Source organism: Devosia sp. ZW T5_3 (assembly GCF_044987315.1).
GTDB lineage: Bacteria > Pseudomonadota > Alphaproteobacteria > Rhizobiales > Devosiaceae > Devosia.
Genome location: NZ_JBJDRE010000012.1, coordinates 110,174 through 167,844, shown reverse-complemented (window position 1 = coordinate 167,844; position 57,671 = coordinate 110,174). Strand labels below are relative to the sequence as shown.

The 57,671-nt window shown below is 62.5% G+C and carries 48 protein-coding genes, 1 tRNA gene and 1 riboswitch (2 of these 50 running past the window's edge); of the genes, 14 read left to right on the top strand and 35 right to left on the bottom strand.

The features are described from left to right. On the top strand, positions 1-51 hold the final stretch of the coding sequence (locus tag ACI3KW_RS16080) for a class I SAM-dependent methyltransferase (protein WP_404848898.1). 669 nt of this gene lie to the left of the window's left edge; 51 of the gene's 720 nt are visible here — the last part of the coding sequence; its start codon lies beyond the left edge, outside the window; it ends in the stop codon at positions 49-51. Between the two features lies 1 nt (position 52). On the opposite strand, the gene ACI3KW_RS16075 is transcribed toward ACI3KW_RS16080, so the two are convergent. The 12 genes from ACI3KW_RS16075 to ACI3KW_RS16020 form a co-directional block, all read right to left on the bottom strand. Next, positions 53-700, bottom strand: coding sequence for a ThuA domain-containing protein (locus ACI3KW_RS16075; protein ID WP_404848897.1), 648 nt, complete (start codon positions 698-700; stop codon positions 53-55). Beyond that, the gene (locus ACI3KW_RS16070; RefSeq protein ID WP_404848896.1) at positions 697-2,349 is read right to left on the bottom strand and encodes an acyltransferase; all 1,653 of its coding nucleotides are present in this window, start codon (positions 2,347-2,349) and stop codon (positions 697-699) included. Before ACI3KW_RS16070 ends, ACI3KW_RS16075 begins: the two co-directional genes overlap by 4 nt. 19 nt (positions 2,350-2,368) lie before the next feature. After that, the gene (locus ACI3KW_RS16065; RefSeq protein WP_404848916.1) at positions 2,369-3,379 is read right to left on the bottom strand and encodes a hydroxyacid dehydrogenase; all 1,011 of its coding nucleotides are present in this window, start codon (positions 3,377-3,379) and stop codon (positions 2,369-2,371) included. Then, positions 3,376-5,229, bottom strand: a complete 1,854-nt coding sequence (locus ACI3KW_RS16060; RefSeq protein ID WP_404848895.1) for a DUF2264 domain-containing protein — start codon at positions 5,227-5,229, stop codon at positions 3,376-3,378. The genes ACI3KW_RS16065 and ACI3KW_RS16060 overlap by 4 nt, the downstream gene beginning before the upstream one ends. Next, positions 5,230-6,267 (bottom strand): ABC transporter ATP-binding protein, encoded by a 1,038-nt coding sequence (locus ACI3KW_RS16055; RefSeq protein ID WP_404848894.1) that lies wholly within the window; start codon positions 6,265-6,267, stop codon positions 5,230-5,232. It lies immediately after the preceding gene. Continuing rightward, complete coding sequence (locus ACI3KW_RS16050; protein ID WP_404848915.1) at positions 6,264-7,286, bottom strand: ABC transporter ATP-binding protein; 1,023 nt, start codon at positions 7,284-7,286, stop codon at positions 6,264-6,266. The genes ACI3KW_RS16055 and ACI3KW_RS16050 overlap by 4 nt, the downstream gene beginning before the upstream one ends. Continuing rightward, on the bottom strand, positions 7,276-8,400 hold the full coding sequence (locus ACI3KW_RS16045) for an ABC transporter permease (protein WP_404848914.1): 1,125 nt from the start codon (positions 8,398-8,400) through the stop codon (positions 7,276-7,278). The genes ACI3KW_RS16050 and ACI3KW_RS16045 overlap by 11 nt, the downstream gene beginning before the upstream one ends. Before the next feature lie 15 nt (positions 8,401-8,415). After that, positions 8,416-9,408, bottom strand: a complete 993-nt coding sequence (locus ACI3KW_RS16040) for an ABC transporter permease (protein ID WP_404848893.1) — start codon at positions 9,406-9,408, stop codon at positions 8,416-8,418. Between the two features lie 144 nt (positions 9,409-9,552). After that, positions 9,553-11,493: an ABC transporter substrate-binding protein gene (locus ACI3KW_RS16035; protein ID WP_262166071.1), complete on the bottom strand. Its 1,941-nt coding sequence runs from the start codon at positions 11,491-11,493 to the stop codon at positions 9,553-9,555. Between the two features lie 122 nt (positions 11,494-11,615). Then, on the bottom strand, positions 11,616-13,427 hold the full coding sequence (locus ACI3KW_RS16030; RefSeq protein ID WP_404848892.1) for a heparinase II/III family protein: 1,812 nt from the start codon (positions 13,425-13,427) through the stop codon (positions 11,616-11,618). Between the two features lie 243 nt (positions 13,428-13,670). Continuing rightward, a complete protein-coding gene (locus ACI3KW_RS16025) occupies positions 13,671-14,675 on the bottom strand; it encodes a LacI family DNA-binding transcriptional regulator (RefSeq protein ID WP_404848891.1) in 1,005 nt (334 codons plus the stop codon). Between the two features lie 91 nt (positions 14,676-14,766). Continuing rightward, positions 14,767-15,267: a flavin reductase family protein gene (locus ACI3KW_RS16020; RefSeq protein ID WP_404848890.1), complete on the bottom strand. Its 501-nt coding sequence runs from the start codon at positions 15,265-15,267 to the stop codon at positions 14,767-14,769. 184 nt (positions 15,268-15,451) lie between these two features. Between ACI3KW_RS16020 and ACI3KW_RS16015 the strand changes: the two genes are divergently transcribed. After that, a complete protein-coding gene (locus ACI3KW_RS16015) occupies positions 15,452-17,125 on the top strand; it encodes an electron transfer flavoprotein-ubiquinone oxidoreductase (RefSeq protein WP_404848889.1) in 1,674 nt (557 codons plus the stop codon). Between the two features lie 355 nt (positions 17,126-17,480). Here ACI3KW_RS16015 and ACI3KW_RS16010 read toward each other — a convergent pair whose 3' ends face one another. Further along, entirely contained in the window at positions 17,481-18,977 is a 1,497-nt protein-coding gene (locus tag ACI3KW_RS16010; protein WP_404848888.1) for a CoA-acylating methylmalonate-semialdehyde dehydrogenase, read from the bottom strand. 112 nt (positions 18,978-19,089) lie between these two features. Between ACI3KW_RS16010 and ACI3KW_RS16005 the strand changes: the two genes are divergently transcribed. After that, positions 19,090-19,968, top strand: coding sequence for a LysR family transcriptional regulator (locus tag ACI3KW_RS16005; protein ID WP_404848887.1), 879 nt, complete (start codon positions 19,090-19,092; stop codon positions 19,966-19,968). Between the two features lie 4 nt (positions 19,969-19,972). Here ACI3KW_RS16005 and mce read toward each other — a convergent pair whose 3' ends face one another. Genes mce through ACI3KW_RS15985 form a run of 4 tightly spaced genes read right to left on the bottom strand, consistent with a single transcriptional unit; the run spans position 19,973 to position 26,032 of the window. Continuing rightward, positions 19,973-20,371: a methylmalonyl-CoA epimerase gene (gene mce / locus ACI3KW_RS16000; protein ID WP_404848886.1), complete on the bottom strand. Its 399-nt coding sequence runs from the start codon at positions 20,369-20,371 to the stop codon at positions 19,973-19,975. Continuing rightward, complete coding sequence (gene scpA, locus ACI3KW_RS15995) at positions 20,368-22,485, bottom strand: methylmalonyl-CoA mutase (protein WP_404848885.1); 2,118 nt, start codon at positions 22,483-22,485, stop codon at positions 20,368-20,370. Before scpA ends, mce begins: the two co-directional genes overlap by 4 nt. Next, positions 22,485-24,500, bottom strand: coding sequence for an acetyl-CoA carboxylase biotin carboxylase subunit (locus tag ACI3KW_RS15990; RefSeq protein ID WP_404848884.1), 2,016 nt, complete (start codon positions 24,498-24,500; stop codon positions 22,485-22,487). The genes scpA and ACI3KW_RS15990 overlap by 1 nt, the downstream gene beginning before the upstream one ends. Next, positions 24,500-26,032 (bottom strand): acyl-CoA carboxylase subunit beta, encoded by a 1,533-nt coding sequence (locus tag ACI3KW_RS15985; protein ID WP_404848883.1) that lies wholly within the window; start codon positions 26,030-26,032, stop codon positions 24,500-24,502. The genes ACI3KW_RS15990 and ACI3KW_RS15985 overlap by 1 nt, the downstream gene beginning before the upstream one ends. A gap of 143 nt (positions 26,033-26,175) precedes the next feature. Here ACI3KW_RS15985 and ACI3KW_RS15980 point away from each other — a divergent pair, with 143 nt between their 5' ends. Beyond that, complete coding sequence (locus tag ACI3KW_RS15980; protein ID WP_404848882.1) at positions 26,176-27,792, top strand: GMC family oxidoreductase; 1,617 nt, start codon at positions 26,176-26,178, stop codon at positions 27,790-27,792. Between the two features lie 63 nt (positions 27,793-27,855). On the opposite strand, the gene ACI3KW_RS15975 is transcribed toward ACI3KW_RS15980, so the two are convergent. Then, positions 27,856-29,310, bottom strand: a complete 1,455-nt coding sequence (locus ACI3KW_RS15975) for an FGGY-family carbohydrate kinase (RefSeq protein WP_404848881.1) — start codon at positions 29,308-29,310, stop codon at positions 27,856-27,858. A 116-nt stretch (positions 29,311-29,426) separates the two neighbouring features. On the opposite strand from ACI3KW_RS15975, the gene ACI3KW_RS15970 reads away from it, so the two are divergent. Continuing rightward, entirely contained in the window at positions 29,427-30,368 is a 942-nt protein-coding gene (locus tag ACI3KW_RS15970; protein ID WP_404848880.1) for a substrate-binding domain-containing protein, read from the top strand. 41 nt (positions 30,369-30,409) lie between these two features. Here the strand turns inward: ACI3KW_RS15970 and ACI3KW_RS15965 are convergent, their stop codons facing one another. The 5 genes from ACI3KW_RS15965 to ACI3KW_RS15945 all read right to left on the bottom strand — a co-directional run bounded on the left by ACI3KW_RS15965 (position 30,410) and on the right by ACI3KW_RS15945 (position 34,682). Continuing rightward, complete coding sequence (locus tag ACI3KW_RS15965; RefSeq protein ID WP_404848879.1) at positions 30,410-31,015, bottom strand: hypothetical protein; 606 nt, start codon at positions 31,013-31,015, stop codon at positions 30,410-30,412. Positions 31,016-31,264: 249 nt separating this feature from the next. Next, positions 31,265-31,513 (bottom strand): hypothetical protein, encoded by a 249-nt coding sequence (locus tag ACI3KW_RS15960; RefSeq protein WP_113120175.1) that lies wholly within the window; start codon positions 31,511-31,513, stop codon positions 31,265-31,267. Between the two features lie 205 nt (positions 31,514-31,718). Beyond that, positions 31,719-32,711 (bottom strand): FecCD family ABC transporter permease, encoded by a 993-nt coding sequence (locus ACI3KW_RS15955; protein WP_404848913.1) that lies wholly within the window; start codon positions 32,709-32,711, stop codon positions 31,719-31,721. 44 nt (positions 32,712-32,755) lie between these two features. After that, a complete protein-coding gene (locus tag ACI3KW_RS15950; protein WP_404848878.1) occupies positions 32,756-33,766 on the bottom strand; it encodes an ABC transporter substrate-binding protein in 1,011 nt (336 codons plus the stop codon). A 143-nt stretch (positions 33,767-33,909) separates the two neighbouring features. Then, positions 33,910-34,118, bottom strand: a riboswitch (cobalamin riboswitch). A gap of 54 nt (positions 34,119-34,172) precedes the next feature. After that, a complete protein-coding gene (locus ACI3KW_RS15945) occupies positions 34,173-34,682 on the bottom strand; it encodes a lipocalin family protein (protein ID WP_404848877.1) in 510 nt (169 codons plus the stop codon). 128 nt (positions 34,683-34,810) lie between these two features. Between ACI3KW_RS15945 and ACI3KW_RS15940 the strand changes: the two genes are divergently transcribed. From ACI3KW_RS15940 to ACI3KW_RS15920, 5 genes are all read left to right on the top strand, one after another. Next, a complete protein-coding gene (locus ACI3KW_RS15940) occupies positions 34,811-35,194 on the top strand; it encodes a pyrimidine dimer DNA glycosylase/endonuclease V (protein WP_404848876.1) in 384 nt (127 codons plus the stop codon). A gap of 208 nt (positions 35,195-35,402) precedes the next feature. After that, positions 35,403-36,665, top strand: coding sequence for an Ig-like domain-containing protein (locus tag ACI3KW_RS15935; RefSeq protein ID WP_404848875.1), 1,263 nt, complete (start codon positions 35,403-35,405; stop codon positions 36,663-36,665). 18 nt (positions 36,666-36,683) lie between these two features. Beyond that, on the top strand, positions 36,684-38,408 hold the full coding sequence (locus tag ACI3KW_RS15930) for a type I secretion system permease/ATPase (protein ID WP_404848874.1): 1,725 nt from the start codon (positions 36,684-36,686) through the stop codon (positions 38,406-38,408). Next, on the top strand, positions 38,405-39,724 hold the full coding sequence (locus ACI3KW_RS15925) for an HlyD family type I secretion periplasmic adaptor subunit (protein ID WP_404848873.1): 1,320 nt from the start codon (positions 38,405-38,407) through the stop codon (positions 39,722-39,724). Before ACI3KW_RS15930 ends, ACI3KW_RS15925 begins: the two co-directional genes overlap by 4 nt. Before the next feature lie 109 nt (positions 39,725-39,833). Further along, positions 39,834-40,997 (top strand): HPP family protein, encoded by a 1,164-nt coding sequence (locus ACI3KW_RS15920; RefSeq protein ID WP_404848872.1) that lies wholly within the window; start codon positions 39,834-39,836, stop codon positions 40,995-40,997. 68 nt (positions 40,998-41,065) lie between these two features. On the opposite strand, the gene ACI3KW_RS15915 is transcribed toward ACI3KW_RS15920, so the two are convergent. The 6 genes from ACI3KW_RS15915 to ACI3KW_RS15890 form a co-directional block, all read right to left on the bottom strand. Then, entirely contained in the window at positions 41,066-42,571 is a 1,506-nt protein-coding gene (locus tag ACI3KW_RS15915; RefSeq protein WP_404848871.1) for a DUF6600 domain-containing protein, read from the bottom strand. Between the two features lie 73 nt (positions 42,572-42,644). Then, a complete protein-coding gene (locus ACI3KW_RS15910) occupies positions 42,645-43,088 on the bottom strand; it encodes a DUF1236 domain-containing protein (protein ID WP_404848870.1) in 444 nt (147 codons plus the stop codon). Positions 43,089-43,292: 204 nt separating this feature from the next. Then, a complete protein-coding gene (locus tag ACI3KW_RS15905; RefSeq protein WP_404848869.1) occupies positions 43,293-44,636 on the bottom strand; it encodes a sensor histidine kinase in 1,344 nt (447 codons plus the stop codon). Beyond that, complete coding sequence (locus tag ACI3KW_RS15900; protein ID WP_404848868.1) at positions 44,633-45,298, bottom strand: response regulator transcription factor; 666 nt, start codon at positions 45,296-45,298, stop codon at positions 44,633-44,635. The genes ACI3KW_RS15905 and ACI3KW_RS15900 overlap by 4 nt, the downstream gene beginning before the upstream one ends. Next, the gene (locus tag ACI3KW_RS15895) at positions 45,295-45,855 is read right to left on the bottom strand and encodes a PepSY domain-containing protein (RefSeq protein WP_404848867.1); all 561 of its coding nucleotides are present in this window, start codon (positions 45,853-45,855) and stop codon (positions 45,295-45,297) included. Before ACI3KW_RS15895 ends, ACI3KW_RS15900 begins: the two co-directional genes overlap by 4 nt. 129 nt (positions 45,856-45,984) lie before the next feature. After that, on the bottom strand, positions 45,985-46,257 hold the full coding sequence (locus ACI3KW_RS15890; protein WP_404848866.1) for a hypothetical protein: 273 nt from the start codon (positions 46,255-46,257) through the stop codon (positions 45,985-45,987). A 212-nt stretch (positions 46,258-46,469) separates the two neighbouring features. Between ACI3KW_RS15890 and ACI3KW_RS15885 the strand changes: the two genes are divergently transcribed. Then, positions 46,470-47,135, top strand: coding sequence for a hypothetical protein (locus ACI3KW_RS15885; RefSeq protein WP_404848865.1), 666 nt, complete (start codon positions 46,470-46,472; stop codon positions 47,133-47,135). A gap of 126 nt (positions 47,136-47,261) precedes the next feature. Beyond that, the gene (locus tag ACI3KW_RS15880; protein WP_404848864.1) at positions 47,262-47,960 is read left to right on the top strand and encodes a L,D-transpeptidase; all 699 of its coding nucleotides are present in this window, start codon (positions 47,262-47,264) and stop codon (positions 47,958-47,960) included. 52 nt (positions 47,961-48,012) lie between these two features. Here the strand turns inward: ACI3KW_RS15880 and ACI3KW_RS15875 are convergent, their stop codons facing one another. From ACI3KW_RS15875 to ACI3KW_RS15860, 4 genes are all read right to left on the bottom strand, one after another. After that, the gene (locus tag ACI3KW_RS15875) at positions 48,013-51,093 is read right to left on the bottom strand and encodes an efflux RND transporter permease subunit (protein ID WP_404848863.1); all 3,081 of its coding nucleotides are present in this window, start codon (positions 51,091-51,093) and stop codon (positions 48,013-48,015) included. After that, positions 51,090-52,181, bottom strand: coding sequence for an efflux RND transporter periplasmic adaptor subunit (locus tag ACI3KW_RS15870; RefSeq protein WP_404848862.1), 1,092 nt, complete (start codon positions 52,179-52,181; stop codon positions 51,090-51,092). Before ACI3KW_RS15870 ends, ACI3KW_RS15875 begins: the two co-directional genes overlap by 4 nt. After that, a complete protein-coding gene (locus tag ACI3KW_RS15865) occupies positions 52,178-53,278 on the bottom strand; it encodes an efflux RND transporter periplasmic adaptor subunit (protein WP_404848861.1) in 1,101 nt (366 codons plus the stop codon). The genes ACI3KW_RS15870 and ACI3KW_RS15865 overlap by 4 nt, the downstream gene beginning before the upstream one ends. Positions 53,279-53,436: 158 nt before the next feature. After that, positions 53,437-53,513 (bottom strand) — tRNA-Met (locus tag ACI3KW_RS15860). 261 nt (positions 53,514-53,774) lie between these two features. Between ACI3KW_RS15860 and ACI3KW_RS15855 the strand changes: the two genes are divergently transcribed. Further along, the gene (locus ACI3KW_RS15855; RefSeq protein ID WP_404848860.1) at positions 53,775-54,725 is read left to right on the top strand and encodes a ring-cleaving dioxygenase; all 951 of its coding nucleotides are present in this window, start codon (positions 53,775-53,777) and stop codon (positions 54,723-54,725) included. Positions 54,726-54,785: 60 nt separating this feature from the next. On the opposite strand, the gene ACI3KW_RS15850 is transcribed toward ACI3KW_RS15855, so the two are convergent. Together ACI3KW_RS15850 and ACI3KW_RS15845 are read right to left on the bottom strand one after the other, a co-directional pair. Continuing rightward, positions 54,786-56,903 carry a vWA domain-containing protein gene (locus tag ACI3KW_RS15850; protein WP_404848859.1) on the bottom strand — a complete coding sequence of 706 codons (2,118 nt, stop codon included), beginning with the start codon at positions 56,901-56,903 and terminating at the stop codon, positions 54,786-54,788. Next, complete coding sequence (locus tag ACI3KW_RS15845) at positions 56,900-57,412, bottom strand: RNA polymerase sigma factor (RefSeq protein WP_404848912.1); 513 nt, start codon at positions 57,410-57,412, stop codon at positions 56,900-56,902. The genes ACI3KW_RS15850 and ACI3KW_RS15845 overlap by 4 nt, the downstream gene beginning before the upstream one ends. A 155-nt stretch (positions 57,413-57,567) precedes the next feature. Between ACI3KW_RS15845 and ACI3KW_RS15840 the strand changes: the two genes are divergently transcribed. After that, positions 57,568-57,671, top strand: the 5' portion of a protein-coding gene (locus ACI3KW_RS15840) for a hypothetical protein (protein ID WP_404848858.1). It continues 88 nt past the right edge of the window; 104 of the gene's 192 nt are visible here — the first part of the coding sequence; its start codon is at positions 57,568-57,570; its stop codon lies beyond the right edge, outside the window.

Sequence of the window (57,671 nt, the reverse complement as noted above, 5' to 3'; positions counted from 1 at the left end):
CTGCCGGAATCCGAGGTGCTGCGGCGGCAGGCGCAGCAGGCCCAGCAATAGCTCAGCGCGCTGCCCAGAGCAGCCCGCGCTTAAGGATGGTCCGCACCTGCGGGATGTCCAGCTCATCGGCGGTATGCCCCAGCGAGGAATAGAATACCCGGCCCGCGCCGTGACTGGTGGTGAACACGACCGGCATCACCACATCCTTGCGCCAGGGGTCGAACTCGCCGGAGAAGGTGGTGGTGGCCAGCACTTCAACCGCCGGATCGTAGTTGAGGTAATATTGCTCCGAAGTGTGCTCGAAGCTGTCGATCCCCGCCATGATGGGGTGATCGCTGCGGCTTATATCGACGCGATAGGTGATGATATTGCCTGGATGGGACACCCAATAGCAGCTCGCCGCATAGCGGAATGGCACGCTGTCGCGAAAGCTCGTGGCCAGCCCCATGTGATAACCAGCCAGCCCCGTCCCCGCACGTATCGCGGTGACGAGATTGGCCATCTTCTCGCGCGGCAATTGTCCATCGGTGATCACCGGCACGACCAGATCATTCTCGCCGACATCGGCGGCACCCAGCGCGTCATAGTCGTGCGTCACCAATACCGAAAAGCCCGCGGCTTCCAGCAGTTCGCGCACCACATGGGCGCCGCGCTCGGGCGTGTGCAATTCCATGCCGCCCCAAACGACGAGTGCTTTTTTGTCGCTCACAATCCCAACCCCACAGCCTTGGTGCGATGTACGCCCTTGGGCAAGAAGGCAAAACTATCGGCAATACCCAGCAGGTCCGCCGCCAGATGCACAACCGATAACCACATCTCGGTGCCCTGCAGGCCCGGTTGCTGCCCATCGGCAAAGGCAAAGCCCTCGCCGGCCACCCAGCGCTGCTCGGCTCGCTCGATCACCGCGCGAGCGATGGCCTCGGCGTCGGGTCGGCGATAATCGGTCTGCCGGAGGCAGAGCAGCAGCGGGTGAATGGTGTCGAGCAGGTTGCAGGCGGTGTAGGTTGGGCCGGAAAAGCCACCATAACTGCGATAGTTCAGCAGTACGGAATCGATGGCTCGCTCGGCCTGCGGCACCGGCAGGCCGAACTGCGCATAGGTGCCCCGCGTCAGCCGGTAGAAGCCGTTGACCGGCTGCAGCAGGCCTTCGGCCGCCGTGGGCGAGCCCCATAGCCCCGTGCCGCGATCCTGGTGCAGGGCGAGCCAGCCGAACAGCGTTTCCCGCGTCCGTCCCCTGCTGAAATAGCGGGCGTTGAAATAGAGCGCCGTGCCGATGGCATCCACCGCCGAACCAGCGCTCCAGGCGCGGTCCCGCCAGGTCAGTCCGTCGAGCCAGTCGCACAGCTCATTGGCGCTCAAATCCTCGACCGCGGCGATGCGATGCAGCGGCTGGCCGCCCAACACCTCAATGGCATAGCCCACCGACAGCACATTATAGAGCGCCAGTCCGTCGTCGCGCATGGCCTGCCCTGGTGCGGGAGGTCGATGCGGATCGGGGAAGAGGCCAGTCACCGGGTCCTGCAAGGCCTGCAACTCAGCCAGCGTCGCCGCTGGATCAAGGCCCTCGGGCAATTCGCCAAACCCGGCGGCGATCTCGATAGCGTCATTGCGGTGCCGGGCACTGCGCCGCGCCTGCCCATCAGCCTCGCGCGATACATATTCGCCGTTCTCACGGTGTCGCGCCAGAATCTGTGGCCACTGCACCTTGGCGGCTGCACCCAGTCGCCCGAGCGCGGCCACCGCATCGCTGCGACTGGTTTTCCCCTGCCCGCGATAGCGAACGACCTTGGCCGGCACGCCGCCAACAATGGCCATGGTTGGTACGTTTTTGCTGACCACGGCCCCCGCCGCGATCACCGCGCCCTTGCCGACGGTGACGCCATCAAGCACCACCGCATTGGCGCCGATCCACACGTCGTCCTCGATTGTGATGCCAAGCGTCTCGTGCTTTTGCGTATAGATCGGCACGCTGGGATCGTCGAACCCGTGGTTGAAACCGACGATCGAGACATGGCTGGCAATGCGCACGCCGTTGCCGCAGCGCACCTTGCCCGAAATCATCGCATAGGGATTGACCGTACTATGCGCGCCAAATTCCACATCGCCCCGCACCAGGGCATGGCCGGCGATCCAGCTGTGTTCGCCCAGGACCAGGTGGGTGGTAAAGATCGCTGCGTCCGCTGCCACATAGGCCGTTGGCGCAAAGCTCGCGCCGGCCACCTCAGCCAGATGCGCCAACCGCGCCCGATGTTCGGGCGCATCGATTTCCGCCGGGGTGCGATCCCAGGTCAGGAATTGCAACCTCGCCTCGCGGTCTGGGTCGTAATCATCAGATGGTTTGACGGATTGCAAAGTCATTTATGTCCTACCGGCCTATCTAGGCCAACCGCTCCAACGCCTCCGGCGCCACCGCAAATTCCAGCGGCACACCGGCAACAAATCGCTCGATTTCCTCGATTGCCATCTGCCCCAGCCGCAGCCGCTCGGTGCCCACGGCGCCCGCCACATGGGGGGTCAGGAACACATTGGGCAGATCATAGAACGGGGAACCGTCGCTGGGAATCTCGGGATCGGTCACATCGATCACCGCATGAATGCGCCCGGTGCGCAATTCGGCAATTAGCGCTGCCTCGTCGATCAACGCGCCGCGCGCCGTGTTGATGAAGGCTGCGCCGTCCTTCATCAGCTTGAGCTGGCGAGCGCCGATCATTGCCCGTGTCGAGGGCAAGGATGGGGCGTGGATGCTCACCACGTCCGAACGCGCCATCAGGGTGTCGAGGTCGACTAATTCCACGCTTTTGGCAATCGGGTCGCTGGCGCTGACAAAGGGGTCGCTCAACAGCACGGTGAAATCGAAGCCTTCGAGGAACTTGGCCACGCGCCGCCCGATGCGCGACGCCCCCACCAGCCCGATGGTGCGGTGATAATTGCCGATCGGCTGGTCCATCACCGCATAGGTCGAGCGCCGGCTGTGATCGGCGCGGTAGAGATCGCGCAGTTCGAAGACGCGCTTATTGGCGTAGATGATCGAGGCCAGGGTGAATTCGGCCACCGGCACCGCATTGGCATCGGCCGCATGCGTTACGACGATGCCCGCTTCGTAGACTGCGGGGTCCAGGGTGAATTTCACCGTTCCGGCTGCATGGGCAATCAGCTTCAGATTGGGTGCTGCCGTCACCACTGCCGCACTCACCACCGGGCACCCCCAGCCCGTCACCAGGATGTCGATCTGCCCCAATATGGCTCTTGCCTCGGGGCTGGAAAATTCCTCCAGCGGCTCGGCCTGCACGATGTCGCAGGTCTGGGCCAATCGGGCCAGCGCCTGCTCGTCGAACACATATCTTGTCTTGTCCGCCGCCAGGGCGAAGGCGAGTTTTGGCCGCATCAGAACCGCTCCGCCACCTGGATGGCACTGACTTCGACGCCCTCCTCGCGGATCAGTGCCTCAAGCACGCCCAGATCGGGCGCTTCCGGCACCTTGTCGAGCGAGGCTTCTGCCGCCGCCCCCGCTGGCAGGGCCAGAGCCGCCGTGATCAGAACCGTGGTGCCCGCCGGGATGTCCCCCCGCAATTGCGGCACCAGCGTCTTGGCGACAATCAGATTGGTATTGGGCAGGGCCTTGAGCACTCGCGCCTCGCGTTGCCCGCCGAGATCAACAATCGCGCTGATATCGCTCTGGCTGCGCGCCACCGCTCGCCCATTCCCCTCGCTCAGTTTATCCGCGTTGAGATCAGCCCGCCCAATGGCAAAGCCGCCTTCGGTGCCATGCAGCGCCCGTGGCGTCGTGATCCGATGCACCCGCACATGCCAATCCCCCTGCGGGATCAACCAGGTTTCAACGCTCACATCGCTCCACGGCTTCCACACGGCAAACAGCGTGTCCCCGGCAATCTGGGCCACTTCATTGCTCTCACGCACCCGGTAATGCCGGCCATCGTCGCTCAGCCCCAGCATGCCGTCGAAGGCACCAGCATTATAGGCCCGCTCATCGCTCTCGACCGAAAAGCCGTAGCGCGAGGAATAGACGAATTTGGCATATTTCTCGGCGCCCCAGCGCATCTGCCAGTTCTGCTGCCCGCTCGACAGGGCCACCACATTGCCCGCCGTATGCTGCATCACCATGCCCGGATGCTTGAGCGGCACCGGCTCGCTCGGCGTCACCGCCGGCGTTTCCTCCGCCGTCCAGAACGGATGGTCGGCCGGCAAAGCCAGCGGCAGAAATGCCTTGAGCGCCCAATAGGGCGACCCCGCCGAATTGTAATTCTCGCTCATGATCAGATTGGGATAGCCATAACCCACCGAGAGCACACCATCGCGATTGGCGATGGGCTGGTGGCTCCACCAGCGCAAATGGCGCATGAACTGCCCCTTGATCTCACCCCAGGGCAAAGCCTCAAGATCGGCAAAGGCCAAGGCCCCCCAAAAGCCGCCACAGGCAAAGCGATAGGTCAGGCTGCGCCCGAACGCCAGCGTGCCGCCATCCTCATCGAACCAGTGCCGGATATCCTTGGCAAACAGCCCGGCCCGCTCGCGATAGGCGGCCGCGCGCTTGTCGTCATTCCTAGCGAGCTTGGCGTAGATCAGCCCGTAAAAATGCATGGCAAAGGGGATGTAATGGTCCACCCGGCGCACATTGCCGTCGCGATACCAGCCATCGCCGAGATAGAAACCGTCCAGCTCTTCGAGATATTTCTCGGTCAGCGAGCGATCGAACTCGACCCCGCATTCCTCCAGTCCCAGATCGACCAGGATGCGGAAGAACTTCCAGTTATTGTCAGCGTAATCAAACGTGCGCGCATGCTTGAGATAGGCCGCCAGATTATCCTTGGCCTTTTGCGGCAGCGGCTCCCACACCAGATGCGGCAGCAGTCGCAGCGTGAAACCAATTGCTGCCAGCTCCACCATGCGCTGGTCGGTGGAATTGACCTGCCCCCAATATTCGGGATGCTCGGGATCGGTGCCATTGGCCAGCCCGCGCCGATAGAGTTCCCAATGATCGAACTCCGCTCCGCCGGCCGCCAGCGGCGTCAGCCCCCAGAGCGGCCGCGCAAAGCCTTCAAGGTCCGCCGCCGCCCGGTCGAAATGCGCGGCGCCGCCGTCGAGCCGCACCCGCGCCCCGCCCTCGGAAAAATACGGCAGCAGCGGATTGAACAGGTCGCGCAACCCCTTCTCGACATCTTCCCGCGTGTTGAGCGGATTGCCATAAAGCGGATTGGCTGTGGCTGGATCATAAGTCATTTATGCATAAGTCCTGGTCACGGACGCGTCTTCATAAGCGCCCTTCAAATCCAATGTTTCGGCAAAGTGGCAGGCCGCTTCCTGGGCCGTGCCATTAATCTTGCGCAGCGCCGGCTTTTCAGTGCGGCAGCGATCCTGGGCATATTTGCAGCGGGTGTGGAACGGGCAGCCGACGGGCCGGTTGCCGAGATAGGGAATTTCCCCGCGCACTTCGGTTTTCCGCCCCTTGCGCCGCGTCGGATCGGCAATGGGCAAGGCTTCCAGCAGCACTTCGGTGTAGGGATGGCGCGGCCGCTCGAACAGCATTTCGGTGGGCGCATTTTCCACCACATGGCCCAGATACATCACCACCACCCGGTCGGCGATATAGTTGACCACCCCCAGATCATGGCTGATGAAAATATAGGTCAGCCCGAACTCGGCCTTGAGGTCTTCCAACAGGTTCAGCACCTGCGCCTGGATCGATACGTCCAGCGCCGACACCGCCTCATCGGCGATCACCAGTTTTGGGTCCAACACCAGCGCCCGGGCAATGCCGATACGCTGCCGCTGCCCACCGGAGAATGCATGCGGATAGCGCCCCACCGCATCGGCCGGAATACCGACCTTGGCCAGCGTCGACACCACCCGGTCTTCCAGCTCGCGCCCCTTGCACACTTTATGGATGCGCAACGGCTCGGCCACGATATCGAACACCCGCATATTGGGGTTGAGCGAGCTCATCGGGTCCTGAAAGATCATGCGGATATCCTGCCGCCACGGCTTGATCTGCCGTTTGGTCAGCGATGTCAGCTCCACATCGCCGCCCGCTTTGGGGTGATAGACCACCCGCCCGGCGCTCGAGGGCTGCGCATTGATGATGCAGCGCCCCAGCGTGGTCTTGCCACACCCGCTCTCGCCCACAATGGCCAGGGTCTCCCCCGCCTCGACAGTGAGATTGATATCGGTGAGCGCATCCAACTGCCGCATCGGTGCGAAGAGCCCGGATTTGACCGTGAAGTGCTTTGACAGGTTCTCGACACTCAACAGCGTGCTCATGCCGGCACCTCCGCCTTGGCCCGGGTCAGCAGGTGACACCGTGCATGATGGTTGGCGCCCACCGCCGTCCGCTCCGGCGTCACCGTGGAGCAAGGCTCAAAGGCATAGGGGCAGCGGCTGGTAAAAGCGCAGCCTTGCGGCCGATCCTTGGGCGAAGGCACCGTGCCCTTGATCGGCGCGAGCCGCACCCGGTCGGCCTTGCGCGCCATTTTGGGAATGGAGCTCATCAGCGCCTGCGTATAGGGGTGCTGGGGCGCAGCGAACACGTCATAGACGCTGCCCTGCTCCACCACGTCGCCCAGATACATCACCGCCACTTCGTCGGCGATCTCGGCTACCACCCCCAGATCATGGGTGATGAACAGCATAGCCATGCCGTAATCGGCCTGCAATTGCCGCAGCAGGTCGAGGATCTGCGCCTGCGTCGTCACATCCAGCGCCGTGGTCGGCTCATCGGCGATCAACAGGTTGGGCGTGCAAGCCAGAGCCATGGCGATCATGGCTCGCTGCCGCAATCCGCCCGACAGCTGGAACGGATAGGTATCCGCCCGCTCCCGTGCGCCGGGAATGCCCACCTGATCGAGCAGGGTCACAGTGCGCTCGCGCGCCTGCTTGGGCTTGAGCCCTTCATGGATCACCATCATCTCGTCGATCTGGTCGCCAATCGTATGCACCGGCGACAGCGAGCTCATCGGCTCCTGAAAGATCATCGAGATATGATTGCCGCGCACCGCCCGCATGGCGGTGCTGTCCGGCTTGAGCGCGGCCAGGTCCACCCGCGCGCCCCCCGGCTCGTCAAACAGAATCCGGCCGCTGCCGATCTTGGCGTTCTTGTCGAGCAATCGCAAAATCGCTCGCGCCGTCACCGACTTGCCGCACCCGCTTTCACCCACCAGGCACAGCGTCTTGCCCGGCGTCAGCGTCAGGTCCACCTGCCGCACGGCCTCGATATCGGGCTCGTCGGGCGAGGAGAAGCTGATCGACATATTCTCGATTTTCAGCAGTGGCTTATCGGCCATGGGGGTCTGCAGCATCGCGCAATCCATCTCCGAAGAAATTGAGGGAAAGAATGACAATCACTACGCACAGCCCCGGCACCAGCAGCCAGGGCGCACTAGCAAGGGTGCGGATATTCTGGGCGTCCTGCAGCAGCGTGCCCCAGCTGACGATCGGCGCCTGCAGGCCAAGTCCGAGGAAGGACAAAGCCGTCTCCGCCAGGATCATCCCCGGCACGGCCAAAGTTGCCGCCGCAATGATATGGCTCATGAAACTGGGCACCATATGCCGGGTGATGATGCGCCAGTCGCTGGCCCCATCAAGCTGCGCCGCCGTCACGAAATCCTCGGTCCGCAAACTGAGGAACCGTCCGCGTACGACACGCGCCAGCTCCGTCCAGCCGATCAGCGACAGGATCAGGGTAATGGCGAAATAGGTCTGCAAGGCCGACCAGTCTTTCGGCAGCGCCGCCGCCAGCCCCAGCCAGAGCGGAATAGTGGGCATGGAGCGGATGAACTCGATCACCCGCATCACCGCACTATCGAACCAGCCGCCATAATAGCCCGAGAACCCGCCGATAATGATGCCGAAGAACAGGCTGAGCGTCACGCCAGCCAGGCCGATCGACAGCGAAATCCGCGTGCCATGGATCAACCGGCTCAACAGGTCCCGCCCCAGCCGATCCGCCCCCAAAACATAAAGCGGCGCCCGCGGCTCGGTCACGCCAAACAGCTTGACCGACATCGGGATGATACCGGCCAGCATGTAGGGCTTGGACGGCACGAAGAATTCGACCGGAATTTTGGTTTCGTTGTCGATAACGAAGGTGCGGCGCATCGCCTTGGGGTCGATTTCGCTCTTATAGCCGTTGACGTAGGGCCCGAACGACCAGGAGCCATCCTCGTTGGTCGAGAAGAACTGAATGCCCTGCGGCGGCGCATAGGTGTAGCGGGGATTGTACTGGGCCGGATCGAACGGCGCGAGGAGCTCGGCCAGCAGCGCCACCAGGTAAAAGGCCAGGATGATCCACAGGCTCACTAGCGCCAGCTTGTGTTGCCGGAACCGGCGCCACATCAGGGCAAACTGGCTCTCGCGCTTGGCCTTGTTGATCCCGATGGTTTCGGCAATATCGGTCATGGTATCCACCGCCATCTATTTGCTCCCATAGCGAATGCGCGGGTCGATCCAGGCCAGGATCAGGTCGGAGATCAGTGTGCCGATCACCGTCAATATGCCCAGCAGCATGATGATCGCCCCGGCTAGATACATGTCCTGGGAGGTCAGCGAGCGCAGCAGCAGCGGCCCGGCCGTCGGCAGGTTCAGCACCACGGACACGATCACCGAGCTCGACACCAAAGCCGGCAGCAGCCAGCCAATGGTCGAGACCAGCGGATTGAGCGCCACTCGCACGGGATATTTCAGAATTGCCCGCATTTCCGAGAGCCCTTTGGCCCGCGCCGTGGTGACATAGGGCTTTTTGAGCTCATCGAGCAGATTGGCACGCAGGATGCGGATCAGCTCGGCCGTCCCCGCCGTCGACAGCACCAGGATCGGCGCCCAGGCATGGCTTAAAAAGTCCCAGATGCGTTCAATGCTCCAGCGGGCATTCTCCATACCGGGCGAAAACAGCCCGCCAATGGTTTCCCCGAACCAGACGAAGCTGAGATACATCAGGATCAGCGCGAAGAAGAAATTGGGAATGGCCAGGCCAATGAACCCGCCAATGGTCGCCAGATAATCGCCCAGCGAATATTTGCGCACGGCCGCATAGATGCCGATGGGCAAAGCCACCAGCCACATCACGACAACGGCCAGCCCTTCGAGCAGGATTGAATTGCCCAGCCGCCCCCAGATCAGGGAGGTCACCGGCGCCTTCCATTCAAAACTTTGCCCGAAATCGCCACGCAGCACGATGCCGGTGACCCATTTCCAGTATTGGACGAGATAGGGTTCCCCGAAGCCATATTGCTGGCGCAGTGCGTCGATCGCGGCCGGGTCGACCCGGTCTCCATTGGCGCTCAGCGTGGCCACATAGGTGGTCAGATAATCGCCCGGCGGCAGCTGAATGATGGCAAAGGCCACAAAGCTCACCGCCCACATGGTCAAGACCATCGCAATCAGCCGGCCCGTCACGAAACGCAGCATTTTAGCGTCTCCTAAAAACTGAACTCACAGTCGACAGCGTCCTTGCGCGGAGATGCCGCCCGGTGGGTGCGGTGGCCGCGTGCCACCGCACCTGAATTCCAGCCCCCGCAGCTGTCGCCAGCCGCGAGGGTGGGGGAGGGAGTGCTATTCAGCGGCGAAGTACCACTGGAATGGATCGTAGGGTGCAGGGGTGGGGAACAGGTAAGCCTGGAACATGGTCTGCGGGATGTTCCGCATATTGTTCTTGGCAATGTAGTAGGTGTTGCCGGGCAGGCTGACGCCGATCACCGGGAAGTTCTCCTGCCCGATGGTCAGGATCTGCTTCATCAGATCGGTGCGCTTTGCCGGATCGCCTTCACCGCGCAACTGGTTGTAAAGGTCCATTTGCTGCTTGGCCCACGGCGCCGGTTCTTCGGCGATATCCGGAGTCGTGCCATTGAACCAAGCCTGCCAACGGAACGCCCATACGGATTCGGGGCTGTTAGCCATGTAGTAGCGCGGCTCCTGCACCACATCGAGGCCGCCGTCGCCGCCCCAGACCTGGGCGTCATAGTCGCCGATCGGCCGCTTGTCATAATAGAGTGTGCGGTCGATATTATTGATTTCGAGCTTGATCCCTGCGGCTTCAAGCTGCAGCTGAATTAGTTCCAGCATGTCGGGCCATTCGGGACGAAGCGAGGCAATGGTGTCGATCGTGACCACCAATGGCGAGCCGTCTGCGAAGGTGTACATGCCGTCAGCGCCCTTGACCAAGCCGGCCGCTTCGAGATGTTGCGCCGCTAAGGCCGGATCGAATTCGGTATACTGCTTGGCATAAGTCTCATTGTAGAACGGGGACTCCGGACGCGGCGCCACCTGGAAAGGCTCGCCTTGACCAGTGAACACCACATCGATGATTTCCGCGCGATCGATGGCATGCGAAATGCCGATGCGGAAATCCTTGTTCTGGAACAGCTCGCGGCGTTTGGCGTCGATGTGGTTGAGGTTGAACTGGATAACCATCGTGTTGGACGAGGACTGGATTTCCTCACCCATGCGGTAGTCGCCCGCTTCCTGCCCATCAAAGAATAGCGGCTGATTGGCGACCGTAGAGATATGGCGGTCCTGGAAATCGATCTGACCGTTAAGTGCCAGCAGCGTCAGCTCTTCCACTGAATCTGACACCCGCATTTCGAGGTTGTCGATATAGGGCAGCTGGTTCCCCTCGGTATCGACCTTCCAATAATAGGGATTGCGCTCAAAGGTGACGCGGGTGGCGCTGCCGGTCAGGGGCTCCTTCACCATCCAGGCGTTCATGAACGGCAGGTCCGGGTTGGCCCAGCGGATGGTTTCCGTGGCCCAGGCACAGCGATTGAGCATCATGGCTTCCCAGGTATCGAACCCGGCGGCCTTGGCTTCTTCAGCGGCTTTCGGATTGATCGGCGGGTAGAACTGTCCGCAATAATCCTTGCTCAGCGACACTATGGTGAGCCCGTTGACGCTGGCCAATTCATCCATCAGTACGCCATTGGGCTTTTCAAAGATGAATTTGAACGTCGTCTCGTCGACCACTTCCAGCTCGACGGGATTATTGGGATTGCGCAGGAAGCCGCCCGGTCCGACATAGGTCGGCTCCTTGTGCAACTGCACGGCAAATTCGATATCGGCGGTGGTAAACGGCTTGCCGTTATTCCACTTGAGCCCTTCGCGCAGCTTGAACGTATAGGTTTTCGCGTCTTCGCTGACTTCCCAACTCTCGGCCAGATTGGGAATGATCTCTTTCCATTCGCGGTCGTAGCGCACCAACCCGTCATAGGCGACGGTGCGGGCGATCCAGGCATTATCCAGCCCGCCGCGTAGCGCTGAGCGCCAGGTGCCGCCATAGGTGCCGACGCTGTCTACCGGCTCCACCACCAGCGGATTGGTCGGCAGGCGCTCGGCGACCGGCGGCAATTCACCGCTTTCCACCAACGCATCCAGAATTGGCGATTGCTGTTGGGCCAGCGCCGGGGCCGCTGCGGCCAGCAGGGCTGCCAGGGCGACAGCCCCCGCGAGGCCACGGCCGGGCCGCTTAAAGGTTCGATGAACCAGGACGTCTTGTTTCATTGTGGTCCTCCCTTGCCCGGAGCTTGTGCGCCGGGTCATTCCTCCACGAATGGGCGACGATGAGTTGCCGCCCCACAGGATGCAAAACGTGCCTCCTGCACCTCAATGCCTCGACGCGCGCCTCAGATGGGCGTGATATCGAGCGCAATTTCTCCTTGCGCTGCCCTTCCGCGGGCAGCGAACAGCACACGGGTCAGATCGACCGATGGCGCATATTGTTTTTCGACACCGGCATGATGCTCGGTACTGACCTCGACCTGGCTGGCGTCAAACCGGACTTTCACCCCGCCATCGGCCCCGCCGATCCGCACTTCCCCGGCGCCGATATCCACCGCGAGCGGGGTCACCAGCACCGATTGAAAAGCGCCGCCCTCCCCACCGAAAACGAAACGGTCGGTGAGCGCGATCCGTCCGCCCGGCTCATGCCGGTCAAACGACACGCTGCGCTGCAATTGGCATAAGCCCGCTTCAGCCGGATAGGCCGCGGCCATATCCAGCGCCAGCTCATCGCGGTCGGCCCCATTGCTGTGGCTCAGCACCTCGGCGGCGCGCTCGGCGCCCTCGGCCTGCTCGAAGCCATTGACCACCGGCACCGAATGGCCGCGCGACGAGGTCATGATATTGGCGTAGCGCTCGGGCCCAAAATAGGCCTTGGAATAACGCCCCCGCCCCGGATCGGTCAGCACCACCTTGCCGCCCTGCACGACGATCAGCGAACCGACATCGTTCTGGTTGTGCATCTCGTCATTATGTCCACCCTTGATGGCGAGCCGCAGCGATTTGGGATCGGTGGGATCAAGCCGGGAGATCATCCAGCCCATATCGGCGAACCAGTCATGAGGAGTCCCGCCAAAAGCCACAGCCTTGTCCGGCAGCGGCCAGGCATATTGGCGCAGCGGCCAGACGAACTGGTTGAACATTTCCACGCCAAAGTCATTGCGCGTGCCCAATTCGGTCAGCGCCGGCAGATCGAGGTTCTTGGCCAGATAGGACAATAGCCCAGGATGGAAACTGGGATTGCTGTCGGAATCTGAAAAGCTCGCCCACACCCCCTGCGTCAACACCGTCCGCACCGGGAATTGCGCAATCTCGCGCACCAGCGGCAAGTCCAGCAGATCGATCTGCCCGCCCGTCCGCTCTGCCAGCAAATGCGCCAACACCACATAATTGCCAAAGCCATAGGACCAGTAATCCGGCCCCTCGGACGAGCCACCCTGGCTGTCGAACGTGTCCAGATAGTCCGCAAGGCTACGCAGCCCGCGCGTGATGATTTCGGCCAGCCGATCGAGATCCGTCTCGAAATAACACGCCGCACCAACCACACCGGCCACGCACACGGCGGTCCAGTTATTGACCTGCTTGGCTGGCGTCGTATGCAGCCACCAATGATCATTGCGCTCAAGGAAGGGCGCAATTATGCGCCGGTTAGTCTCGCTGCGAATGCGCGCCCGCAACTCCGGCGAGAGCTTGTCGCCCAGCAGATAATCGGCCTCGGCCAGATCAAGCCCGCTCATCGCCGCCGCCAGATCAACCGTCGGCCGATCGGGAAAATCCAGCGTCCGCGCATGCGCCGGCCAGGCCCAATTGGTCTCTTCCAGCCGCGCCCACAGCAGGTTCTCTGCCGCCGCGACGAATTCACCGCTTTGCTCCAGCCATTCGGCGAGCGTCAGCCGATAGAGCATATTGCGCCGCGCGCGCTGGGCATCTTCATAGCCCTCGCGCCGCCCATTGCGCTGATATTCAAGATAAAGTTCGGCCGGCAGTGCCGGAATGTCAGCACCAATGTCAGCACGGGCGCTTTCGAGCAAAGCCTCGATGGCCTGCGACCCCACCTGCGCCCGAATTTCGGCAGCATCACGAGAAAACGGCGCAAAAGCAGCCGCGCCGTCGAGCGTCAGGCGAACATGTTTGACGTTCCAGCGCCGCAAATCCAAGCCGCCCTCCTGCATACTCAACCCGGACATCCGCCGCTCAACGCGCTCTTTTGCCGTCCAGTTCAACGAGGGCCACGCTATTTCACAAGATTTGCAAAATCAAGCACTTTGCGCAAATAGCGCAAATTACGCAAATTTGTTCATTTTTCGTCGAAAACCCAAAGGGATGGCCCGGTGCCAGTGTGGAAAACCCGTACCGGGCACCCAAAAGCTGATGATGAATTTTGAAGTCAGAACGCTGATTTAGATCGAGAACACAGTCTCGCCAGCCACCATGCTAACGCCGGTTTCCACCTGCAGCACGGCCCGCTCGCCATCCATATGCTGCACCAGCAGCCGCACGGCCGAGCGCCCAATCGCCTCGCGATCCACCCGTATCGTGCTCAGCCGCGGCGTCGCCATGCCGGCAATCGGCAGGTCGTCAAACCCGATGATCGAGAACCCCTCGACCAGCGGGCTATCGGCAGCGTAGAGCCCTTCGAGCATCTCCACCGCCGCAATATCGTTCCAACTGAACACAGCCGTCACGTCATGCACACCGGCCAGCACATCGGCCAAAAGCTGCTCGGTCCGGCACTCCGCGCCATAAACGACCGTCCCGGTCACACCCGGATTTGCCGCAATCGCTGCCTGAAAGCCGCGCTGCCGCTGTAGCAATGTCGGCCGGCTCTTTTGCCCATAATGCAAGATGCGCCTATGCCCGGCATCGATTAGCCGCTGCGTCGCCATGAAGGCGCCGTAGAAATTGGCCGGAGCCGCGCCACTGACCTGCATTTTGGGGTCCGCACCATTGACCAGCACCACCGAACTATCGGTCTCATCGGCCCATTGCACCAGCCCATCCCAGGCGTCGATCCCCGCCAGCAACACGCCTTCTGCATCGGTCTGGGCCATCTGTTTCTTGATCAGATCGAGCGTCACCACCGCTTCATTGACCAGCCGCACATCGAGCACCATGCCCATTTCGGCGGCCTGCGCCCGCATGCCTTCGAGAATCCCGAAATAGAACCCCGATAGCCCGCTCGTCGCGCTCCCCAGCGGCACCAGTGCCACCGCGCGCTTATCGCCGGCGGCTTGGCCATTGGTATGCTTACTCTTGTAGCCCAGCGCCCGCGCCATGCGCTGCACATCGCGCCGCACTGCGTCGCTAATGCCGATTTCATTGGCCAGCGCGCGCGATACCGTGCTCACCGAAACACCAAGGCGCTCGGCTATGTCTGACTGGTTTGCGCGCCGCTGCAGGGCCACTTCGCGATTCCGATGAGCAGGATTGCCTATCTACGCAATATTTGCGTTTTTTGAGCAATGCAAGCCCTGACGGCAATTTAGGCCGCTAGAGTCACAGAGTTCCGCCTTTGTAGGACACTAGCGGCGTCACATCCGGCGTTGCACTGAAGTCCACCACCCGGCCCAGAATGATCGCCGTGCCAAACCGCTCGATCACTTCCTCCACCCGGCAATCGATCACCCCCGCCGCCCCTTCCAGCGCTGGCGCCCCTGTCGCGAGCCTGCCCCAGTGCCCCAATTGAAACCGATCGGCGCCCTTGAGCTCACCCTTGCCGCCAAACGGTCCGGCAAGGTCCGCCTGCCCACTCGCCAGATAATTGATGGCAAAATGCCCGGCATCGAGAATGGTCTGCAACGCCGAGGTTTTCTTGTCGACCGAGATCATCATCAGCGGCGGCTCGGCCGACAAATGCGTTGCCGACAGCGCCAGAAACCCGCGCGGACCATCCCCCGCCTCGGCGGTAACAATGGCAGTGCCCACCGCCCGCAGGCCCACTGCCTGCCAGAATGTACGAACATCAATGACCCGTTCGGGCGCGGCAGCATCAGACATAGAAAAACTCTCGGCAGGGAAACTCAAAGGCAGACCAGTCAATGGTACCCGCCCATCCCCACCTGCCCAACGAAGTTTTTCTTCCCGCCGCCGCGCCGCGCCAGAAGGCGCAAAAAATACGGGCCAAGCGGTCCCATTGCTGCTAATTGGGCAGCGTTGAGAACACTTGCGGGAACAGGTTGGGATGGCTGACACGGGGGGTCTGAATGACCGCGAAAGCATGGCATTCGACGTCGTCATCGTCGGCGCCGGCCCGGCCGGCCTCGCCGCCGCCATCCGCCTCAAACAGAACAATCCTGATCTAGCCGTCGTCGTGCTCGAAAAAGGCGCCGAGGTCGGCGCGCACATCATCTCGGGCGCCGTCGTCGACCCCATCGGCATAGATGCCCTGCTGCCCGGCTGGCGCGAAGAACCCGGCCACCCCTTCCGCACGCCGGTCACCCAGGATCGCTTCCTCTTCCTCGGCAAGACCAGCGCCACCGCCATCCCCGCCTGGCTGATGCGCCTCATGCCACCGCTGATGCATAACCACGGCAATTTCATCGTCTCGCTAGGCGAAGTCTGCCGCTGGCTGGCCGACAAGGCCATGGCGCTGGGCGTCGAAATCTATCCCGGCTTCGCCGCCGCCGAATTGCTCTATGACAAGGGCACCGTCATCGGCGTCGCCACCGGCGATATGGGCCTTGAACCCGATGGCACGCCCGGTCCTAATTTCGCCCGCGGCATGGCCCTGCTCGGTAAATATGTGCTGCTGGCCGAAGGCGCCCGCGGCTCATTGAGCAAGCTGGCGATCGCCCGTTTCGGGCTCGATCAGGGCCATGAGCCCCCCAAATTCGGCCTCGGCCTCAAGGAAATCTGGGAAGTCGCGCCGGAAAGCCACCAGAAGGGCCTCGTCCAGCACAGCTTCGGCTGGCCCCTCGATAACAGCACCGGCGGCGGCAGCTTCCTCTATCACCTGGAGGACAACAAGGTCGCCGTGGGCCTCGTCGTCCACCTCAATTACGCCAATCCCTATCTGTCGCCCTACGAAGAATTCCAGCGTTTCAAAACCCATCCGGCTATCGCCAAAACCTTCGCCGGCGCCACCCGCGTCAGCTATGGCGCCCGCGCCATCACCGAAGGCGGCTACCAATCGGTGCCCAAGCTGACCTTCCCCGGCGGAGCGCTGCTCGGCTGCGCCGCCGGCTTCACCAATCTGCCCCGCATCAAGGGCAGCCATAATGCCGTGCTCTCGGGCATCGAGGCCGCCGACGCAGCCCTCGCCGCGCTGGCCGCCGGCCGCTCCGGCGACGAACTGACCGAGTACGAAGCCAACTGGCGCAACGGCCCCATCGGCCGCGACCTCAATCCCGTCCGCAATGTCAAGCCGCTCTGGTCCCGCTTCGGCACAATCGCCGGCATTGCGCTAGCCGGTATCGACATGTGGCTGACCACCCTCTGCAAAGGCTGGTCCCCCTTCGGCACGCTCGGCCATGGCAAGCCCGATTCCGCCACGCTCGACTCCGCCAGCGCCCACCAGCCCATCGCCTATCCCAAGCCCGATGGCGTGCTGACCTTCGATCGCCTGGCCTCGGTGTTCATTTCCAACACCAATCACAGCGAAGACCAGCCCAGCCATTTGCTGGTCGCCGATCCCGCGCTGCAAAAATCATCTGAACACGATATCTATGCCGGCCCCTCGGCCCGCTATTGCCCCGCCGGCGTCTATGAATGGATCGAGGAGCCCACCGGCTCCCGCTTCCAGATCAACGCCGCCAATTGCGTCCACTGCAAAACCTGCGACATCAAGGATCCCAACCAGAATATTACGTGGGTGCCCCCGCAGGGCGGTGAGGGTCCAATGTACGGGAATATGTAGGGCAGGGGGGTTCCGCCCCAGTAGACCTCATGGTGAGCTTGTCGAACCACGAGGTCGTGGCACCGTCGACTCCCACCCACAATGTCATTCCGGCGGAGGCCGGAATCCATGCTGTGGACCATCCCCAAATACGATGTCGTAGATGGCCTTCAGAATGGATTCTGGCCTCCGCCGGAATGACACCGAGCGTGTCCACAAAACCGTGGCTCCCAACACCCCTCCCTGCCCTCCCCATCAAGGGGAGGGTGAACCCTGTGGATGTGGCAACATGCTGCCAAAAACTCGATGTCACCCCTCCCCCTTGTGGGGAGGGCTAGGGAGATGGTCTGAGGCCGCCAAACACTCGATGTCGAGTTTACTTCATCGTCGGCATCTGGAACTCCGCCCCATCCTTGATCCCCGACGGCCAACGGCTCGTCACGGTCTTGGTGCGGGTCCAGAACTTGATCGAATCCGTGCCATGCTGGTTCAAATCGCCAAACGCGCTCGCCTTCCAGCCACCAAAGCTGTGATAGGCCAGCGGCACCGGCACCGGCACATTGATCCCCACCATGCCCACATTGACGCGGCTGGCAAAGTCGCGCGCCGCATCGCCATTTTGCGTGAAGATCGCCGTGCCATTGCCATAGGGATTGTCCATGGTCAGCTTGAGCGCGTCCTCATAGGTCTTGCAGCGCACCACAGACAGCACCGGCCCGAAAATCTCTTCCTTGTAGATATCCATCTCGGCCGTGACATTGTCGAACAGCGTCGGCCCAACGAAATAGCCGTCTTCATACCCCTGAAGGCTAAAACCACGGCCATCCACGGCCAGCGTCGCGCCCTGCTCCACGCCCTTTTCCACCAGGCCCAGAATCCGCTCCTTGGCCGCCTTGGTGATCACCGGGCCCATTTCGCTGGCCTTGTCCGTCGCCGGCCCAACCTTGAGCTTTTCGATGCGCGGCTTGAGAGCCGCAACGATCCGGTCTGCCGTTGCTTCGCCCACCGGCACCGCCACCGACACGGCCATGCAGCGTTCGCCCGCCGAGCCGAAACCGGCCCCCATCAGCGCATCGGCCGCCTTTTCAATATCGGCGTCGGGCATGATGATCATGTGGTTCTTGGCGCCGCCAAAGGCCTGCACGCGCTTCCCGTTCGCCGCCGCCATGCCATAGACATAGCGGGCAATCGGGGTCGAGCCGACGAAGGACACGGCCGCAATTTCATCATGCGCCAAAATCCCATCGACCACCGACTTGCCGCCATGCACGACATTGAGGATGCCCTTGGGCAGGCCCGCTTCCAGCGCCAGCTGCGCCAGCCGCACCGGCACTGATGGGTCCCGCTCAGATGGCTTGAGAATAAACGCATTGCCCGCCGCAATGGCCGGCGCCAGCATCCAGAGCGGGATCATCGCCGGGAAATTAAACGGGGTAATGCCCGCCCCGATCCCCACCGGCTGGCGCATCGAATACATGTCGATCCCCGGCCCGGCCCCCTCGGTGAACTCACCCTTGAGCAGATGCGGCGCTCCGGCCACAAATTCCGCCACTTCCAGCCCGCGCAGGATGTCGCCCTTGGCGTCGTCCACCGTCTTGCCATGCTCGGTGCTGAGCAGGGTGGCGAGCTCGTCCATGTCGCGATTGATCAGCGCCACGAAATTGAAAAACACTCGCGCCCGCCGCTGCGGATTGGTCGCCGCCCACTTGGGCTGCGCCGCTGCCGCCGACGCTACCGCTGCATTGAGATCAGCCGCATTGGCCAGCGCCACCTGCGCCTGCACATCACCCGTCGCCGGATTGAACACATCCTGAAATTGCTTGCTCTCGCCCGCTGTTTCCACGCCGTCGATGAAATGGCCGATAATGCGCATAAGGCTCTCCCTTGTTGTGAGAGCAGTCTTCGCGCTATATTTTTTGCAACTCAAGACGATAGATTTCGCAACTGATGTGCAAGATTTAGATAACAACGAAGGCCAAAAATCCATGAACTGGGACGACGTCCGCATCTTCCTCGCCGTCGCCCGCCATGGCCAAATTCTCGGCGCCGCCCGCAGCCTTGGCCTCAACCATGCCACGGTCGCCCGCCGCCTTACTGCACTCGAAGCCGCCCTCGGCAGCACGCTCTTCACTCGGAAAACCAATGGCTCCGATCTGTCCGGCGCCGGCGAACGCTTCCTCAGTCATGCAGAAGCCATGGAAAGCGCAATGCTCGCCGCCAGCCAAACCGCCGGCGCCGATAGTGCTATCGAGGGTATTGTTCGTGTTGGCGCCCCCGACGGTTTCGGCGTCGCTTTCCTCGCCCCGCGCATCGGCCAGCTTACCGAGCGGCACCAGGGCCTGCGCGTCGAACTGGTCCCGGTCCCCCGTGCCTTCTCCCTCTCCCGCCGCGAGGCCGACATTGCCGTCACCCTTGAGCGCCCCCGCGAAGGGCGGCTCGTCGCGCGCAAACTCACCGATTATCGCCTGGGCCTCTATGCCGCCAAATCCTACCTGAGCCGCCACGGCACGCCGCTGGCTCTGGCTGATCTCTCCGCCCACCACCTCGTCGGCTATGTCGATGATCTACTGTTCTCAGCCTCGCTCGACTATACCAGCGCCTTCCTGCCCGATTGGCGCTCGACCTTGTCCGTCTCCACTGCCATGGGCCAGACCGAAGCGGTCCGCGCCGGCGCGGGCATCGGCATCCTGCACGGCTTCATGGCTCAGGCCGATACAAACCTCGTTCCGGTCTTGCCCGAGCACAGCCTCACCCGCGCCTATTGGACAGTGGTGCACGAAGACCTGCGGTCATTGCGAAGAGTCGGTATCGTGGCGGAGTTTCTGGCAGAGATCGTTGCGAAGGATCGGGGGATTTTCGCTTGAGGTCCTAAACCTCTTCCAACTCAATCAGCGTCCCATCAAAATCCTTGGGATGCAAAAACACCACCGGCCTGCCATGGGCGCCGATCCGGGGTTCGCCCAGCACGCGAGCGCCACCGGCCGCCAGTTGCGCCACTGCCGCGCCCAGATCGGGCACCTCGAAGCACATATGGTGCATGCCCCCGTCGGGGTTCCTTTCCAGAAACCCGGCAATCGGCGAGCCCTCCCCCAGCGGCTCCAGCAATTCCACTTTGGTGTTGCTCGTATCGATGAACACCACACTCACACCATGCTCGGGCAATGCCTGCACCGCCCCTACCTGCGCACCGAGCATATCGCGATATTTCGCCGCCGCCGCCGCCAAGTCCGGCACGGCAATGGCGATATGGTTGAGCCGCCCGATCACCGGTTGCTCAGCCTTCCCTCGATCTGGCTCAACACCGAAAACGCGGCTGCCAGCACGTTGGTCCCCGGTCCGAAAATCTCCGCCACCCCGGCATCGAACAGGAAATCATAATCCTGCTCGGGAATGACCCCGCCCACGATCACCGTTACCTCACCCAATTCGCGATACCGCAACGCCGACATCAACTCCGGCACCAGCGTCTTGTGCCCCGCCGCCAGCGATGAGACACCCACCGCATCCACCTGCAGCTCATCGGCATGCGCCGCTACCTCCGGCGCCGTCTCGAACAGCTCGCCCATATGCACGACAAAGCCCAGATCGGCGAAGGCCGAGGCGATCACCTTGGCGCCGCGATCATGCCCATCCTGCCCCATCTTGGCGATAAAGATCGAGGGCGCCCGCCCCCGCGCCGACTTGAACGCATCAATACGCCCGACAATGGCCGAAAATTCGGGATCATTGCCGTAGCTCGCGCCATAGACCCCCGAAATCACCCGCGTCACCGCCGCGTGCCGGCCGAACACATCCTCCATCGCCTGACTGATCTCGCCCAAGCTCGCCCGCGCCCGCGCCGCCTCTATCGCCGCTTCCAGCAGATTGCCCTCATCCTTGGCGGCAAATTCGCGCAAGCCCGACAGCATTTGCTGGCATTTGATCTCGTCCCGGCTCGCCCGCACCCGCTCCAGCTGCGCGATCTGCTCGGCCCGCACCTTGGCATTATCGATCTCGCGCACTTCGATGGCGTCCTCGGTGTCCAGCCGATAGCGATTGACTCCGACAATTACATCCTCGCCCCGATCCACCCGCGCCTGCCGCAGGGCCGCCGCTGTCTCGATGGCCAGTTTGGGCCCACCGGCCTGCACCGCCTGCGTCATCCCGCCGGCCATTTCGGCTTCCCCGATCAAAAGCTTGGCCCCATTCACCAATTCCGCCGTCAGCGCCTCGATGTAATAAGACCCGCCCAGCGGATCGACCACGTCAGTCACCCGGCTTTCATGCTGCAGGATCAGCTGGGTATTACGCGCCAGCCGGCTCGAAAATTCGGTCGGCAGTGCGATGGCTTCGTCAAAGCTGTTGGTGTGCAGACTCTGCGTGCCCCCCAATACCGCCGCCAGCGCCTCGATGGTGGTGCGGATCACATTATTATGCGGGTCCTGCTCGGTCAGCGACACGCCCGAGGTCTGGCAATGGGTGCGCAACATCTTGCTGCGCGGGTCCTTCGCCCCCAGCCCGGTCATGATCTCGCTCCACAGCTGCCGCGCCGCCCGCAGCTTGGCCACCTCCAAAAAGAAGTTCATGCCAATGCCGAAAAAGAAGCTCAGCCGCCCGGCAAAAGCATCGATATCCAGCCCCCGCGCCTGCGCCGCCCGCACATATTCCATGCCATCGGCCAGCGTATAGGCCAGCTCCTGCACGGCGGTCGCCCCCGCCTCATGCATGTGATAGCCCGAGATCGAAATCGAATTGAATTTGGGCATGCTGCGCGCCGTATGCGCGATGATATCGCCCACAATCCGCATCGAGGGCTCTGGCGGATAGATATAGGTATTGCGAACCATGAACTCCTTGAGAATGTCGTTCTGGATCGTCCCCTCAAGCTTGGCCTGGCTCACCCCCTGCTCTTCCGCCGCCACGATGAACATGGCCAACACCGGGATCACTGCCCCATTCATGGTCATGGACACACTCATCTGATCGAGCGGAATCCCGTCAAACAGCTGCTTCATGTCCTCCACTGTGTCGATCGCCACTCCGGCCTTGCCGACATCGCCCATCACCCGCGGATGGTCACTGTCATAGCCCCGATGCGTCGCCAGATCGAAAGCGACAGACAGCCCCTTCTGCCCCTTCTCCAGCGCCTGCCGGTAAAACGCATTGCTCTCCCGCGCGGTGGAGAAACCGGCATATTGCCTTATGGTCCATGGGCGGTTGGCATACATCGTCGCCCGAACGCCGCGCGTGAACGGCTCGACACCGGGGATTTCCGAACCCTCGCCGAAATAGACGGGTTTTACCGGGATGCCGCCATAATCGCGATCGAGCGAGGAGAGCGGGACGTCGCGGAGTTCCTTTTGCGCGAGTGCTGCCCAACGGGCGAAATTAGCGGGCACCACTACACTCCCTCAAACTCGATCATCACCTGATCCACCGCCAGCACCGCCCCCGGCACCACATGCACCTTGCTCACCCGCGCCCGCTTCTGCGCCTTGAGCACATTTTCCATCTTCATCGCCTCGACGATGGCCAGCGTCTGCCCGTCCTCTACGACATCGCCTACCACTACGTCGATCCGCACCACCTGCCCCGGCATCGGGCACAGCAAAAACTTGCTCATATCCGGCGGCACTTTGACCGGCATCAGCGACAACAGCCGCGCCACATGCGGCCGCACCACCATCACCTTCAGATCCGCCCCGCAATACCGGATCCGGAACCCCGACGTGGTCCGATTGACCTTGACGACACTGGCCGCCCCGCCCGCCCATTCGATCCGCGCGATGGTACGCCCCGGCGCCCAGTCGAACCGCTCGGCCATCGCCGCCTGATCGAACAGGTTGAGCTCCCAGCTTCCCTCGGGGTCCAGCCGATGCAGCTTGAGCGGTACCTGCTCGCCCGCGATCACCACTACCCACTCGCCATAAACCTCGGTGGAATGGCCCAGCGGCGTGCGGGTAACCTGCCCTTTGCGTTCCTCCAACACCAATTGCATCATCGCCGCCACCGCGGCGACTTCAAACACCCGCCCGCGCGGCAGCACCGCACCGGTAAAGCCCTCGGGAAATTCTTCGGCAATGTAGCCCGTGGTCAGCCGCCCCTCGCGGAACCGCTCCTGGTCCATCACCGTCGACAGGAAGGGCAGGTTGTTGCCCACTCCCTCGACTTCAAAACTGTCCAGCGCCGTCGCCATGGCGTCGATCGCTTCAATCCGGCTGGGCGCCCAGGTGCACAGCTTGGCGATCATCGGATCGTAAAAGGTCGAAATCTCCCCGCCCTCGAACACCCCGGTATCGTTGCGCACCACCAGAGCCGCATCGCTACTTTCCACCGGCGGCCGATACCGCGTCAGCCGCCCGGTCGATGGCAGAAAATTCCGATAGGGGTCCTCCGCATAAAGCCGGCTCTCAATGGCCCAGCCATTCAGCTTCACCTCATCCTGGCTCAGCGGCAGCGCCTCGCCATTGGCCACGCGCAGCATCAGCTCCACCAGATCAAGCCCGGTGATCAGCTCGGTCACCGGATGCTCCACCTGCAGCCGCGTATTCATTTCGAGAAAATAGAAATTGCGCTGGTTATCGACGATGAATTCCACCGTCCCCGCGCTTTGGTAGCCGACGGCCTTGGCCAGGGCCACCGCCTGCTCGCCCATCGCCCGCCGCGTCTGTGCATCCAGAAACGGGCTCGGCGCCTCCTCGATTACCTTCTGGTTGCGCCGCTGGATCGAGCATTCCCGCTCATTGAGATAGAGCACGTTGCCAAAACTATCCCCGATCAGCTGGATTTCGATATGGCGCGGATCGGTGACGAATTTCTCGATAAAAATCCGGTCATCCCCGAACGAGCTCGCCGCCTCCGACTTGCTCCGCTCAAATCCCTCCCGCGCCTCCGCATCGTTCCAGGCAATCCGCATGCCCTTGCCACCGCCTCCGGCCGAGGCCTTGATCATCACCGGATAGCCAATCTGCTGGGCAATCGACACCGCTTCGGCCGCATCAGCGATCAGCCCCATATGCCCCGGCACGGTCGAAACCCCAGCCTCCGCCGCGATCTTCTTGGAGGTGATCTTGTCCCCCATCGCCTCGATTGCCTTCACCGGCGGCCCGACAAAGATGATCCCCGCCGCCGCCAGCGCCCCGGCAAATTTCGGGTTTTCGCTCAAAAACCCATAACCCGGATGCACCGCCTCCGCGCCCGTCTCTCGGCAAGCCGCAATTATCCTCTCAATCTGCAGGTAGCTATCCTTGGCCGGCGAAGCCCCAATATGCACCGCTTCGTCGGCCATGCGCACATGCAGCGCCTCCCGATCCGCATCGGAATAGATCGCGACGGTGGCGATACCCATGCGCTTGGCGGTCTTGATCACCCGGCAGGCAATTTCACCGCGATTGGCGATGAGGAGTTTGGTGATCATCACAGCGGAATATTCCCATGCTTCTTCGTCGGCCCCTCGCTGCGCTTGTGCTTTAGCGTCGAGAGCGCCCGGATCACCCGCCGCCGCGTGCCATGCGGCATGATCACGTCGTCGATGAAGCCGCGCTCGGCTGCGACGAAGGGATTGGCGAAGCGGGCTTCGTAATCTGCTGTGCGCTTGGCGATCTTGTCCTTGTCGCCCAGCTCGGAGCGATAGAGGATCTCCGTCGCCCCCTTGGCCCCCATGACAGCGATCTCAGCCGACGGCCAGGCATAGTTCACATCCGCCTTGATGTGCTTGCTCGCCATCACGTCATAGGCCCCGCCATAGGCTTTGCGGGTGATCACCGTCACCAGCGGCACGCTGGCCTCCGAATAGGCGAAGAGCAGCTTGGCGCCATGCTTGATGATCCCGCCATATTCCTGCGCCACGCCCGGCAAAAATCCGGGCACGTCGACAAAGGTCAGGATGGGAATGTCAAAGCTGTCGCAGAACCGGATAAACCGCGCCGCTTTCTTACTGGCGTTGATATCCAGGCACCCCGCGAGCACCAGCGGCTGATTGGCCACCACGCCCACCGTCTCGCCATCGAGCCGGATAAAGCCAACCAGAATGTTGCCGGCATGCTCCTTCTGCAATTCCAGAAAGTCGCCCTCATCGGCAACCTTCTCGATCACTTCGCGCATGTCATAGGGCTTGTTGGCGCTATCAGGGATGATCGTATCAAGGCTCATATCGCCCCGATCAATGGGATCATCGGTCATGACGCGCGGCGGCTTCTGCCCATAGGCCAGCGGCAGGAATCCAAACAGCCGCCGCACTTCGAGCAGCGTTTCGATATCATTGTCGAACGCGGCATCCGCCACCGAGGAAATCTTGGTATGCGTCGAAGCCCCGCCCAATTCCTCCTGCGTCACGCTCTCATTGGTCACCGTCTTGACCACGTCCGGCCCGGTGACGAACATGTAGCTGGTGTCCTTGACCATATAGATGAAGTCGGTCATCGCCGGCGAATAGACCGCCCCGCCCGCACATGGCCCCATGATCACCGAAATCTGCGGCACCGCGCCCGAAGCCTGCGCATTGCGCCAGAACACATCGGCATAGCCACCCAGCGAGGCCACGCCCTCCTGAATGCGCGCCCCGCCAGAATCATTGAGCCCGATCACCGGCGCCCCATTCTGCATCGCCAGGTCCATGATCTTGCAGATCTTTTTGGCATGGGTCTCGCTCAGCGAGCCACCGAACACGGTAAAATCCTGGCTGAACACATAGACCAGCCGCCCTTCGATCGTGCCCCAGCCGGTCACCACCCCGTCGCCCGGAATGATCGTTTCGGCCATGCCGAAATCCACCGCGCGATGGGTGACGAACATGTCGTATTCTTCAAAACTGCCCGCATCGAGCAGCACATCGAGCCGCTCGCGCGCCGTCAGCTTGCCCTTGCCATGCTGCGCATCGATCCGCCTCTGTCCCCCGCCGAGCCGCGCCTGTGCGCGTTTATCCTCGAGTTCGGCGATAATCTTCTGCATCGGCGGTTCCCCCGTCTTTGGCGAGCAGACTAGCCCGACAAACCAGCCTGTCGAAAGCGAAAACTCGGCGCTGGCCCCCGTTTCCCCGCTCTGCAATAGTGCGGTCCAAAAGCGCGGGAACAATCCGGCGGAGGGGACACGCCTTGGCGTCCAGCTACGATTTCATCATTGCCGGCGGCGGCTCGGCCGCTTCGGTCGCGGCCATGCGCCTCGTCCGTGATTTCGGCTGCTCCGTGCTCATCATCGAGCGCGGCCCCGCCAAGACCGCCCGCCTCATGGATTTCCCCGCCGGCTATATGAAATATCTGGCGCGCGAGGACTTCCTCGAAATGCACCACACCGTCCCCCAGCCCCAATTGGGTGGCCGCGGCCCCATCGTGCCCGTCGCCAAGGCCCTCGGCGGCGGCAGCGCGGTCAATGCCATGGTCTATATGCGCGGCCAGCGCGAGGATTATGACGGCTGGGCGGCGGGTCTGGGCAATAGTGGCGCCTGGTCCTATACCGACCTGCTGCCCCATTTCAAAAACATCGAAGCCAATACCCGCTTCAACAATGTCTATCACGGCATTGCCGGCAATCTGCGCGTCTCCGAGCCCGGCCAGATTTGCGACACAACCGAAGATTTCCTGCTCGCCGCCCAGGGCCTGGGCCATGCCTATAATCCCGATTTCAACGGCGTCCGGCAGAACGGCGTTGGCATCATGCAGCACACCTATGGCCTCTGGAATCGCCACAAGGCCCGCTCCGACGCCAAAAAAGCCTTCCTCGATCCACTGCGCAAAGATGGCCGCCTGACCATCATCACCGGCGCCCGCGTCGACCGCATCATCATCGACAACAACCGCGCCATCGGCCTTGCCTATTCCAAGGACGGCACGACCCACAATGTCCACGCCGACCGCGAAGTGCTGATCGGCGCCGGCACTTACAACACCGCCAAGCTGCTCATGCTCTCGGGGCTAGGCCCCGCCGATCACCTGCGCGAACATGGCATTGCCGTCGCTGCCGACCTGCCCGGCGTTGGCGCCAATCTGCAGGACCATCACGAAGTCCCCATCATCGCCACCACCAAAGCCAAGTCCGGCTATTTCGGCCAGGACAAGGGCTGGCCCATGATCCGCAATGGGCTGCAATATCTGCTATTCAATTCGGGCCCCGTCACCACCACCGGCATCGAAGCGTGCCTGTTCTACGATCCCGATGGCGGAGACCGCCCCACGATCCAGCTCTATTGCGCTCCTATCGTCTATCTGGACCGTGACGTCTCCTCCGCCAAGCCGACCTATGGCGTCACCTTCACCTCCTGCCTGCTCCGCCCCAAGGCGCGCGGCAGCGTCAAGTTGCGCTCGGCCAATCCCGGGGATCAGCCGCTGGTCGATTGCAATTTCTTCGGCCACACCGACGATCTGCGCCTGACGCTAGCCTCCCTCGCCGTCGCCCGCCAATTGCTCGCCACCGAGCCCTTCAAGTCCAAGATTGCCGAAGAAATCCTGCCGGGGCCGTCTGTCACCGCCGAGGAAGACCTAGCGCGCTTCGCCGGCCAAACGGTCAAAACTAATTACCACCCCGTCGGCACCGCCCGCATGGGCCCCGACAGTGACCCCATGGCCGTCGTCGACGAGCACCTGCGCCTGCGCGGCGTAGATGGTCTGCGCGTTATCGACTGCTCGATCATGCCTGCCATCGTTTCGGGGAATACCAATGCCCCGGCAATGGCGATCGGCTCGAAAGCCGCAGAGATGATTGGGACGGGGCGGTAACCCCCTCATCCGCCCTTCGGGCACCTTCTCCCACGAGGGGAGAAGGTTGGCTCGGCGTGCGAACTAAAACCGCGTGTTAAAAACCCGCAAATCCGCATACAGCGCCTGATAGTGGCCGAAGCGGTCGGCGTGGTACCCCGCCGTCGCGCCATTCGGCTCGAATACCCGGTCATACCGCACCAGTTGCCGCACTGCCTCCACGAGCGTCCCGCCAATCCCGCTCGCCTGCCCCGCCAAAATCGCCGCCCCCAAAGCCGCCGATTCCGGCGCCACACACCGCCGCAAGGGCTTGCCCAACACATCCGCCCTGATCTGGCACCAGCCATCGGATAGCGATCCGCCGCCCCCAATATTGATCACCGCCGGGTCCACCGCGGCTGATTTATACAGTGCCTCGAACGCCCAGCGCCCGGCATAAGCCACACCCTCCATCACCGCCCGCGCCATTTCCGCCGCCCCTGAGCCCGGATCGAGCCGCGCAAATACCCCGCGCGAGGCGCTGTCCCACAGCGGCGCCCGCTCCCCCTGCAAATGCGGCAAAAACAGCGGCATCGACCGTCCCGGCACAGCGCTCGCGCCCAAGGCCGCCGCCTCGGCCGGCGTTCGCCCCAGCACGCCGGCGATCCACCCCAGCGCCGCCCCGCCCGATTGGGTGGGCGCGGCATGCATCACCACCCCCTCATAGGGCGGAAACAGGATCACCCCCGGCGTGGGCACAATCGTGCTCGACACAATCCCCGGCACATCGCTCGTGCCGCTCTGATACATGGCGTCCCCATTGGCCACCACGCCCACCCCAAACATGCCGCCCCAGGCATCCATCGCCCCGACAACGACCGGCACGCCCGCACAAGGCAGCCCCGCCCGCACCACACCGGCCACCGTGGTAAAGCTCGCCAGCGGCGGCAACAGCTCGCCCGCCCGCGGCACCAGCGCCAGCAGTTCGGCGACATAATCGCCGCCGGCATCCACCAATCCCACCGCCGCGATCGGGTCGCTGACCACCGCCCCGGTGAGCTGCAAAATACAAAAATCCTTGGGCGCCAGCACATGCCGCGTACGGGCATAAATGTCCGGATGCATTCGCCGCAAATGCGCCATCCGCGACAGCGCATGGCTCGCATCAATCGGCATCGGCGTGCCAAACCAGCCGATTTTCTGGTCCGCATTCACCTGCCCATCCAGGGCCGCGGCATCGGGCGCCGAGCGCCCATCCTGCCAGATAATCGCCGGCAGCAGGGGCGTGCCCGCCTCATCCACAAACACATGGCTATTGACCTGGCTGCAAATGCCGATCGCTTTGAGCCCGCTCAGATCATGCCCCTGCGAAAAAGCATCCAGCGCCCCCAGCACGCCGGCCATCCAATCGCGCGGGTCCTGCTCGGCATGGCCTTCCTGCGGCCGGCTGGTCGCATGCGGATGCGCAAACGCCGCCAATCGCTCCCCCGCCTCGTCGATCAGCACCGCCTTGGTGGCCGTCGTGCCCACATCCAAGCCGATCAGCGTGATTTTCGCCACGTCACGTCCCCAAATTACCTAGCCGCCCTCAAGCCTCTCCCATATGGTGCCTGCCGGCGAAAGGGAACCATCGCGGCGACGTACCCGATGGCATTCGCATCCAGGGGAACACTCATATGACTTTCAAGACCATTCATTTCACCCGCAGCCTGCTGGCTGGCGCGAGCCTGCTCGCTGCCACTCTGGGCGCGAGCGGCGCCATGGCCCAGTCCAAGATCGCCATCATCACGCCCTATCTGGCCCAGCCCGGCACCCAATTCTATGTCGAGTCCTTCCAGGCCGCCGCCAAGGACAAGGATTGGGATGTCAATGTCATCGACACCGCCGGCGACGTCGCCGCCGTGATCAGCCGCATCGAAGACATGGTCACCCAGAATGTCGATGCCATCGTCATCAATGTCGATCCCAGCCAGGTCGCCGCGGGCCTGCAGGCCGCTGCCGATGCCGGCATTCCGGTCATCGGCATGGATGCCGGCAGCGATCCGCTGCTGGCCACCAATGTCACCTCCAATGGCTATGCCATGGCCGCCGAAACGGCAACTTATGTGGCCGACCGTATTGGCGGGGAAGGCAATGTGGTGATGTTCATCTTCGAAGCCTTCCCGCCCGTCCAGGTGCGCGGCGTAGTGGCCGATGCCGTCTTCGGCAATTTCCCCGATATCAAGGTGCTCGACCGCGTCACCCCTGACGTCTCCGACGGCGGCATTGCCGACAGCCGTGCCAAGATGGAAGCCATCCTCGCCGCCAATCCCGAGCCGGGCAGCATCAAAGCCGTCTGGGCCGCCTGGGACCAGCCCGCGCTGGGCGCCCTGCAAGCCATCGAAGCCGCCGGCCGTGACGGCGAAGGCATCGTCATTACCGGCATCGACGCCAATCCGCAGGCCCGCGAAGCCATTGCCGCCGGTGGCAATTTCGAAGCCAGCGTTGCCCAGGACTTCGCCGGCATCGGCGCGGCCACGGCTGATGCTGTTACGCGGGTTCTTGCCGGTGAAGAGCTCAAGCAGCGCGTCACTTACGTGCCCACCAAGCTCATCACTGCGGTGAACGCGGCCGAGTAGTCCGCCAATCGGGCGCCTCTCCCTTGCGGAGAGGCGGCTTCCTAGCGAAGCTGTATCAGCGGCAGCAGCATATTGGCCAGGTTGGGCAACCAGCCGGCCACGATTGCGATGATCACCAGGGCCAGCCCAAAGGGCTCGAGCCGCAGCAGGCGCCGCTCCTCGCCCGGCCAGATGACCTGCCAGAGCACCCCGCCGATCAATCCGGGGATGGGCAGCAGATTGAGCGCCACCGAGGCCATGGCCAATATCTGCAATTGCCCCGCCACATAGAGCACTGCATAGCCGCCGGTTCGAGGAAGAAGCAAGGCCAGCGGCCGCAGCAGGTCGATCAATGGCACCAGTGCCACGACCACAGCTAGCGCCAAGACGGCGACCAGCAGCAGCCCCCAGCGTCCCAGCCGGTTCTGCGCCGGGTCGAACCGCACCACCCGCACCCAGCTCATGGCGAACAGCGCTGCTATCACGGTGCCCCATACCGAGATATGGGTAAAGGGATTGGCGGTCAGACGACCCTCATATTGCGGTCGTTTGTCACCCAGCAGGCGCGCGAAACCGGCCAGGGCGAAGCCCTGGATCGCCGCATAGAGGAGCACTGCCGCAATGCGCGACACGATCTCCCCCATGCTCAACTCTCGGAGTAAATTCACGGCGCGACTCTCCGGCGCGTTGGCCTATACGCACTTACTGCGTCAAAGCCATCGCAGGCAACAATCACCGTGGAACAGGAATGCGGATGAGGCGCGGCGCGGATGGGACAAGAGCTCGGCTGCCATTGCGTTGACCGGACTGGGAAACCGGAAAAACCAGCCCGTTCCCTATACCACCATGTCCGGTTGACGCGCGCCGGCCTCTATGGATCAACCCATAAGATGGGGGCCCGTTCCCATTATTTGGGCTCAGTCCGCAGCGGCGCGCACCAGCGGGTAGGTTTCGGCGCTGTAGAGATCAAGAATTTGCGCGCCATCGAAGCGCTGCTCATCAACCTCAAGAAACGAGCCCCGCAGCAAGGCCTGCGGCATCTCCTCGACAGCGTATTGCACTGCCTCTGCGGCGGTCGCGAAGCGGCGGTAGCGCGCCTTGGGAGATTCATTGCGGCCCTTGCTTGGATAGAGTTCGGCAGCGGCGGAATAGTCAAAACCGGACATGGTTCATTCCTTCTGGATTAGGTTCAGCAGATGCCATGGCACCGCAAGCAACAGCCCCAGCCGCGATGAAGCGGCCGGGGCAAACCGTTCGCAAATCTGGATATGGCCGGGCGATCGACGATGCCGGCATGGGCAAGCAGCCCGCGTATAGCTTGAATATGGCCCTTCAACGCCCGGATTTCAAGGCGCCGCGGCACTTCCGGCCTCATCCGCGACGCCCGCCGCGATAGAGGATGACCGCGAAGAACGGCACCCCGACCAAGGCCGTAACCACCCCAATCGGCAGAACCTGTTGCGGCAGGATGATACGGGAGACGATATCGGCCAAGACCATGAAGCTGGCCCCGATCACCGCGCAAGCCGGCAGCAGCCGTATATGGCCTGGCCCGACCAGGAAGCGGGCGGCGTGTGGGATCACGAGACCCACAAAACCGATAGAGCCGACCATGGACACCATAGTGGCTGTCATCAGTGCCGTCACGGCGAACAATACCAGCCGCACCCAGCGCACCGGCACGCCAAGGGAAGCCGCGGCATCTTCGCCGAAGGCAAAGGCATCGAGCGAGCGTGCATAGCGCAGGCAGATGCCAAGCCCGCCAACAACCACGATGGCCACCAGCGAGACATCGGACCAGCGCACGCCGGCAAAGCTGCCCAATAACCAGAACATCACGCTGCGGGCCTGTTCGGCATTGGCCGATGTGGCCACGATATAGGCCGTCAGCGCATTGAACAGCTGCGACGCTGCCACCCCGGCCAGAATGGTGCGCTCGGTGCCGCCACGTGCGCCGGAGGCGAGCATGACCACGAACAGGAAGGCGGCGAGCGCTCCGGCAAAGGCACCCGCCGACAGCGTCACCGCCCCGGCACCCAGCCCCAGCAGCATGACGCAAACCGCCCCGGTCGAGGCGCCGGCCGAAATCCCCAGCACATAGGGTTCGGCCAGCGGATTGCGCAGCAGCGATTGTAATATGGCACCACAAAGCGCCAGGCCCGCGCCGCAACAGGCGGCGGCGAGCGAGCGGCTCAGCCGATAGTCCCAGATCACGCTTTCCTGGATGCGGCTGAGCTCGTGCCGCGTCCAGCCCAGGCGATTGGTCACCGCCTGCACGGTCGTTTCAAGGCTGATGGGCATTTCACCAATGCCCACCCCCAATGCAATCGCCACGGGCAGCAGAAGGCCGGTGGCGATGACGATAAGAACACCCGGCCGGAAGGCCGGGCGCAGACCTGCAATTGTGCTCAATCGAGGAGACCGAAGCCTTCCAGCGCCGTGGCAAGCTTTTCGAGCCCGCCAATGGTGCGCAGTGTCGGGTTCATTGCCTGCGCGTCCATTTCGACGATATGGCCGGCTTGCACCGCCGACAATGCGCTGGCGACCGGGTCCGTGTGCAAGAATTCGCGCTTGACCGCTGGATCGTCCGCCGCCTGCGTGCGCCGATCCATCGTGCCGATGACGATCGCGGCCGGGTCGGCGGTGGCGATTGCTTCCCAGCTGACCAGCGGCCATTCGGCTTCGGTCTCGATGACATTGCGGGCGCCCAACACGTCGGTGATGTAGCCTGGAGCGCCGTTCTTGCCCGCCACCCAGGCATCGCCGGCAATCTCCGCGCTCGAAAACCAGAATAGGATCGAAATATCATCGGAGCGGCCGGCCAGCCGATCCCGCACCGCCTGCTCGCGTGCCCGGAAATCGGCGACCAGCGTTTCGCCACGCGCGGAAACATCAAAGATCGCGGCCAGTTCTTCGATCTCGCGATACAACAATTCTGGCGTCCACAAATTGGCCCGCGAGCCATCGGCGGAAATATTATCGGTCGTGTCGCAATCGGTGGGCGAGACATAGCTGGGCACGCCCAGATCGGCGAATTGCTCGCGGGTGCCGACGCGGCCCTCCGGCCCCAGGGCCGACAGGAATTGCGCCGCAACGAAATCGGGATTGGTCCCGACGACGCTTTCAAAGCTGGGCTGATTATCGGCCAGGCGCGGCACGCCGGCATTGGCCTTAGCCAATTCCTCCAGCACGGGGGAAACCCACACTGCTGTGCCGACCATGCGGTCGGCCAATCCCAGCAGCAACATGATTTCGGAACTGTTCTGGCCGATGCCGACCGCGCGTTGCGGCGCGGCCGCAATGGTGATGGTGGCGCCGCAATTTTCAAGAATGAGCGGGTAGCGTGTGGCCGCTGTTGCAGGCATGCAGGCCACGCCGGCAAGCAAGGTGCCGGTGACGATAGCAGGAAGACGCATCATAACCTCTCGTGATGCAGTTCGGGACAACCGAACGGCAGGCCGATAGGCATAGATGCGAGGGTGTGAGCGGTCCTGTTACGGACGAGAACGCGCACGACAAGCCAGCCAAGCTGGCTCGAACCCCGCCGAAACACCTCGTCCGGCATGCTGGTCGGTGTCGCGGCAGGTCTCCTGGCTCGCGGCTCGGATGCTTGCTGTTCCCTTCCCGGCCAAAAGGCCAGTGGTAATGAACAGCAAACTCGCCGCTTACAGTTGCGAGGGCAGCCTCGGTTTTGGCCCCTGATGGGTAATCCGCACCGTGTTCCCTTTTGATCCGCGCTCAATTGGCGGAACCGTGACATGGCTCTCATATACGCCGGCTAATGTGGCCGCAAGTCCTGCCGGTGGCCGATGCTGACCGTTCAGCTCATTTGCCTTCGACCATGTCGTCGCTCACTACGCGACCGGTGTGGCGCGGGGTAATAAGCCCGGTCAAATCAAAGCCCTGGCGGCGGGCTTCGGCCAGATATTCGTCGAGCGTTTCGCGGGCGACGAATGGCCGCCGGGCCAGCACCCACAGATATTTTCTGCTGGGTGAGCCGACCAGGGAAACGGCGTAATCGGGATCGATCTTGAGCACCCAATAATCACCCCTGCCAAAGGGCAGCCACCGGACAACCGGGGGCAGAAAGCTCACCTTCAGACGGGCATTGGTGTCATCCACTGCAAAGGCTTCGCCCAATGCGCGGGCCGGTTTGCCATCTTCGTCAAAGCAGCGGTTATCGACGCCGACATTGCCTTTGTCGTTCAGTGTGTAATTGGCAGTGATATCAGTGGCCGTCTCGTCTTCCCATTTGAGCGGCAGGCGGCAAATCTCATACCATCGGCCCAGATAGCGCTTCAGGTCCAGGCGGGGTATGGCGGTCACGTCGGTCATATTCAGGTCTCCGGAGCGGGAGCCAACGCCATGCCGATTGCAAAGGTTCCTGTGCGGCGGTGCCAGTTGACGGGTCGGGCCGGCCCACTCTATGGCAAAGCTGCTCTGCCTCAGCCCAAGGGCCTGCCGTGACACGCATCAACTGCATTCCCCCAGCTGAATTGACCGGGCCACATCTGGTCGCCGAATATCGGGAATTGCCCCGGATATTTGCGCTGGTCCGCGCGGCAATCGATCGCGGCGAGCAGCCCGATGACCCGCGCAATCCCGTCGAATATCGGTTGGGCGCCGGTCATGTGCGGTTCTTTTACAGCCGCCTAGGCTACCTTGCCAAAAGACAGGCCGCGCTCGTGGCTGAAATGCAGGCCCGCGGCTACCGGCCAAGCTTCACCGACACCGATCGCCTGCTGGAAGGCTTCCCCGCCGCGTGGTGCCAGGACTGGCAGCCGACTGCGGCAGCCATCGCGGCCAACCGGGTCCGGATCGCGGATCGCTTGCAGCGGGAAATCTAGCACGAGCCATGCGCCGGAAGCGCCCCTCACCTGCCTGCGGCGCAGCTTGGAAGCCGTCCGGCGGCCTGCTAGCCTCGACTTAATAAAACGTGCCCATGCCGTCCTCCCCACTGTAAAGCGTTCGAGGAACATGATGCCCATCCTAAGTAATGGTAGTGAACTGACTATCTTGGAGGGAGGCGAGCCGCACGTCGCTTACTCCTTCACTTTGACCGATACTGAAGGCAATGTTTCCGACCCTATCGGAGCCTTGCCGGATTATTTCTTCGGCTGGGTAACGGTCGAGTCGGTCGATGTCTTCGACGGCTTCTTTGCCATCACCGGCTTCACCCATGATGGCAAATACGGAATCTTCTCCAATCTCGACACCTATATCTTTGACAATGAGGGCAATTTCCTTCGCACCGTTCACGCCGAAGGGGCGAGCCAATCGCTGGAAGTTGTCTCCGTCATGGCCGACACTCCCGACGATTTCGTGGTGACCTACAAGGGCGCCACCATGTATTTCGGTGGCGAGAATACCCAATACGGCTACCACCAGATCAGGGTTCAAGACGGTGTGCAGCTGCCTGACAGCTTCGTCAACACCGCGCCGGTCGTCTCCGATCTGAACCTGGTTCTGGCGCCCGGCCAATCTCTCAACGACATCGAATTCGTAGCCAGTGATGTCGACTATGACTTGCTGAGCTTCACCGTCGTCGATGGCCCCGATCACGGCACGATCGAGCTCGATCGACGCTATGACGGCAATCACTATCCCTTCCCGGAAAGCGAATTCCTGGGCAGCGTCCACTATCACTCGGCTTTTCTTGACGGCAACCTGTTCGACTATTTCCCGGCATCCGGGTTTGTCGGCACCGACACGTTCACGATCATGGCGACCGACGGCCAGGGCAACAGCAATCTGGCGACGGTCACAATCACCATTGGAGGATCCATGGCTGGTCCCGAATATATCGCCCTGGGCGATGGCGTCGACATCCTGCGCTATTTCAACAGCGACCATCCGGTCCTTGTCGCCTCCAAGGGCGGCAATGACGATCTGTTTGGCAGCCGCTTTGACGATTCCCTCAATGGCGGCGCGGGCGACGATCTGCTGCACGGCGAACGCGGCCGGGACAAGCTCACCGGCGGAACGGGCGTCGACCGCATGCAGGGCGGCGCCGACAACGACACCTTCATCTTCAATCCGGGTGATTTCGCTGACCCGGCGGACCACAATGGCCGGCTCGACCACATCATCGATTTCCATGGCGCGGGTCATTCCGGCCCGGGCGAGCAGGATTTCATCAGCCTCTTCGGCTTCGGCGATGATGCGACGCTGACCTTCGACCACTATGCGAGCGACGATCAGACGCTGCAGATCTACCGGGTGAACGATCCCGACAATCCGGATGGCGGCGGGCTGATCATGGTGCAGATGGCGGACGGCACGGCCCAGATCGGGCAAGGCGACTATCACTTCTTCTAGGCGTCGCCGGAGAAGCTGATGCAACCATCGCTAGTGCAACAACCAGCCGGACCCGGCGGCCCGGCTCTGTCGCTGAGCGGGCCCATAATGGCGCTGGGCGCCATCAGCTTTGTGTCCAACCTGCTGATGCTGACCGGGCCGCTCTTCATGCTGCAGGTCTATGACCGGGTATTGGCCAGCCGCTCGGTGCCCACGCTATTGGTGCTGACAGGATTGGTCTGCGGGCTCTTTGCCTTTTACGGCTTTCTCGATGCGCTGCGCAGCCGCATGGCGACCCGCTTTGCCAATGTGCTCGATGCCCGGTTTTCCGGGCGGCTGTTTGCAGCGGCCGTTCACTTCCGGCTCATCGCCGACGCTCCCAAAACCGCCGATCCGCTGCGCGACGGCGACCTGCTGCGCCAGTTCCTCGCCAGCTCGGCGCCGCTAGCGTTGCTGGATCTGCCCTGGGTGCCCGTCTATCTCGCGGTCGTCTTCCTGTTCCATTATTGGCTGGGCTGGCTGGCGGTCGCGGGGTGCCTCGTCATCACGGCGCTCATGATCATCAACGAAGCCATGGCGCGACAGCCGACCCAGCAGGCCAGTGCCGCTCAATTGCTGCGGCAGCGGCAGGCCGAGAACATCCGCGTCAATGCCGAAACCGTCATCGCCATGGGCATGCTCGACGATCTGCGCGCCCGCTGGGCGGCCCAGACCGGTCGGATGATCGCCGCGCTGCGCACGGGCAGCGATCAAGCCGCTTTCTTTTCTGCCGCGACCAAGGGCTTGCGCTTTCTGCTGCAGTCCCTGGTGCTCGCCCTGGGCGCCTATCTCGTCATCCGTGGCGAAATGACAGCCGGGCTGATGATCGCCGCCTCGGTCGTCACGGCCCGGGCGCTGGCGCCGGTCGAGCAGATCGTCGGGCAATGGCGCAGCTTTGTCGGTGCCCGCCAGGCCTGGGCGCGGATTCGGAAAGTTCTTGCGGTCAGGCAGGCCGCTCCGCGCGACGTAAGATTGCCACTGCCGACGCAGGCGCTGAGTGTGAAGGGACTGGCTTCGGCGCCGCAGGGGCAGCGCATGCCGGTCATTTCCGGCATGCAATTCGATATCGCTGCCGGCGATGGACTGGCGATCCTGGGTCCCTCGGGTTCCGGCAAGTCATCGCTGGCGCGGGCTTTGGTGGGCGTTTGGCCCAGCCTCGCCGGCGATATCCGCTTTGATGGCGCCCTGCTGGCGCATTACACGACCGACCAGATCGGCTCGATGATCGGCTATCTGCCGCAACGGGTCGAGCTCTTCGATGGCACCGTCGCCGACAATATTGCCCGTTTCCGCGTCAATGCATCCAGCGAAGCGATCATTGCCGCGGCCAAGACCGCCGGCGTGCACGACCTGATCAGCGCCCTGCCCGATGGCTATAATAGTCAGGTCGGGGAACAAGGCGACTTGCTGTCGGCAGGACAGCGCCAGCGCATCGGACTGGCCCGCGCACTCTATGGCAATCCCTTCCTCATCATCCTCGACGAGCCCAATTCCAATCTCGACGCCGAGGGCGACGCGGCGCTGACTGACGCCATTCACAAGGCACGCGAGCGCGGCTCGATCGTCATCGTCATCGCCCACCGACCCAGCGCCATCGCTGCCGTCGACAAGGTACTTTACATGCGCGCCGGGCGGCAAATGGCCTATGGGCCGAAGGCCGAAATCCTGCAGCAAATCACCCAGCCCGGCACCAATGTCCGCCCCATCAAGGCGCCTGGCGCATGACCATCGAAGCCGTCCCCACCGCCAGCGATCTCACCAGTCTCAAGCGCCATGGCTGGGTCGGGCTGTTTGCCGTGCTGGGTCTGTTCGGTGGGCTGGTCGCCTGGTCTGCAATGACCGAGATTTCCGGCGCTATCATCGCGCCCGGCATGCTGGTGGTCCAGGACAGCGCCAAGCGCGTGCAGCATCCCGAGGGCGGTATCGTTACCCAATTGCTGGTGCGCGACGAAGATCGCGTGGTGCAGGGCCAGGTATTGGCGACGCTGGATCAAACCGCAATTGCTGCGGCCCTCGCAATCTCGGAAGCCCAGTTGCGCGAGGCTTATGCCAAGGAGGCCCGGCTGATCGCCGAGATCGAAGGCCGCAATACGGTGACCCTATCCGGCGCGGTGCTCGACCTGTTCGATATGACACAATTGCAATCGCTGGTGGCACTCGAACAGCAAGTGCTGGTGGCGCGGCAAGCGACCAAAGCGGGACGCATTGCCCAATTGCGCGAACAGATCATCCAGCTCGAACGCCAACGGGAAGGGCTCGATCTGCAGAAGCAGGCCATTGAGCGCCGGGTCGCAGTGATCGAGCAGGAAATCGTCGATTTCGACGATCTCTATGACAAGCGCCTGATCGCGGCCAGCCGCGGCACCAGTCTCGACAAGGAGCTGGCCAATGCCCAGGGCGAGTTGGGGCGTGTCGTGGCATCCCTCGCCGAATCGCACGCGGTGGCCGCCGAGCGGGCCCTGCAGATCGAACAGATCGAGGACGAATATCTGACCAGCGCCTTGGCCGAACTGCAGGAGGCGCGGCGGGTGATCGCCGAGGCCGGCCAGCGCCGCATAGCCGACCGCGACCGGCTGACCCGCACCGAAATCCGCGCCCCACAAACCGGCGTGGTGCACGAATCCATCCTCCACACGGTGGGCGGAGTGGCGGCCGCTGGCGAAACGCTCATGCTCGTCGTGCCCTCGGATGAGCCGCTGATGGTCAATGTCCGGATCGAGCCGGTGGATATCGACAAGGTCGCCGTCGGGCAGCAGGCCGTGCTCCGCTTTTCCGGGTTGAATCCGCGCACCACGCCGGAATTGTTCGCCAATGTGGCACGGGTGGCGCCCGATGCCACCCAGGACCCCGCGACGGGCCAGCAATATTATGCGGCCAGGATCGCCATTCCCGACGAGGAGCTGGCGCGTTTGCCTAAGGGCGTCGTGCTGATTCCCGGCATGCCGGTGGAATCCTTTGTCCAGACTGGCGAGCGGACCGTGCTGTCCTACATTCTCCATCCCGTCGAAGAACAGCTGAACCGCGCCCTCAAGGAGGATTAGGGGCAATCGGTGCGCGTGGAAGGAAATTCCTGCGGCACTGCTTTTGAGAGAACAGGCACCCAATGCAGGCAGTTGGCGCGGCGCAGCGCCACTGCTACATCCCCACCCAATGTCCAGCGTCATCCCCTTCATCAAGCGGTTCGTGCCCGGCCTTGCGCCCGTCAGCCTGGGCGAGCGACTGCGCGCCTCCATCGGGGCGCTGATCGGCATCGTCGTTACCGGGTTGATTGCCGGCCTGGCGCTCGGCAGCTCTTCCGACATTCCGCTGCTGATAGCGCCAATGGGGGCGTCCGCGGTATTGCTGTTTGCCGCGCCCACGAGCCCATTGGCCCAGCCGTGGTCGATCATCGGCGGCAATACCATTGCCGCGCTGATCGGGGTGACCTGCGCGCGCTATATCGGCAATCCGATGTTGGCCGCGGGCATAGCGGTTGCCCTTGCTATCTCGGCCATGATGGCGCTGCGGTGCCTGCATCCGCCCAGTGGCGCGGTGGCCTTGACGGCCGTGTTGGGCGGGCCCGCAATTCAGGCGGCGGGCTTTGGCTTCGTAGTGTGGCCGGTGCTGGCCAATTCGGTGCTCCTGCTGCTGGCAGCTTTGCTGTTCAACAACCTGACCGGGCGGCGATATCCGCATCTGGCGCCCGTGCCGGCCCATCCGCACCGAACAGCCGATCCGCTGCCCACCGGGCGGCTTGGGGTAACGCAGGCCGATATCAGCGCCGTTCTGGCCCAGTACGATTTGGTGCTGCCAGTGGCCACCGATGATCTTGAGGACATTCTGCATCGCGCCGAAATCCGCGCCTATGACCGGCGCTCCGGCGGCGTTGCCTGCGCCGATATCATGAGCCGGGACGTGCAATCGGTCGGCCCCAAGACCAGCCTGCGCGAGGCCTTGCGGCACCTGCGGGAGCATCACATCAAGGCGCTGCCTGTCGTGGATCTCGACAGCAAGGTGATCGGCATTCTCACCCAGACCGACCTGCTCGACAAGGCCGATTGGGGCATGTCCGCCACCGGTTCAGGCCTGGGCTGGCGGCTGCGCTCGATCAGCAATTCCGATCGCCGGCTCAAGGGCAAGGTGGAGGACATCATGAGTGCTCCAGTCAAAGCGGCCCGGCCCGATACCCACATCGCGCAGATCGTGCCCTTCATGGCCGATGCCGGCCTGCATCATCTGCCGGTCGTGGATGAAGATGGGCGCTTGGTCGGCATGGTCACCCAATCCGATGTCATGGCGGCAATGTTCGCCGTATCGCTCGACAACGCGAACTAGTCGCAGACAGCCAGTTCGCGTCCGGGTAGCGAGGGGCGCCTGGGCGTCCCTCGCAGTGCTTATAGCCTTTATTGCACGGGTTGCGATTCAGTGGGTTCGCCGCCCGCCGGCGGGCAGGCGCCATCCACCATGGTTTCCGGCGGACACGGCATTTCTGCCTCCGGGTTCGGAGGTGTGGCGGGAGCGACATCGGCCGGCGCAACCGGTTCGGCCGGTTCCTCAGCATTGTCAGCAGCGCCTTCGGCCGGTGCCGTTTCGACGCCCTCAGGCACAGCTTCTGGCGCTACAGGTTCGGCCCCCTGTGCCTCGGGCTCGGCTGCCGGTGCGGCAGGCGCGGCTTCGGCGGGTTCGGCTGCCGGTGCCGCCGGTTCAACCGCTTCAGTATCGGTGGCCTTGGGGGCGGCTTCCGGCGGGCAAGCGCCATCCACCATGGTTTCCGGTGGGCATGGCGGTTCGGCCGCAGCAGGATCGTCGGCGCTTGCCGGCTCTTCGGTGGTGGCTGGCTGGTTGGCCGGCGCGGGCTCTTCGGTGGTGGGAGCCGCGGGATCGGCCGCAGCGGGGTCCTTCTCGGCCGGCGCAGGTTCTGCTGCAGGCGGCGAAGCTTCGTCCGTTGGCGCCGCATCTGGAGTGACGGAATCTGGCGCCGTCTCGGCATCGGTTTCCGGCGTTCCTTCAGCTGCAGGTGGCGCGGCTTGGGCATCGGTCCCGCCTTCGGCGTCAACACTGCCCCCTTCGGTCCCAATGACCTCTGGTGCTTCTGCTTCATCGACCGCCTCAGCGGGTGCCGCTTCTTCGGTGGGTTCAGCCACGTCTTGATCGAAAACCTGAACGGTTTGACCTTCGACCGCCACGGACGCGGCTGCGGGGTCGCTTACCTCTTCGGCGTTATAGACGGTGACCTGCTGATTGATGTGCTGCTCGATATAGTTGACCTCGATCACGTTGTTAGTGACGACGTCGCCTTCGACAACCACCGGCCCGAGAAATTGCGTCTGGGCATAATAGTCGGGCTGGTCGGAGCCAAGAACGATACTGGCCGATAATTGCGGCTCGACGAAACGCTCAGTGGGCACGTAAACCCAATAGCCCTCTGGCAATTCGTCACGCGTAACTTCCACGGAAACGGCATATCCTTCGCCTTCTGGAGGCAGGGGCGCCCATCCCACGATGTTGTCGCTCTGGCGCCAGCTGACCCAGGCGGGAGCCCATTTCGTGCCGGGTACCCAGCACCATCCCAGATTGTCGTCATCGAGCCAGCGGCCATAGTGATACGTCGCCCAGGCAAACGGTTCGTCTGACGCAAAGTACCAGCCGCGATCCTCCAGATAGAGCCAACGGCCTCGTGTGTAGGGGCGCCAGCTGCTGTCAACGCCGGTCGGGCAGAAGACGTAGCGATATTGCGGGTGGCGCACCCAAACGCCATGCGGCTCCAATTGAGTGAAAAACAGATCGAAGTTGACGCTTACAGATTGCGCCTGGACCGGCTGGACGCCCAGCGGACCGATCGGGGAAAGCGCCGACGTCGACAGCAGAACGCTGGTAAGGGCGAAACTGGCAAGTAGCTTGGACTTCATGATGATTTTCCTCCACGGATTGCCCCCCGACAACAAAAGGGCCGCCCTGGTGGGCAGCCCAATGCGAAACGGCTCAATCGGCCTCGACGGCAACAACGGTACCGGGCGAGTAGACGACAGTGCGGTTGCTCAGATCGACGAAATAGAGCCGGTCCTGGGTGTAGAAATAGCCGTAGGCCGGATCGTTCTCGATGACATGGACTTCGACCGTGTCAGGCACGGCAAAGCCCACATCGATGTCGCCTTCAATCACCACAGGTTCGGTGGGGTTGAGCCGGGCATATTCCACCGACGATTCCTGCACGCCGGCCGAGGCGCCAAGGGCGGCGCCGGTAAAGCCGCCAATTGCCGCCCCAAGCGGGCCAAAGACCAGGCCCCCAACAACCGCGCCGGTCGTGCCGCCGGCAACTCCGCCAACAGCCGCACCGGTATCGGCGTTATCATTAGTATCCTGAGCAAGGGCTGGGCCAGCGCCAAGCGCAATTATGGCCACTGATGCAAGAAGCAGGTTCTTCATTTTCATTCTCCTCATGAATTGCAAAGGGCAGCAAGGAGAATGAAAGTTCCGGCGGCAGGTTCCAAAAATTGAAGTACTTTAAAGATAAATTACATAATGATTACAACGGATGTAAGCAAAACTTCAGCATACAACTAGTCATCTCGAAGAAATGTAGTACGAAATACTTTCGACCCTTCGTGATCCAAACTGGCATTTGCCAGATTAACGCGCCAGGGGCAGGCTGACGCTGACGCTGAGGCCGCCGATATCGGCTCGCGTGAAGCTTATTTCCCCGTTATTGAGTGCCAGGATTTCCCGGGCGATCGCCAATCCCAGGCCGGTGCCCGGCAGGCTTTCGTCGAGCCGGTGGCCACGCTCGCCCAGCCGGGCGGAATGGTGATCGGCAATTCCCGGCCCGTCATCGCTTATGTTCAGAATTGCGCGGTTGTCGGCGAGCCGGCTTTGAACGACGACGCGGCTCGAAGCCCATTTGGCGGCATTTTCCATAAGCACGCCGACCAGTTCCATCAGGTCCTGCCGGTGGATATCGACCAGGTAATCGGTCCCCAATTCAGCAACCCAATGCAGGGTCTCGCCGCGCCCGGTCTTTTTAAGAACCGCTAAAGTACGCAGCACTGCGGTGTTCAGGGACGAACTGGCATTGTCGGTGCCCGTCCGGGGGCGGAGTACCGACAGTTTGAGCTGGTAATCGACGCGCTCAGACATTTCGTAGGACAGGTCCTGCAGCAAATCTGCTTCATGTGTATTGCCGCTCTCCCGCAGCCGATCGGCGATGCCGTGCAAGGCAGCCAGCGGTGTCTTGAGGCCATGGGCAAGATCGGCAGCCCGCGCCCGCGCCCGGTCGGTCATCACCGCCCGCACTGCCAGCAGGCGATTGAGTTCATCCACCAGCGGCTCGATTTCGCTGGGAAATCGACCTTCGAGGCGCGGAGCATCGCCGCGATGTACGGCCTCAATGGACTGACGCATGCGGGAAATCGGGCCCAGCCCAAGCAGTAGCAGCAAATAGGCGGCGGCCAGGATCGCTCCACCCAGCAATATCAGCAAGCGGGTGGTGTCGCGGGCAAAGGCCTGCGTCGCTCGATAGATGGGGTCGTGATCCTGTCCGACCGTGACCAGATAGGTGCGGGGGCCTGCTGGACCATCGACCTGCAATCGGCGCGTCAGCAGGATCAAATGGCGATCATTCGGCATGGAATGATGGAACACGCCTTCGTAATTGTCAGGAACATCGATACCCTCATCCCACATCGAGCGCGAACGCGTGACGGTTTGGGTATCGATTGCCTCGATCTGCCAATAGCGACCGCCAAAGGGTGTGTCGTAGCGCGGATCCGCCAAAGGCGAACGAATGGCAGGCGGATTTGCTTCGGGGATGATCAGGGCCGCCAGCCTGGCAATAGTCGCCGTCATTTCTTCCCGGGCGCTGCGCTCGACATTGGTCGTGAATAGGTATTGCAGCACCAACGCGGCCGCGACGAGCGAAACAATGACCCAAACCACGGCCAGCGACATCAGCCGCAGCCGCAGCGAATAAACGCTCAATATCCGTCACCGAGCGTATAGCCGAAGCCCCGCCGCGTTTTGATCACATCGGCGGCCAGACGCTTGCGGACCCTGGCGACCAGCACTTCTACGACGTTGGAATCGCGCTCGAAATCCTGGTTGTAGATGTGTTCGGTGATCTGCAGCTGCGACAGGACACGTCCACGATTCTGCACGAGATAGGACACCAGCTTGAATTCCTGCGGCGACAGATCGATCGGCAAACCATCGCTGGTTACCGACAAGGTGCGCAGGTTGAGCTGGTAAGACCCAAAGGAAATCACCGATGTCGCATGGCCATTGACGCGTCGTACCAGGGCCCGCAAACGGGCGGCAATCTCCATGACATGGAAGGGCTTGGTCACATAATCATCGGCACCAGCTTCGATGCCTTCCACGCGCTCTTCCCATTGCACACGCGCCGTCAAGATCAGTATCGGGGTCATGCGGCCGGCCTGACGCCAGCGCTTGAGGACCGTCAGACCATCGATCTGGGGCAGACCGAGATCCAGCACGATGGCGTCGAATTCTTCGGTATCGCCGCGATACCAGCCCGCCTCGCCATCGCTTTCGCGCTCCACCAGAAAGCCGGAACGACCAAGACCGGCGGACAATGTCTCCGCAATTCGATCATCATCCTCAATAACGAGAATCCGCGTCATGGCACCTCGATATGTGAGCCGGAGCGGGCATTGTAATATTCAGTCCCCACTCGCCCCGCTGGCGTCAACACCTTGACGACATAGACCAACGAGCGTTCAGCGCGAACCAGTTGCGCGTCGATGATCTGGCCACCGGTCCGGGTCTTTATGTCCGGCAGCAGCGAGACCAGGGAGACTGCCTCGCCCGCTTCGACCATCGGCAACAGTTCGTCTTCCGGTATTATAACCGGTTCGGCCGGCGGCGAGGAACCCTTTGAAGGGGGGCCGTTCGCGCCATTGTCGTGGTTGGCGCCATTGTTGCCTTTTCCGGGATTTGCATCGGAGCCGCCATCTTCACGACTGCGGTTCCCGCCGGGCGTATCCGCCGGGCCATCATTGCCGCCATTGCCGTTCCCACCAATGCCATTGCCGTTGTTGCCATTGCCATTCCCGTTATTGCCGCCCTCCGACTGGCCGGAGCTACCATTGCCATTGCCATTTCCCTGGCCTTGAGCAAGCACTGGCGCCGTGATGGCAAGCATCATTAAAAATGTGGCGGTGAGAACCTTGATTTTCATCCAGTATCTATAGCGCAGCCGAGCTTACAAAGCGCTGACATTGACCCCAATACTAGAAAAGGCGAGCGCCCGATGGCACTCGCCTTTCAGTGGTCATGGCCGCCTGTCGGCGCCTATTGGTGGGTTCAGCTATTCGGCTTCACGCTTCTGCTGGATCAGGTCACCCACATTTTCGAACTCATCCGGATAGGCATTCACGATGTCCTTGGGGTTGCCGGCCGCCAGGCCATTATCGCGCGTGCGCAGATGCTGAAACATCTCGCCCGGCGTGTCGTGAACCGTACCATCCTTGAGCACGTAGCTCTTTCCGGACGCAGTTTCATCCGCATGCGCAATTGCCCCGCCCGCGAGGAGTGCGAGGCCAAGGCCCAAAAACATGGACTTTTTCGATGAGGTTTTCATTGCTGGCTCCGTAAAGGTGATGGCGACCGCGAACCGGCCGCTGTGACCAGCTTACGGCATGGCACATGGGATGCCGCTGAGGGCGCCCGTCAGCTGTTTGTCAGCAAGCGGCCAACGCGGCTCCTTACAGGACGCTGACAATGCACATCACGCCCCTCTCACCCGCTATCGCGTAACCTGCCCGCACTCTGCAGCGGACCCAAGGACTTTGAATGCATCACATTGGCAACCAGCAACGTCACCGACCCAGCGATGCTGAGCAATGGGTGTTCACTGGCGACGTGCATGACCACAGCAGGTTCGACGGCGACTGCGCCTGGTGTGACAAACAAGACCAGCGCCTTAGCTTTGAAGTGCGTCATGCCAAGGTCGACGGCAGCTGCCATATTTGCCAGACCTGTATTGAACGAACGCCGCTCCGGATGGAACAGGACAGCCGTGCCCTCAGTGTCCAGCAATGGCGCGACCATCTCAGCGGGCTTGCCGTACGCCTGACGCACCGCACCTGCCGCGAGGTGCTGCGCAACCTTCTTGCGCGCACCGATGATCCGGCCCTGCAAGAGGTCGCAGTTTATTTTGATCGAAACGTACAGCTATCGCCTGGGCGAGCCGCCACCCTCCTGCTGGCCCTGTCGCGTTCGCGGCTGGACGTCGATCCTCGCATCTTTGAGGTTCAAATCCGCAGCGCAGCCCACAAAGGGGAGTTTGCGCATCTCAGCGAACGGGAAAAGCTTGCGGTCTGGCCGGTATTTTCGGTGACGATACAAAAGCGATTGATGTCGCTCGGCCTGGCGCCGACCGCAATTCGATCCCGGCCGCACCTGCCCGAAATACCCCGGAAACCGGCTTGGGAACGCGCCGGTCTCGCCGGGCCGTAGGCCTGAGGGATGTTCTTTGGCTTGAGTGTAGCGAATTGCCTCAACGGCATCGAACGGCGCGCTTGCCAATTGAACCCTGTGGGATCAATCTCAGCCCGGCGGGAGGGCCGTGGGGGATTCTAGGTTATGATCATAGGCGATGATGTCGTCGGCGCGGGTGCGATCGACGCAGTAACTCGGTCCGGTCTGATGAACCGCCGGTCGTTTCTGCTTGGCTCTGCGGTTGCTCTTGGCTCGATTGGACTTGCTGGCTGCGCCACGTCAGGTGGCATGAGCATGGCGGAGGCTGAGCGGGTCTATGGGCCGCTTCCCAATGAACGCTTCCCCGTTCCCGCAGTAAATATCAGCAAGATCAATCCGAAATACCTGCGCCGAAAAGTGCGTTACGATTCAGCCGAGGCTGTGGGCACGATCATCATCGATCCCCGCCACTACTATGTTTACCGCATCGAAGGCGATGGCTATGCCACCCGCTATGGCGCCAATGTCGGTCGCGCGGGGTTTTTGTGGAGCGGTGACGCCTATATCGGCCGCAAGGCCGAATGGCCGATCTGGACGCCGCCCAAGGAAATGATCCTGCGCCAGCCCGAGGCTGCCCCCTATGCTGGCGGCATGCCGCCGGGCCTGAACAATCCACTCGGCGCGCGCACGCTTTATCTTTACCAGAATGGCGCCTACACGCTTTACACCATCTACAGCACGATCATGCCTGAAACGATCGGCAAAGGCGTTTCCAGCGGCTGCGTTGGCCTGCTCACCCAGGACATGCTCGATCTCTACGACAAGACGCCAGTCAACACGAAGGTGGTGGTCCTGCCGGCCTAGCAATCGCAGTTTCGACGGCGAGACGGCTTCGCCGTCAGGCCAATCGCCTATTTCAGACTGCTGGCGGCGCCTCCACAGGTTCATTATCCGCCGTGTTTTCCGGCGCCTTGACGCGATACCAGGCGACGTAAAGCGCGGGCAGGAAGTAGAGCGTCAGCGCGGTTGCCGCGATGATGCCGCCGATCATGGCATAGGCCATGGGGCCCCAGAACACTTCGCTGGCAATGGGGATCATGCCCAGGCTGGCGGCCGCTGCCGTCAGCAGGATGGGCCGCATGCGGTGTTCGGTGGCGTGGAGCACGGCATCCCATTGATTATAGCCGTCGCGCAGATTGTCATTGATCTGGCCGATCAGGATCACCGCATTGCGGATGATGATGCCGGCCAGCGCCAATACACCCAGCAGCGCCACAAAGCCCAGGGGCGTTCCCGTCGGCAAGAGCGCCGCGACCACGCCGATGAGGCCGAGCGGGGCAACGCTGACCACCAGCACCAGTTTGGACACGCTCTGCAATTGCACCATCAGGATGAAGGCGATGGCCAGCAGCATGGCGGGCAAGGTGGCCACCAGTGCCGTTTGGGACTTGCCGCTGGATTCGGCCGCGCCGCCGGTGACCACGTGATATTCGGCGGGCAGCTTATCGGCAAAGGCGGCAATCGTGGGGGCGAGTTCCTTATTGACCGCCGCGGGCAGCAGGTCGCCCGCCACCGAGCCAAGCACGGTGATGGTCGGCAGGCGGTCGCGCTGCCAGATAATGGGTTGCTCCAGACCATATTGAATGGTCGCGAAGGCGCCCAAGGGCACGGCCACGCCGCTCGACGTGGGCACTTGCAGGTTTTGCAGGGTTTCGATCGAATTGCGCTGATCTTCTTCGGCGCGGACGACGACATCGACCAGATAGATGGAGTCGCGCACCTGGGTGATCGTGGTGCCATTGATAATGGTATTGAGCACCTGCGCGACGCTTTGCGAGGTGACGCCCAGCCGACGCGCCTTATCCTGATCGACATCGACCAGCAGCGATTTGCCGGGCTCGTTCCAATCAAAACTGATATCGCGGACATGCGGGCTGGCGCTGACCACGCCGGCCAGATCGAGCGCCAGGCCGCGTACGGTCTGCACATCGGGGCCGCTGATCCGGTATTGGATGGGGCGGCCGACCGGGGGCCCCAGTTCGAGAAACTGGGCGAAGGTGTTCACATCGGTAAACTGGCTGGCGAGCAGCGCATCGATCTTGGCGCGCACGCGGCCGCGGGCTTCCAGATCCTTGGAGACGATGACCACCTGGCCGAAGAAGGAATTGGCCAATTGGCTATCCATGGGCAGGTAGAAGCGCACAGCGCCCTGCCCGACATATGAGCTCCAATGGTCGATATCGGCATCACCGACCAGGCTGGCCTCGAAACGGTCCATTACCGCCTCGGTTTCGCGGATGGTGGCATTTTGCGGCAGGGTGAAATCGACCAGGATTTCCGGGCGATCCGAGGGCGGGAAGAATTGCTGCTGCACCTTGGTCAGCCCGAATAGCGAGACGGCAAACAGCGCTACGGTGAAGGCAATGGTGGCCCAGCGGAACCGCATGGCCACGGCAAGCGAGCTGCGGAACCAGCCAGCAATGCGGCTGGGCTTTTTGTCTGCATGGCCCTTCATGACCTTGGGCAAGAGCGCCACCCCGATCAGTGGGGCGAAGAGGACTGCGACGACCCATGAAATCAGCAAAGCGGCCGCGATCACATAGAACAGGCTCTGGACATATTCCCCGGCCGTCGAGGCATTGAGCAGGATGGGCAGGAAGCCGGCTACTGTGACGAGGGTGCCCGTCAGCATGGGGAAGGCGGTGGAGGTGTAAGCAAAGGTTGCCGCCTTGGCCAAACTATCTCCGGCTTCGAGGCGCGACACCATCATTTCAACGGTGATCATGGCGTCGTCGACCAAGAGGCCCAAAGCGATGATCAGGGCGCCCAGCGAGACGCGTTGCAGCGAAATGCCCATGAATTCCATGAACACAAAGACCAGCGCCAAAACGATAGGGATCGAGATGGCGACGACCAGCCCCGCCCGCAGGCCCAGACTGAGGAAGCTCACCACGAGCACGATGACCACAGCTTCGAACAGGGATTTGGTGAAGCCGCCAACGGCCTCCTCGACCACATGGGGCTGGTCGGAGACCTGATCGATGCCAACCCCGATGGGCAGGCGGGTTTCGATTTCAGCCATGCGCTCCTTGAGGGCTTCGCCGAATTTGAGGATGTCGCCGCTGGGGGCCATGGAAATGGCGAGGCCCAGAGCGGTTTTGCCGTCGTAGCGGAACAGGGGATCGGGCGGCTCCTGATAGCCGCGGCTGATGGTGGCAACATCGGCCAGACGGAAGAAAATATCGCCCTGCCGCAGGTTGATCTTGGCGATATCGGCTTCGGAGGTGAACTGGCCGCCCACCCGCACCAGCACTTTTTCGCCGTCGCTCTGGATCGTGCCCGAGGGGGTGACGGCGTTCTGCGCCTGTAATTGGGCGATGACATCATCGGCGCTGATGCCAACGGTGGCCAATTGCTGGGTGGAGAAATCGATGGAGATGACTTCGTCCTGCGTGCCGATCAGTTCGACCTTGCCGATATCGGGAATGGCCAGCACGTCATTGCGGACGGTTTCGACATAGTCACGCAGCTGGCGATAGCTCAGCCCATCAGCGGTAAAGGCATAGATATTGCCATAGACCGAGCCGAATTCGTCATTGAAGAACGGGCCCACCAGACCGCTGGGGAATTGGCCGCGGATGTCATTGATGGTCTTGCGCACCTGATACCAGGAATCGGGCACGGCCTGGCCGCGCAGAGTTTCCTTGAGATTGACGAAGACAGTGGATTGGCCGGCGGTGGAATAGGAGCGGGTGAAATCGAGCGTGTCGAGGCTCTCCAGCGCCCGCTCGATACGTTCGGTGACCTGGCTCTTGGTGTCGTCGATGGAGGCGCCGGGCCAATAGGCCTGCACCACCATGGTCTTGATGGAAAAGGCCGGATCTTCCTCGCGGCCCAGCTTTTGATAGGAAAACACCCCGGCCACGACCGCGATGACCATGAGGAACCAGATGAAGCTCTTATGTTCGAGCGCCCATTCGGAAAGGTTGAAGTTCATTCCGGGTTTCCTTCACTGACGAGGACCTGTTGGCCTTCGCTGAGGCTATTGATGCCGGCGGTGACGACGCGATCGCCTTCGGCCAGACCGGCACTGATGGCGGCGGTGGAGGCGGTGCGGGACGCTATTGTAACCGGGCGGGTCGCCACCGTGCCGGCGGCCGGGTCGAGCACCCAGACCTTGGCGGCGTCGCCATCGCCCAGCACGGCCGTAAGCGGGATTTGTGCCAAAGGCTGGTCGAGCGGGAGGGTGACGACGGCCTCGACCGTCGTACCCAGGCGGAAGGCGGTGCTGGGGGCGTCGAGCGTCAGCCGGACGCGGCGCAGGCGGGCGGTGGCCGAGGCACTGGGCGCGATTTCGCGGACAATGCCATTGGTTTGCGCGCCGATGGCGTCGGTGGTGGCAACGGCAATGGCGTCGCCCAACTTCAGCGTTGCGGCAAGGCTTTCAGGCAGGTCGAACACGGCATCGCGCTGGTCGGGGCGGGCCATGGTCAGCACGGTTTGGCCGGCACTGACCACCTGGCCGACTTCAGCCCCGGTCGAGACCACGACACCATCGGCATCGCCCACGATCTGGGCGTAACCGAGCTGATCCTGCGCGCGGGTCACATTGGCCTGGGCCTGATCGAGCTGGGCCTGGGCGGTCTGGCGAGCGGTGGTGGCGGCGTCGAGCTGGGCTTGCGCGGCGGTATTGGTGGACACCAATTGGCGGACGCGTGCCTCGGCGGCGGAGAGATTGTTGAACTGGGCTTGCGCACTGGCGAGATTGGCCTGCGCCGTTTCGACCTGGAAGGCCTGCACGCTGGCGTCGAGCGTGGCCAATATCTGGCCCTTGGTGATGCTGTCACCCAGGCCGACATCGCGCGTCAGCACCCGGCCGGCCGATTGGAAGCTGAGCGTGGTTTCATGGCGGGGTTCGACGCTGCCGACAAAGGGGCCGATGGTTCGGCTCGTGGCAAGGGTTACGTCGGTGGTGAGCACCGGGCGCAGCGGCTCGGCCACCGGGGCTTCGGGCGCCTGGCCGCAGGCGGTGAGCAGCAGGGCGATCAGGGTGGCCGAGAGACCCATGCGGAGCGAGGAGGTCATGGCGTGGCCTCCACGCTGGTAACGACCTGGCCGGGATAAAGCATCTGCGTGCCGGCGGTGACGACGAGATCGCCCGCTGTCAGCCCCGAGGCGACGATGACCTTGTTGGCCAGATAGCGGTCGACAACGATCGGCTTGAGGCTGACGGTTTGCGCGGATGGATCGACCACCCAGACGGCGGGGCCATTCTTGTCGCGGAACAAGGCGCCCCAGGGCAAGGCAAAACCCGAAATGGGTGGCAGAGCGATGCTGGCGGCGACTGACGCGCCGAGCGGCATGGTGCCGCCAGTGTCGGTGAAGCCGACTTCGACGCGGACGGTGCCGGTCGCGGTGTTCACCGTGGGGGCGATTTCGCGCACCGTGCCGGTGGCTTTGATGGAGGGATCGGCAACCAGCGACAGGTCGACCGGCACGTCATGGGGCACGCCGGTCAGCGCGGCTTCGTAGATATTGAACACCGCGTCACGCGGCCCATCCTGCGCCAGGGTCAGCACGGTCTGGCCGCCGCCGACCACCTGCCCCGGCTCGATGGTCCGCGACAGGATGATGCCATCGGCATTGGCTTTAAGATCGACATAGGTCAGCACTTCATTGGCCGATGCCTGCTGGGATTGGGCGGCTGCCAGGGAACTCTTGGCGCTGTCGAGCGCGGTCTGGCCCTGTTCGAACTGGGCGCGAGTGGCGTTGCCGGCGGCAAAGAGCGCATTGATACGGTCGAAATCGCGCTGCGCCTGGGTGAGCTGGGCCTGGGCCGCATCGACCGAGGCATTGGCCAGCGACAGGCTCGCCTTCTGGTCGGCAGCGTCGAGCCGGGCCAGCGACTGGCCCGCGGTGACATGATCGCCGGTTTCGACCAGCACTTCGAGGACGCGCCCGGCGGTGCGGAAGGCCAGATCCTGCTGCACCTGCGCCTTGACCTCGCCGGTCAGCGAGGCTCGAGTGATGGTGTCGCTAGACGCCGCCGCAATGACGGGAACACTTTTGGCAGGGACCGCCGCAGCGGGCGCCTCGGCCTTGGAACAGCCGGCCAGCAGCAGGGTGGCAGCGGCAAAGCCAAGGGCTTTTCGGATCGTCTGGGCATTCATGGTGGAACTCATGGCAAACCTCACGACAAGGCGATCATGGCATTGGCAACCTGCCGCGCCATTCGGTCAACTGCGTTCTCATCAGAAATCACTCTCTGCACCACGGCTCCTGCCCAAACTGATGCTCGTTGCAGAAAACAAAAAACCCTCGGTTTCCCGAGGGTTTTGAATGGTAGCGAAGCCCAGATTTGAACTGGGGACACACGGATTATGATTCCGCTGCTCTAACCAACTGAGCTACTCCGCCCCAAGGGCTACCCGGCAGAAGACCCGGGCGGCGACGCTTGAAAAGCTTGTCGACGTATTAGATTTGCCGTCCCGGCCTGTCAAGCGCCCTCCGCTGCGTCCCCCATGACAATCTAGATAGCTTGCAAATTTGACGACATCCGCCGGCTATCGTTCGATTATCGGCAACAGCCTGTCGAAATTGGACCGCTGCACAAGCAGGGAACTCTCGCTTACATCTTGGGCAATGTTAGCGCGGTTCGCCGATAAGGAGATAAAAGCCATGACTTTGCAGCTCGGAGGCATCCACCACCTAACCGCTGTCACCGCCCAGGCCAGCAAGAATCTGGCCTTCTATACCCAGACCCTCGGCATGCGGCTGATCAAGAAGACGGTCAATCAGGACCAGACCACCGCCTATCACCTGTTCTATGGCGATGGCGTCGCTTCGCCCGGCGCGGATTTGACCTTTTTCGATTTCGAAACCGGGCCTGAAAAGCGCGGCAATCATACCGTCAGCCGCACTGGCCTGCGCGTCGACAGCGAAGACACGCTCAAATGGTGGAAAGACCATTTGCAGAGCCACAATGTAGGCACATCAGGCATCAAGGAGCGCAATGGCCATGTCTCGCTCGATTTCGAGGATTTCGAAGGCCAGCGTTTCCGCATGGTAATCGACGCTGCCAATAAGGTCGTGCCCTGGCACAAAAGCCCTGTTCCGGCCGAAAAGCAGATCATTGGGCTGGGCCCCATCTCCCTGGCCGTCCCGCAGCTCGACCGTACCGAGGCTGTGCTGACCCAGGTGATGAATATGCGCAAGGTCCGCACCTATCCCGCCACCAGCACGACAGGGGAAACCCATGTGTTCGAAATGGGCGAAGGCGGCCCCGCGGCCGAACTGCATATCGTGGTCGATCCGACCCTGGCTCCGGCCCGGCCCGGCGCCGGCGGGGTGCATCACGTTGCCTTCCGCACGCCCGATCAGGACAGCCTGCGCCAGTGGATCGCCCGGGTGACCCAGGCCGGCATTCGCTCCAGCGGCGAGGTGGAACGCTACTATTTCACCTCGCTCTATTTCCGCGAGCCTAATGGCATCCTGTTCGAGATCGCCACCGACGTACCCGGCTTTGCTGCCGATGAGCCGATGGAAACGCTGGGCGAATCCCTTGCCCTGCCCCCCTTCCTCGAACCTCGCCGCGCCAGCATCGAGGCCAATCTCAAGCCGCTGGTCTAAATGCGCAAAGGGCGGGCTGGTTATCCCAGCCCGCCCAATCGAGTGAGAGTTATCCGGCGATCAGCAAACGCTGCCGGTCTCGACAGTCGACGTGCAAGTGTCGTCCGTTGCGGGCTCTGTAGCCGCCGCAGGCTTGGCATCAGGCTGGAGCAACGCGGCGGTCTTCAGCAACTGGATGAACTCGGCGCGATAGCCGCTCTCGTCCAAGCCCTTGCCCGATTGCGCCAGTGCCTGGATATCGGCCCAGCTCATATCCCTGACATAGTCGGAGCCCTTGAGCTTCTGTCCGAAAGCCGCCACGGCCGCAGCAAACCGCGCATCGTCGCTGGCCTCGTCAATGTCACCATAGACCACGCTGGGCGTCACCGCCTGCTCGATCAACTGGCTAACATCGCTATCGGGCATTTTGTAGCGCATCTTGAGGAAGGCGATTTCTTCGCCCGCTGCCTCGCCGGCCGCCGGTTGCTGGTTGCCATAACGCAGCGGCTCGACCAATTCGGCGCCCGAGCCGACCGGCGTGATTTCATAGAGCGCGGTCACCGTATGCCCAGCCCCGATGTCGCCGGCATCGACCGCATCATTGTTGAAATCTTCGCGGTTGAGCGCCCGCGTCTCATAGCCGATCAGCCGGTATTCGCTGACCACGGCCGGATTGAACTCCACCTGGATTTTCACATCCTTGGCGATCATGTACAGGGTCGAGCCGACCTCCTCCACCAGCACCTTCTGGGCCTCGCGGAAATTGGAGATGTAGCTGGCATTGCCATTGCCGTTCTGGGCCAGCGCCTGCATGGTCGCATCGTCCAGATTACCCTTGCCAAAACCCAACACCGACAGCGTCACGCCGCTATCGCGCTTGGCCTTGATGAAGTCTTCCAGCTTTTCGGGGTCGTCGATCCCCACATTGAAATCGCCATCGGTGGCCAGGATAACCCGATTGGTGCCGCCGCTGACCTTGGATTGTTCGGCCAGCTTATAGGCCAGCTCGATCCCCTCCGCGCCCGCCGTGCTGCCACCGGCATACAGCTGGTCGAGCGCCGCCAGGATCTTGGCCTTTTCGGTCGCCTTGGTGGGCTCCAGCACCACCCCGGCCGAGCCGGCATAGGTCACGATCGACACCGTATCATTGGCCGAAAGCTGATCCACCAGGAGCCCGAAAGCCCGCTGCAGCAGCGGCAGCTTGTCCGGCTCGTCCATCGACCCCGACGTATCGATCAGGAATACCAGATTGCTCGGCTTGTCCTCGCCGGCTGGGGGCACATAGCCCTTGATGCCGATTTCGAGCAATTGCGTCTTGGGATTCCAGGGCGTGGGGAACACCGCCATGGTCGGCTTGAAGGGCGTCGTCGCGCTTTCCGCCGGTGCATAATCATAGGGGAAATAGTTCAGCAGTTCCTCGATGCGCACGGCGTCTGGCTCGGGCACATAGCCCTCTTCCAACGAGCGCCGCACATAGGAATAGCTGGCCGTATCCACATCGATCGAGAAGGTCGAGACCGGATCGCTTGCGGCAACCTTGAGGCGCTGTTCCTCAAAACTGGTGAATTGATCGCCGCTGGCTTCGGCCTGGGGCGCAACGGCATAATCCGGCGTCGTCCCCCGCGCCACTGCCCCCATCGGCATGACCGTGGTGGGCGCTGGTGGCGGCGCAAGGAACATGTTGTCGGTGAGTTCTCCGCCAAATTGCGGTTCGGCCGCCTGCTGGCGCAGCCGCATGTCATCGACGGGCGCCGGGGTGATTGGAGCCGGCGGCGGCGCAACTTCGGTCTCCGGCTGCGCTGCGCCCAAAGTTGTGGGATCGACCGGCATGGTGGTTGGCGGCGGATCGAACAAGATGGGCGGCTGGCTGGTAGTCTGGTTCACCTGGCTCGGTGTCATCGAGGTGCTACTGTAAAGCTGGTAGCCGAGCGGCAGCACGAGCAATGCAATGGCCGCCGTGCCGATGGGGAGACGCATATCCATGATCCAGTTCCCTTTCAGGGTAGTGATGATGGAATTAAGACGGCTCCCTTTCCGGTTTCCTTTGGCTGCCTCTGCAGATTTGTTGGCAGTTTCCGTCTGCGCGGCTTCGAATGCCGCCATGGCGGCTGCCAAAGCGCGCTTTTTCGCCTCGGCATTGCCCGCAGGCGCCTTGGTCTGGCTCAGACCGGTGAATGGATCGTGCATATCGTCGCTCATAGCAGCCCCCTCAGGGTCTTGCGTGCCTCATGCACATGGAAGGAGACCGTAGCCTCCTTGATGCCCATGATTTCGGCCGCCGCCGCGTGGCTCAATTCCTCCGCATAAACCAGCAACACCGCGTCGCGTTGCTTTTCGGGCAATTCCCGCACCGCCGCCCAGAGCTGACGCGATGTTGCTGCCTCTTCCTGGTCGGCAGGGTGATCTTCCGGGCTCACCTCGGCATAGGCATCGGCATATTTGCCGCGCCGGCTGGCTGCCCGCTGCATGTCGCGCACCGCATTGAGCGTGATGCGATAGACCCAGCTCGAAAAGGCGCTGCGCCCGTCGAACCCGCCAATCGCCCCACCCAGCTTGACGCAAACATCCTGCGCCACATCCTCGGCATCGGTGCGGTTGCCGCACCATTTCCAGGCCGTGCGGTGGATCAGGTCATAATGATCCTCGATCAACTCGCCGAATGCGGCGGCATCGCCATTCTGCGCGCGAACGACCAGCGCCCGCGTCAGCGCACCGGCATGATCGATCTGTGGTGCGGCAGACAGTCCCATCACGGGGGCAAACACTCGCGCAAGCCTTAACCTTGGGCCTCTTATAGTGCTAAGACGCCGCTGCCCGCCCGCTCCTTTGGTGGTTCTGAGCAGATTTATTTTGAGGTCTTCCGATGGACGAACCCAAACTGAGCCCATTCGCACCGACACCGGCCCGCATCATGCTGCTCGTGCTGGGCGCCCTGCTGGTGGTTATCGCCATCTCGACGTCGCTGGG

What these genes read in the sequence shown, in the direction of transcription:
- ACI3KW_RS16070 (WP_404848896.1), bottom strand. Translation starts at nt 2,349, where the DNA reads ATGACTTTGCAATCCGTCAAACCATCTGATGATTACGACCCAGACCGC.
- ACI3KW_RS16060 (WP_404848895.1), bottom strand. Translation starts at nt 5,229, where the DNA reads ATGACTTATGATCCAGCCACAGCCAATCCGCTTTATGGCAATCCGCTC.
- ACI3KW_RS16055 (WP_404848894.1), bottom strand. Translation starts at nt 6,267, where the DNA reads ATGAGCACGCTGTTGAGTGTCGAGAACCTGTCAAAGCACTTCACGGTC.
- ACI3KW_RS16050 (WP_404848915.1), bottom strand. Translation starts at nt 7,286, where the DNA reads ATGGCCGATAAGCCACTGCTGAAAATCGAGAATATGTCGATCAGCTTC.
- ACI3KW_RS16045 (WP_404848914.1), bottom strand. Translation starts at nt 8,400, where the DNA reads ATGACCGATATTGCCGAAACCATCGGGATCAACAAGGCCAAGCGCGAG.
- ACI3KW_RS16040 (WP_404848893.1), bottom strand. Translation starts at nt 9,408, where the DNA reads ATGCTGCGTTTCGTGACGGGCCGGCTGATTGCGATGGTCTTGACCATG.
- ACI3KW_RS16035 (WP_262166071.1), bottom strand. Translation starts at nt 11,493, where the DNA reads ATGAAACAAGACGTCCTGGTTCATCGAACCTTTAAGCGGCCCGGCCGT.
- ACI3KW_RS16020 (WP_404848890.1), bottom strand. Translation starts at nt 15,267, where the DNA reads ATGTCTGATGCTGCCGCGCCCGAACGGGTCATTGATGTTCGTACATTC.
- ACI3KW_RS16015 (WP_404848889.1), top strand. Translation starts at nt 15,452, where the DNA reads ATGGCTGACACGGGGGGTCTGAATGACCGCGAAAGCATGGCATTCGAC.
- ACI3KW_RS16010 (WP_404848888.1), bottom strand. Translation starts at nt 18,977, where the DNA reads ATGCGCATTATCGGCCATTTCATCGACGGCGTGGAAACAGCGGGCGAG.
- ACI3KW_RS16005 (WP_404848887.1), top strand. Translation starts at nt 19,090, where the DNA reads ATGAACTGGGACGACGTCCGCATCTTCCTCGCCGTCGCCCGCCATGGC.
- ACI3KW_RS15990 (WP_404848884.1), bottom strand. Translation starts at nt 24,500, where the DNA reads ATGATCACCAAACTCCTCATCGCCAATCGCGGTGAAATTGCCTGCCGG.
- ACI3KW_RS15985 (WP_404848883.1), bottom strand. Translation starts at nt 26,032, where the DNA reads ATGCAGAAGATTATCGCCGAACTCGAGGATAAACGCGCACAGGCGCGG.
- ACI3KW_RS15970 (WP_404848880.1), top strand. Translation starts at nt 29,427, where the DNA reads ATGACTTTCAAGACCATTCATTTCACCCGCAGCCTGCTGGCTGGCGCG.
- ACI3KW_RS15960 (WP_113120175.1), bottom strand. Translation starts at nt 31,513, where the DNA reads ATGTCCGGTTTTGACTATTCCGCCGCTGCCGAACTCTATCCAAGCAAG.
- ACI3KW_RS15950 (WP_404848878.1), bottom strand. Translation starts at nt 33,766, where the DNA reads ATGATGCGTCTTCCTGCTATCGTCACCGGCACCTTGCTTGCCGGCGTG.
- ACI3KW_RS15945 (WP_404848877.1), bottom strand. Translation starts at nt 34,682, where the DNA reads ATGACCGACGTGACCGCCATACCCCGCCTGGACCTGAAGCGCTATCTG.
- ACI3KW_RS15930 (WP_404848874.1), top strand. Translation starts at nt 36,684, where the DNA reads ATGCAACCATCGCTAGTGCAACAACCAGCCGGACCCGGCGGCCCGGCT.
- ACI3KW_RS15925 (WP_404848873.1), top strand. Translation starts at nt 38,405, where the DNA reads ATGACCATCGAAGCCGTCCCCACCGCCAGCGATCTCACCAGTCTCAAG.
- ACI3KW_RS15920 (WP_404848872.1), top strand. Translation starts at nt 39,834, where the DNA reads ATGTCCAGCGTCATCCCCTTCATCAAGCGGTTCGTGCCCGGCCTTGCG.
- ACI3KW_RS15915 (WP_404848871.1), bottom strand. Translation starts at nt 42,571, where the DNA reads ATGAAGTCCAAGCTACTTGCCAGTTTCGCCCTTACCAGCGTTCTGCTG.
- ACI3KW_RS15910 (WP_404848870.1), bottom strand. Translation starts at nt 43,088, where the DNA reads ATGAAGAACCTGCTTCTTGCATCAGTGGCCATAATTGCGCTTGGCGCT.
- ACI3KW_RS15900 (WP_404848868.1), bottom strand. Translation starts at nt 45,298, where the DNA reads ATGACGCGGATTCTCGTTATTGAGGATGATGATCGAATTGCGGAGACA.
- ACI3KW_RS15895 (WP_404848867.1), bottom strand. Translation starts at nt 45,855, where the DNA reads ATGAAAATCAAGGTTCTCACCGCCACATTTTTAATGATGCTTGCCATC.
- ACI3KW_RS15890 (WP_404848866.1), bottom strand. Translation starts at nt 46,257, where the DNA reads ATGAAAACCTCATCGAAAAAGTCCATGTTTTTGGGCCTTGGCCTCGCA.
- ACI3KW_RS15885 (WP_404848865.1), top strand. Translation starts at nt 46,470, where the DNA reads ATGCATCACATTGGCAACCAGCAACGTCACCGACCCAGCGATGCTGAG.
- ACI3KW_RS15880 (WP_404848864.1), top strand. Translation starts at nt 47,262, where the DNA reads ATGATCATAGGCGATGATGTCGTCGGCGCGGGTGCGATCGACGCAGTA.
- ACI3KW_RS15875 (WP_404848863.1), bottom strand. Translation starts at nt 51,093, where the DNA reads ATGAACTTCAACCTTTCCGAATGGGCGCTCGAACATAAGAGCTTCATC.
- ACI3KW_RS15870 (WP_404848862.1), bottom strand. Translation starts at nt 52,181, where the DNA reads ATGACCTCCTCGCTCCGCATGGGTCTCTCGGCCACCCTGATCGCCCTG.
- ACI3KW_RS15865 (WP_404848861.1), bottom strand. Translation starts at nt 53,278, where the DNA reads ATGAGTTCCACCATGAATGCCCAGACGATCCGAAAAGCCCTTGGCTTT.
- ACI3KW_RS15855 (WP_404848860.1), top strand. Translation starts at nt 53,775, where the DNA reads ATGACTTTGCAGCTCGGAGGCATCCACCACCTAACCGCTGTCACCGCC.
- ACI3KW_RS15850 (WP_404848859.1), bottom strand. Translation starts at nt 56,903, where the DNA reads ATGAGCGACGATATGCACGATCCATTCACCGGTCTGAGCCAGACCAAG.